Genomic DNA, 57,671 nt, shown 5'->3' with positions numbered 1-57,671 from the left:
AATGTTCCAATGATTGGAGATTTTATAGTAACATATTTAGAATCGTTAGCAGCTGGAGCTTCTGGAGTTACATTTACAACAACTGGTGCGGCAACTTGTGGAGCAGCAGCTTGTGGCAATGCAGCTTGAGCTGGCAATTGCTGTACATAAGTAGCCTCAGTAACATTTGTTTCTAAAGTTGTTCTGATAGTGATTTTTACATCATCCATTTCTAACTTTACTTCAGCAACTCCCGAATTTGCTACAAATTTGATTAGGTTTTGAATTTCTTTTAAATCCATAATGATTCGTTTTTAGTTTTAATTTATTTCTTATCGTAAGCCCACTTTAAATAGATAGATCCCCAAGTGAATCCACCACCAAAAGCAGCAAAGATGACATTATCTCCTTTTTTAAGCTTGCCTTCAAAATCAGCTAATACTAATGGTAAAGTTCCAGAAGTAGTATTACCGTATCTTTCAATGTTTACTAAAACTTTAGAATCTTCTAATTCTAATCTTCCAGCTGTAGCATCAATGATACGTTTATTGGCTTGATGTGGTACCAACCAGTCAACATCTTGATTTGTCAAATTGTTTCTTTGTAAAATCAATTCGCTGGCATCTGCCATATTTGTAACAGCATATTTGAAAACAGTTTTACCATCTTGCATAATATTGTGCTGTCTGTTTTTTACAGTTTCTTCTGTTGGCGGTATCAAAGAACCTCCTGCAGGAATTTTAAGAAAATCACGCCCAACACCATCACTTCTTAAATATTCGTCCTGTAGACCTAAACCTTCATAATTTGGTTCGAACAAAACGGCTCCTGCTCCATCACCAAAGATGATACAAGTTGCTCTATCAGTATAATCTACAATTGATGACATTTTATCTGCACCAATTAAAAGTACTTTTTTGTAACGTCCTGACTGCACATAAGCCGCAGCAGTTGACATTCCGTATAAGAAACTTGAACATGCCGCTTGCAAATCGTATGAAAATGCATTTGTTGCTCCAATTTCTGTAGCAACATAAACTCCTGTAGAAGCCACCATCATATCTGGTGTTGCTGTTGCCATTATAACCATATCAATCTCTAATGGATCAATATTTGCTTTTGCAATTAAATCCTGTGCTGCTTTTATTGCAAGGTAAGATGTCCCTTTATCAGCATCTTTAAGAATTCTTCTTTCTTTAATTCCGGTACGAGTGGTAATCCACTCGTCATTGGTTTCAACCATTGTTTCAAGAACTTTGTTTGAAAGTACAAAGTCAGGAACGTATCCTCCAACAGCGGTAATTGCGGCTGTGATTGTATTCATTATATTCTATTATTTCCTTTCAAATACAGGGTATTTGAAAAATTTTTAAAAGACTTGAAAATTACAAAAAAAAACGAAACGATTTTGTGTGTATTTTCCCAAAAAACGAAAATTATAACCAACAAAAAAAACTCTCACTATGTGAGAGTTCTAGTATAATTTACAAAAACGTATTAAGCAACCGCTTCAGATTTATCGATAACAACTTGCCCTCTGTAGTACATTTTACCTTCATGCCAGTAAGCTCTGTGGTATAAATGTGCCTCACCTGTAATAGGACATGTAGCGATTTGAGCTACAGTAGCTTTATAATGTGTTCTTCTCTTATCTCTTCTTGTTTTCGAGGTTTTTCTCTTAGGATGTGCCATTTTACTATATTATTTATCCGTTAATAGTTTCTTTAATTTTTCCCAACGCGGGTCAATATCTTCTTCTTTGTTACTCTCTTCCTTTTGTTCTTTTACACTTAATTCATTCAGTTTTGCTAAAGCTTCTGTTTGCAGACTTCCGTCTTTAACACCTGGATGAATTCTTTTTTGAGGGACAGAAAGCGCGATCATTTCATAAATATATTGCGCCACATCAATCTCATGCTCACCATGTGGTAAAATCAACAACTCTTCATTATCATCATTGAATTCTTCTCCAAAACGAACAATCAACTTCATTTTCCCTTTTATAGGTAAATCAAAATCTTCGCCTGTTACATCACAAGGCACATTTACAGTTCCTTTATGTTTGAATTCTAACTCTAACATATTACTTTTTTTTTCAAAAAGTAAATTGACTTTAATATCTGAACTTTGAAACTCATCGTAATCAAAGTTCTTAAAGAACGTGTTATTTATTTGATACTCAAAATGGTGTTTTCCTAGTTTTAACCCTACGAAAGGAATTAAAAATTCTTTTGTTTTGCTCATTTCAACATCAATTTGATCAATTCCAATCTGTAAACAGATATCCGAATTGGGGTGCAAAGATATAAAATTATTACAAATCTAATAATCTTATTCACCTTTTTTTGTTTATAACTGTTTTTCTTTTATTTTTAGAGGTTTTTGGCTAATCTCCTCATACTGATTACGCGAGCGAAAAATATCGATCGCAAGATAAACCGCTTCTTTAAACGAATTAAAATCTGCCATATCTTTTCCAGCAATATCATAGGCAGTACCGTGATCTGGTGAGGTCCTTACTTTATTTAGACCTGCTGTATAATTTACTCCTTTTCCAAAAGACAATGTTTTAAAAGGAATCAATCCCTGATCATGATATGTTGCCACAATTGCGTCATATTTTTCATACTGACCGCTTCCAAAAAAACCATCAGCCGGAAATGGGCCAAAAACCATTGTACCTGCATCAAATAATTTTTTCAAAACAGGCCTCAAAACCAAATCATCTTCTTTTCCAATAACGCCGCCATCACCAGCATGCGGATTTAATCCTAAAACTGCAATTTTCGGCTTCACAATACTAAAATCCTGAATCAATGATTTTCTTATTGTCTCAATTTTTCTTGTAATTAATTCTTCTGTCAAATGCGACGACACTTCATTTAAAGGCACATGATCTGTCAATAAACCTACTCTTAAATTATCCTGCACCATCATCATAAGCGCATTTCCTTCTAATTCTTGATCCAAATAATCGGTATGCCCAGGAAATTTAAATTCTTCTGACTGAATATTGTATTTATTAATTGGCGCCGTAACCAAAACATCAATCAAACCATCTTTCAAAGCTTTTGTTGCCGCTACAAAAGATTTAATTGCGTATTCGCCGATTTTTTCATCATTTTTCCCAAGATTAATATCTACGCCTTCTTTCCAAAGATTGAAAACATTCACTTTTCCTGGCAAAACTTGCTCTAATTTATCTACACCATGAAATTGAACCGAAGATGTAAAGCTCTTTTTTACAAAAGACAATATTTTGGCATTTGCAAAAACAACTGGCGTACACAACTCCAGCATACGAGAATCCTCGAATGTTTTCAATATAACTTCGCTTCCAATACCGTTTAAATCTCCAACTGAAATTCCAACAATTATATTTTCTGCTTTTTTATTCATGAGCTCAGCTTATTTATTACTAATTTTGATGTGCAAATTTAGTAAAATAAAACAACAATGTTCACAGGAATTATAGAAACCCTAGGAAGGGTTCATGAAATACAAAAAGACCAAAGCAATCTTCACATCACTATTGATTCATCTATTACTAATGAATTAAAAATTGACCAAAGTGTCTCTCATAACGGAATCTGCTTAACGGTTGTTGCTATAAAGGATTCGCTTTATACGGTAACAGCAATTGACGAAACTATTTTAAAAACCAATATTGGAGATTGGAAAACCGGAGATATTGTAAATTTAGAAAGAGGAATGAAACTTGGTGACCGACTTGATGGACATATTGTTCAAGGGCACGTAGATCAAACCGGAACTTGCATCAAAATTGAAGAAGCAAATGGAAGTTGGAATTACACTTTTGAATACGACAAAAATTTAAACAACATCACAATCGAAAAAGGCTCTATTACAGTAAACGGAGTAAGCCTTACTGTTGTAAATTCAAAAACAAATGAATTTAGCGTTTCGATAATCCCTTACACTTTTGAACATACTAATTTTAAAGATTTCAGAATAGGAACAAAAATAAATTTAGAGTTTGATGTTGTCGGAAAATACATTTCTCGTCTTTACGCCATCAACAAATAAATCGAAAAACACCCATAAAAAAAGCTTCAATTTAAATTGAAGCTTTTTTTATTAAATTATATCTGCGAATTGCATATGTCCCGAACAATACTGCACATCCCGCCAAAACAATCAAATTTTGGTCAATTGGAGCCCCAGGAGGGCCTGGAATACCCGGGTCGTCTGCTGCTGCGCCAGCCGACCTATTTTGTGGCTGCGGCAATGCTGCTGGTGGATTATTTGCCAAAACACTTGAGATACTGATTAAAACAAAACAAATAGCAAAAAAAATAGTTTTCGTTATCTTCATAAGTTTAAACTTGCCATAGACAAGCGATATTAAATTAGACTTGGGGTCTTTTATGAAATTTCGTACAAGCCTTGTTTTCAAAGAGCTTTACCCGACAAATGTAGAAGATTTTTGCAAAAATACAACCCTAAAAACAAAAAAGCTTCATAAAATTTTATGAAGCTTTTTTTTGTTTTGTGGTCCCACCTGGGCTCGAACCAGGGACCACCTGATTATGAGTCAGGTGCTCTAACCAGCTGAGCTATAGGACCGGTTTGAGGATGCAATATTACTACTATTTTTCATTCACTCCAAATATTTTAAGACATCATTTGTATTTAATTCTATTTTGAAGCATCAGTATTAAATAACGCAATTGATTTTCAATACCTTATTTAAAAACGAAAAAGTTATTTTTTTATTTTATTTCTTGACAAAGCTCTACTAGAACGCCATTACTGTTCTTCGGATGAAGAAAAACTACCAATTTATTGTCGGCACCTTTCTTCGGAACTTCATTTATAAGCGCAAAACCTTCGTTTTTCAAACGAGCAATTTCAGCATAAATATCATCAACGTCAAATGCGATGTGGTGAATCCCTTCGCCTTTTTTTTCCAAAAATTTTGCAATCGGACTTTCTGGATTTGTTGCCATCAAAAGTTCAATTTTATTGACTCCCGTTTGAAAAAACGAAGTCAAAACACCTTCGCCCTCAACAGCTTCTTCTTTATAAGAAGGAACACCTAATAGCTTTTCGAACAACACATTTGCATCGTCCATATTTTTTACTGCAATCCCAATATGCTCTATTTTATTTACCATTCTTTTATTTTATTGGTTTACATATGTATTAAAGTAACCACATTCTGCAATCACATCCTGATAATATTTTGTATCCGAATAGTCTTTTCTTAAAGCCTTAAACGAATTCCAAGCGATAAAATTAATTTTATCATCTTGAATTTCCCAATAATTATTAATGCTATTGTATTTTTTATTGTAGTACTCGTTTCTTTCGCATTTCGAAATCAGAAACAAACATTTTGCTTTTTGTTCTTTATTTAAAGCCGCTTCAAAAGCTTTTTGATAATACATTTTCGAAACCGAATTATTTGTAATCATCTCTTTCATTGTACTTCTAAACGAGTACGGACTTGAGCCATACCCAACAATGTTATTCTCATAAAAAGTTCTTCCGTTTCCAAAATGTGAAATATTATAAAACGCATTTCCTAACAAAAGACTGTTTGTGTAAACATCTTCTTTTTGAGCCAATTTATCCTGCATCGATTTTATCGTTGTCAAAAAATCCATATAGGTATATTTTCTTTTTTGATATGCAGCGTGTTCGCAATCATGACAATCTTTTATATTTCCGTTAAACGGATTTCCTAGAAATTTATAGTATTGAACCGAATCAGTTTGCTTCAAAAACGCAATTGCTTCTGGAATTTTATTTTTGAAAGTCGCCTGAACTGCCTGAAAATTATTAATGTCTTTTAATTTCAAACTATAAATTCCCGCACCTGTTTTTTCAATTTCACTTTTATTCGATTTTTCCAAAAAGCTTTTTATAGCCAATAAATTCTTCTCATTATCATAAAACGAATTCCCGTCGTTCCAATAACTGTAACGTGATTCGCCAAAAATTTCAGCCATTACCAAATCTCCTTTTTCTCTATAAAGAGTCGACAAATAACTTTTGCTCCAAGAAGAAGCATTTTGATAGCGAAATTCTTGTCCTTTATACGTTTTTGGAAGCTCGTAATAGAGCCAATTCAAGTCTGCAATTATTGTTTTTTCATTTTTATCCGTCAACTTATCAATCTTGCTTAAATTGTTTACAAAACGAAGCAATCTGATTTGATATCCAGCCAGTTCTGTTTTAGGAAGCGTCTTTTCAGCTTTGTCAAAACTTTTATCAGCGTTTGAATATTCCCCTTTTAAGGTTTGCAGATACCCCAGAGACAAATCCCACAAATAAGGTTTTTGCGTATTTCCAGCATTTGCTATTTTAGCAACCAATGCAAAGGCATTATTATTTAGTTTAGATAGATTTTCAGTTTTATTTTCGGCAACAGTCTGGATTTTCACTGGCAGATTCTCTCCGGACTCTTGCTTAAATGAATTATTTATGGTGCGCTCTTGTATGTTAACCAATCTAGTTGCGAGATAATTCAAATGTTCACTTTTTGGATCTAATTCGTAAATTTTTTCGATTGCCTGTTTTTCATCTTTATAAAATCCATGAATTGCCCAAAGCGCTGCTTTCTCTTTACTATCTTTTGCCATTGCCAAAGATTTTGTCCAATCTGATTCATTTTTTGGGTGAAAACTATACGCCGTCACCACACGCAATTCAGGACATTTATCAAAGATTTTCGCATACAGATAATTTGAAACAGCATATTTTTTCTGCTTGTAATTAATTCCTGCAACATAACTCAATGCACGATAATACAATGTATTTTTAGCGACAGAGCTTTCTGTTTTATTAAAAAAATCAATTGCTTTTTGTTTATCATTGCTATAAAAACGAGCCTTCATGGTCAAGAACCAATATCTGTTTTTCAAAAACGGATCAGCAGTCGTATTATAAACATTCTCAATCGACTGAATCATTTTTGAATCATTAAACGTTTTTGCCACAACAGGATCATAACTCCAATAATCTTCGCCAATAGAAACCGTTTCTATTTTTTGAGCCAAATACAAAAACTCAATAAAACTCTTAATTTTATCATCTTTCAGATTCCATTTTTTACCCCACTTTTGAGAAGTTTTATTCTCTTTTTTATTCTTATAAAAAACATGAAGATCCGCAATTTCTTCTTTATTTTTAATTACATTTTTATCATCAGAATAATAACGAGGCTTTTCATCTCCAATTAAAAAATAATTCACAGTTGTAGTATCTGCTTTTCCTTTTAAGTAGGAAGCCCAATCTGATTTTATGTTTTTATTAAATCGGGAATTGTGCTCGGTATCAAATTCAATTCCATAAAAAATTGAACTAGACAAAAAAAGCGGCGAATAGGATTTATCAGCAAAAGTTTCAGGTGTGAAATTCGAATTATACCCAAAAAAATCCCAATCGTCTCCACCGGCACATGCATAAATCACACCGTAAATCGAAAGTAGTCCTGCGCTAAAAAACAGAAATAATTTGTTTGAAAATATTCTTTTCATAATTTTTTAAATTGAATTCGTCTAAATCGTAAAATAGTATTTCTCTTGGTGGCTGAGTGGTATTTTCGTTCAAATCTTCAGCCATATTTCTTAAATTTTCTGAAGAAATTGCTTCAATTTTAAGCAAATCATTTTCTTCATAATAAACCCCATTTTTATAATTAGATTGTCTGACTTTAAAAAAAACTGGACTAATCTGTACAAAATTTTTATCTTTCTTAAGCGCTCTAAAATTTAATTTTGATCGAAGCCCCAAAACCTTTTGATCTCGAATATGAATTACCCAAGAATAAATTGGAAGCGCATAATCCAGATGAAGCGGATATTTTTTTAAGCTGGAAAGATATTTTCCTGAAATTTCTCGGTTATAAATGGAATTTAGCGAATCCGGCGCGATACTTCCCATGTTATAAAACATTAAAACACCCGAATCAACATTCGGAATTTTTGTTTTCTCAAAATATTTTACCTGATGAAGCCTAATGGTAGCTGAAAGTTTTTTCTTTGAAAGTTTCTTAATCTGTTCAATAAACTCAAGATAATGTTCTTTACTTTTTAAAGTCCAATCACAATCAATCTGAATTTGTGTGCAGTTTAGTTTGTTCTTGCTGTTTATCTCATCAATCAAACCGATTGTCTTTTTGGCTAAATCTGAGACATCAAGTTTTGGTTCAAGCATTACTTTATTCTGAATAAAAACCACCGGAACAATCTCAAAATACTGCATATTCTCTTTGAAATGAATCGGACTTATAGGAATCGGAGCTTGTGTTTCTGGATGAAGCCCTATATCAAAATATCGAATATAAAGTTTACCTACATTGTTGTCTGTTAGAACTTCTTTTTCTGTTTCTGAAAATTTCAAATTGGTTTTCCAGTAATAAAAAGCGACTATAGGTTTGTCATTTTTACTGCAAGCTGTCAGCAAAAGGAAGATTGAAATCCAAAAATATCTTTTAAACAAAACGGAGTAATATTACATTTTTAGTCAAAAGTAAGAAAATATTACCATAAAAATACAGTGAATTCAAAATTTGGAAATCCTAATAAATAGATAAAAAATTTCGATTAAAGCAAATATAATCGTTATTTTGTGCAATCAAATTCAAAAACGATTATGTTGAAAAACACTCTCAAATACATTTCACTTTTATTGGTATTTTTAATGATGAGCTGTGCCAAAAGAGGCAGCATTACAGGCGGATTAAAAGACACGCTTGCTCCTGTTTTGCGATCAAGTACTCCTGAGAATTTCAGCACTAATTTTAAAGGAGATGAAATCATTTTGACTTTTGACGAATATATAAAGCTGAAAAACCTAAACAAACAGCTGATTATTTCACCTCCTATGAAGCATGAACCGCTTATATTGCCTACAACTGTAAGCAAATATATCAGCATAAAAATCAAAGATACTTTACAGCCAAATACAACGTACAGCATGAATTTTGGACAAAGTATTGCTGATAATAATGAAGGAAATGCTATCAATCAGTTCAAATACGTTTTTTCAACTGGACCTTATATTGATTCGCTTTCTGTTTCAGGAATCATCAAAGATTCTTATGACAAATATGTCGACAATTTTGTTTCTGTTATGCTTTATGAAGTTAACGATCAATACAGAGATTCTGTGGTTTATAAAGATTTTCCAAGATATATTACGAATACACTGGACAGTTTACGCACTTTTAAATTAGAAAATTTAAAGGCAGGAAAATATCTTTTAGTTGCCATGAAAGACAAATCAGGCAACAATAAATACAACCCAAAAGATGACAAAATTGGCTTTATAAAACATCCGATTACGGTTCCGAATGACACTATTTTTGAATTGGAATTATTCAAGGAAACTTTGCCTTTAAAAACATTCAAACCAATTCAGGCATCTGGAAACAGATTATATCTTCCGTATGATGGAAAACAGAATTTCAAGGTTTTAAAACCTAAAATTACGCTTAAAAACCACACTGAAACCCTAGAAACCATTGTAACGCAATTTCCTAAAAAGGATTCGCTTCAAGTTTGGTATAAGCCAATAAAAACTGATTCGCTTTCTTTGGAAGTTAATGCCGAAAACTATGACAAGAAATTCTCTTTCAAAATTAAAGACCTGAAAAAAGACACGCTGAATATCAAAGCGGTCCAAAGCGGCATTCTTAATTTTAGAGAACGATTTACGCTTGAATCTGAAACACCTTTAGTGAAATTTGATAAATCGAAAATTTCTTTGGTTAACAAAGATTCAGTTGCCGTAAATTATACAACAGAATACGATGAATTTGAGCAGAAATTGTATTTCGATTTCAAAAAAGAGCCATTAGAAAAATACCGTATCACGTTAATGCCTGGCGCCTTGACTGATTTTTACGAAAAATCAAACGATACTTTGTCTTACAAACTGACCACAAAGGAAGTTGAAGATTATGGAAACTTTGTCTTAAATCTTCAAAATGTAAAACGCTTTCCGATTATTGTTGAAATCACCAATAAAAAAGGCGATAAAGTGATTGCAAGCGAATATTCTGAAGGAAATACAAAAATAGAATTCAATTTACTGGAACCAGAAGCCTTTACAGTGCGTGTGATTTACGATGACAATAAAAACAAAATTTATGACACTGGAAGTTTCTTAAACAAAACATATGCAGAAGAAGTCTTTTATTTCCAAAAAGAAGTCGATGTCCGTGCCAATTGGGATGTCGATCAAGCAATTGATTTAAGCATTCCTTTTAGTCCTGAAGTCGAGAAACGAGATGACAAAAAGAAACTAAAAGAGGCTGAAAAGAAACGGAAAGCTTTCTAATTTTTTAACTTAAAAAAATGGATAACGATCTGATTATTGAAAAAAGTTGGCTCAAAAAGAATTGGACACGGATTAGTCTTATTGTTTTTTTAGCAATATTCCTTTTCATCATTTTATTGAATGCCAATTCTAAAAATGGTTTAGCCGATACTGTAAGTGCTTTAAAAGAAGATATTCTTTATGAGAAAGCAATACAAATTGCAAACAAAGACGCTACTGTTTTAAAAACAATTGGAAAAATTGGATCAATCGACAAATTAGCCATTTTAGAAGGCAATACTTCGTATACGAATAATAATAATTCTGTCAATTTATCGATTAGGATAAATGGCGATAAAAAACAGGCGAAATTAGATATTTACGCAACTAGAAAAAGTTCTCAATGGGATTATCAAAAAATCGTGATCCGAACCAAAAATCCAAATAAAGAAATTTCTGTTTTTGCAAAACCTTGAAAAAACTACGAAATCTTAATCTCAAAAACATCTTGATCACTTAAAAAATCAAGTTTTTTTCGAGTTTCCATCATTTTATCTTTATCCAATTCAACCACAAAAACACCAGCTGTTTCTTGTGGTTCAAGAATATAATGTCCTAAAAAATCAACTGCCTGCGAATGGCCTATGTGTTCATAATTATTGGCGTCAAGACCAAGCCTGTTAACGCCAATTGCATAGCTTAAATTTTCGATTGCTCGCGCTTTAAGCAACGCATCCCAAGCATTGGTGCGCACTTTTGGCCAATTGGCAACATAAATAAGTAAATCGTAATTTTCGACATTTCGGGCGAAAACCGGAAATCTAAGATCGTAACAAACCTGCAGACAAATTTTCCAATCTAAATAATTCACGATTACTTTTTCAGTACCCGCAGTATACGATTGATTTTCTCCAGCCAATGTAAACAAATGACGTTTATCGTAATATTGCACTTCTCCTGATGGAAAAACAAACAACATTCGATTGTAGAATTTTCCGTTTTCTGTAATGACAACGCTTCCAGTTATTGCAGCATTTTTTTGTTTTGCCTTCAATTTCATCCATTCAATTGTTTCGCCATGCATTGTTTCTGCAATAGCCGAAGCATTCATCGTAAACCCAGTCGAAAACATTTCAGGAAGCACAATCATATTTACCTCCGAAGTAATTTCATTGATTTTCAAATCAAAGTTTTCTCGGTTTTTAGAAGGATTTTCCCAATAGAGATCGGTTTGGATTAACGCAATTTTCATTTTTTATAATAGATATGAAGTCAAAAACAATTTAAAAATTAGATCACCACCAAACTCGGAACCGCTTTTTTATAAGGTTGCAATTTTTCATGCGTTGGCTCTTCTTCAGTAATTACATAATTCACGTCAGACAAACTCGCAATTTTCATTTTAAGAACGGTATTCAGTTTTTCAGTAATCGTTAAAACTGCTGTTTTTTTAGAAGCCTGAATCATTGCTTTTTTAACCTGAACCGTTTCCCAATCAGAATCCGAATAACCGCCGTCTACATCCAAAGCATTCGTTCCTAAAACCAATAGATCGGCTTTTATGTTAGCTAACTGATGAAAAGTTTCTCCGCTTATACACATTTGGCTATAAGAAGAAATGCTTCCGCCAATCATAATGGTTTTGATATTCGGTTTATCCAAAAGTTGTACAGCTGTTAAAGCAGTAATCGTAAAAACAGTCAAATTAAGATCATTCGGAATCAAACGGATAAATTCTCGAATCGTAGTTCCGCCATCCACAACCAAAACCATTCCGTCATGAAGAAGACCAACCGCTTTCTGTGCAATGACTTGTTTTGCCTCAACCGCATAAGTTTGATTCGATGAAGAATAGTGATATCCTTTAGTCATTGCACCACCTTTTACTTTAATCAAAAGCGATTCAGCGTCTAATTCATTTATATCACGTCTAACAGTATCTTCAGAAACGCCAAGTTTTGCAGAAAGAGTCTCAAAACTTACGCGCGTATGTAAATTGATTTCTTTCAGAATATGATTTTTGCGTTCTTCTTTGCTGTAATTTAAAACTTCATTTTCAGTACTCATGCCATTTATTTTTTTTCTACTTACAAAAATAAACATTTCGACAAACAATTCCTTCAATTCAAAAGTTGTCCTGCCATAAAAAACTCAACAATCAAGTTTTCAAACCATTTGCATATCTTTAAAACTTCTTTTTAATAAAAATCTAAAGTTTTTCTCTTATGAAAAAATTCCTTTTTTTATTTTTTGTACTTTTTTATTTCAACGGAAATTCCCAAAATTTTCAGCAGAACAACTCTATTATTCCTGCTCCAAATTTTTTCAAACTAACTGGAGATACTATTCGGATAAATGGAAAAGTTCATATTAATTTTAAAAACAAAAATTACAGCGAAAAGGAATTAAGATCGGCTAAAATTTTAGAATCGGCTTTGAACATTTCTGCTTCCTCAAAAAAATCAAATATCAAAATCGAATTTGACTCAAGCAAAAATCTTTCATCAAAAGAAGGTTATAAAATTGAAATCACTTCCAACAAAATCAGGATCGAAGGACAAGAAGAAGGCCTTTTTTATGCCGTTCAATCTTTGTTGCAACTTCTTCCGAACAAACCTTCAGGGACAGAAATTAAAATTCCGTGCCTAATCATCGAAGATCAACCCCGATATTCTTACCGAGGCCTGCATTTAGACGTCTGCCGTCATTTTTTCTCTATTGATGTTATAAAAGATTTTATTACACAAATGTCCAGCTATAAATTAAACAACTTTCATTGGCACTTGACAGACGATCAGGGCTGGAGAATTGAGATCAAAAAATATCCAAAACTGACCAAAATTGGTTCAAAACGAAATCAGACTTTAGTAGGAAATAAATTTGAAAGAACACCTTTTTTCTTCGACGGAAATCCACACGGAGGATTTTATACTCAAGAAGAAATTAAGGAAGTTGTCAAATTTGCCGAAGACAATTATGTGAATGTTATTCCAGAAATCGAAATGCCAGGACATGCTTCAGCTGCTGTAACTGCTTATCCAAATCTGGCTTGTTTTCCAGACCGAAATTATAAAGTCGTAGAATCTTGGGGCGTTTTTGAAGATGTTTTTTGCGCAGGAAAAGACGAAACTTTTACTTTCCTGGAAGATGTTTTAACTGAAGTTATGGCATTATTCCCAAGCAAGAACATTCATATTGGCGGAGACGAATGCCCAAAAACAAGATGGAAAGCTTGCCCGAATTGTCAAAAAAGAATCAAAGATTTAAGTTTAAAAGACGAACATGAATTGCAGAGTTATTTCATCAAAAGAATTGAAAAATTCTTAAATGCCAACGGAAGACAAATTTTTGGCTGGGATGAAATCCTAGAAGGCGGCTTGGCACCAAACGCAGCGGTGATGTCTTGGAGAGGAGAATCGGGCGGAATTCATGCTGCAAAACTGAAACATCCAGTCGTAATGACTCCCGAATCAACCGTTTATTTTGACTACAATCAAGGTTATTCGCCAAACGAACCGCTTACCGTTGGGAGATTGAGCACTTTAGAAAAAGTATACCATTACAACCCAACTCCAGTCGACAGTTTATCGGCTGAAGAACAGAAATATATCATTGGAGTTCAAGCCAATCTTTGGTCGGAATATTTGACGAATCCTGCAAAATTAAATTATATGCTTTATCCGCGACTGTTTGCTTTGGCAGAAATTTCATGGACAGAACCGAAAAACAAAAATTACAATCATTTTGTTCAGCATCAACTACCTTATCATTTAGAAAAATTAGAATTGCAAAATCGATTATACAAAGTTCCAACACCTTTTGGTGCAGATGAAACCGCTTCAATTGCATCAAAATATATTTTGGATTTAAAACCAACCATCAAAAACGGAAAAATATTCTATACAATTGATGGCTATAATCCTGATGAAACGGCAAACATGTATCAAAACCCAGTGACGATAAATGTTCCAAAAGGAGAATATCGAATTATCAAAACAATTCAAATTAGTGAAAATGGCAAAAGAAGCTCTATCAATAAAATTATCATTCAAAATCCTGATTTGAAACCAACTTTAGCCATTCAACCAACGAAAAATGGTTTGAAATATGAATATTTTACTGGAAACTTTTCTCAAGTTCAAGATTTAGAACTTTCAAAACCTGTTTCTTCAGGAATTTTGGAAGGAAAAATAAGTGCTGAAAAATGGAAAACGAAATTAGAGCGCTATATCGGCTTAAAATTCAGCGGATACATCTTTATCCCAGAAACTGGAAATTATACCTTTTCGACGCTTTCAGACGACGGATCAAAGCTTTTTATTGATGATGAGTTAATCGTTGATAATGATAACATTCATTGGGCAAATGAAGCTTACGGAGCTGTTAAACTAGAAAAAGGTTTTCATAAAATCAATATCAGTTATTTTGATTTAACCGGTGGCACAACTTTAAATTGTTTTATACAGAAGGAAGACCAGAAGAAAGAAGAAATAAATGCTTCTCAACTTTATTATGAATAGAAAACAAAAAAGAACAACTCTTTTGATTGGATGGAATTTATAAAAACTGCTTTATCCTCAAAAACCCCAGCGGGGTAAAATATTTATAGAAATCCATAAACAAATATAAAAAAAGCTCCAGCGGAGCGACATATATTACGTTACAAAAACATGTCGCTCCGCTAAAGCTTTAAATTGAAAATGGTTTTTCTTTGCTATAAATATTTCGCTTCTCTGAAGCTTATAAAAAAAGAGCTGTCTTTTTGAGACAGCTCTTTTTGATTGTATATAAAAGATAAATTATCCTTTTAAACTTGCTGCTAAATACTCACGGTTCATACGTGCGATATTTTCAAGAGAAATTCCTTTAGGACATTCTACTTCGCAAGCTCCAGTATTTGTACAGTTTCCAAAACCTTCCAAATCCATTTGGTGAACCATGTTCAATACACGGTCTGTTGCTTCAACTTTACCTTGTGGCAATAATGCATATTGAGAAACTTTTGCAGAAACGAACAACATCGCTGAAGAGTTTTTACAAGTTGCAACACAAGCTCCACAACCAATACAAGCAGCGGCATCAAATGATTTATCTGCATCATCTTTTGGAACTGGAATCGCGTTTGCATCAATTGTATTTCCTGAAGTATTTACAGAGATAAATCCACCAGCGTGTTGAATTCTGTCAAAAGAACTTCTGTCAACAACTAAATCTTTAATTACAGGGAAAGCTTTTGCTCTAAATGGCTCGATAAAAATCGTGTCACCATCTTTGAACATACGCATGTGCAACTGACAAGTTGTAACACCTCTGTCTGGTCCGTGCGCTTCACCGTTGATGAATAAAGAACACATTCCGCAGATTCCTTCACGACAATCGTGGTCAAATGCTACTGGCTCTTCTCCTTTGTTGATTAAACCTTCGTTAAGAACGTCTAACATTTCAAGGAAAGACATATCTGGTTCGATTCCATCGATAGGATATTCTACAATCCCTCCTTTATCTTGAGCGTTTTTTTGACGCCATATTTTTAATGTAAGTTTCATACCTTTTTCGTTTGAAAGTCATAAAGTCGAAAGTCGAAAGTCGCTTGGCACATTTTGCCTTTTGACTTTAAGACTTTGGCTTTCGACCAAATTCTTATTTATAACTTCTTTGAACTAATTTAATGTTTTCGTAATTAAGAGGTTCTTTGTGCAATACGGCATCACTTGGTTTTCCTTTGTATTCCCAAGCTGCAACGTATGCAAAGTTATCGTCGTCACGAAGTGCTTCTCCTTCTTCTGTTTGGTACTCCTCACGGAAGTGACCTCCACAAGATTCGTTACGGTGTAAAGCATCTTTTGCGAACAATTCTCCTAATTCTAAGAAATCGGCAACACGAGTCGCTTTTTCTAATTCCTGATTAAATTCAAAAGCACTTCCAGGAACTTTTACATCTTTATAAAACTCTTCACGTAAAGCAGCAATTTCTTCGATAGCTTCAGTCAAACCTTTAGCATTACGAGCCATACCTACTTTATTCCACATGATTTTTCCAAGTTTTTTGTGGAAATAATCTACAGAATGTGTTCCGTTATTATTGATAAATTTATTGATTTGATCTACAACTGCTTTTTCAGCTTCAACGAATTCTGGCAAGTCTGTAGAAATTGGTCCCATTTTAATATCTGGAGCTAAATAATCTCCGATAGTATAAGGAAGTACGAAATATCCGTCAGCTAAACCTTGCATTAAAGCAGAAGCTCCAAGTCTGTTTGCTCCGTGATCAGAGAAGTTAGATTCACCAATTGAGAAACATCCAGGAATTGTAGTCATCAAGTTATAATCAACCCAAGTTCCACCCATTGTGTAGTGAACCGCTGGGTAAATCATCATTGGCGTTACATAAGGATCTTCGTCAACGATTTTCAAGTACATTTGGAATAAGTTTCCGTATTTACTTTTCACGATATCAGTTCCTAATTTAGTAACTAAAGCTTTGTCATTTTCATTCAATCCTTTTACGTGAGCAGCTTCTTTTCCGTAACGTTCGATAGCCGCCGCAAAGTCAAGATAAACCGCTTCTCCAGTTTTGTTAACACCAAAACCAGCATCACATCTTTCTTTAGCCGCACGAGATGCAACGTCACGAGGAACTAAGTTACCAAAAGCAGGATATCTTCTTTCTAAGAAATAATCTCTTTCGTCTTCAGATAAATCAATTGCTTTTTTCTTTCCTTCACGGATTGCCTGAGCATCTTCTAATTTTTTAGGCACCCAAATACGACCGTCATTACGTAAAGATTCAGACATCAAAGTCAATTTAGACTGGTGATCTCCTGAAACCGGAATACATGTTGGGTGAATTTGCGTGTAACAAGGATTTGCGAAAAACGCTCCTTTTTTATGAATTTTCCAAGCTGCTGTTGCGTTACTTCCCATAGCATTTGTTGAAAGGAAAAATACGTTTCCGTATCCTCCAGAACCAATTACTACCGCGTGAGCAGAATGTCTTTCTATTTCTCCAGTGATTAAGTTACGAGCGATAATACCTCTCGCTTTTCCGTTCACGATTACAATGTCTAACATTTCGTGACGGTTGTACATTTTGATTTTACCACGACCAATCTGACGGTTCATTGCAGAATAAGCTCCTAGCAATAATTGTTGCCCTGTTTGTCCTTGTGCATAAAATGTACGAGAAACCAAAGTTCCTCCAAAAGAACGGTTATCTAAAAGTCCACCATATTCACGAGCCAATGGCACCCCTTGAGCCACACATTGGTCAATAATATTTGCAGAAACTTCAGCTAAACGGTGAACGTTTGCCTCACGTGCACGGTAGTCCCCACCTTTTACAGTATCGTAGAACAATCTGTAAACTGAGTCACCATCACCTTTATAGTTTTTTGCCGCGTTGATACCTCCTTGTGCAGCAATAGAGTGTGCACGACGTGGAGAATCTTGGAAGCAGAATGCTTTTACGTTATATCCTAACTCTGCCAAAGTAGCCGCAGCCGAACCTCCAGCCAAACCTGTACCAACAACGATAATATCTAAATTACGTTTGTTAGCTGGGTTTACTAAATTAATATGATCTTTATAATTTGTCCATTTGTCCGCTATAGGACCATTTGGAATTTTTGAATCTAATGCCATTATAATTGATATTAATTATTGTTTGAAATGATGAAATAAAGCGATAATTATGAAAAGCGCTGGAACTACAACTGCGAACCAGTAACCTACTTTACTTAAAAATCTAGAGTATTTGTTGTGCATTCCCATTGATTGAAGAGAAGATGCAAATCCGTGCCATAGGTGGAAACCTAAAAGAACGAAAGCCACACAATATAATCCTGTACGGATTGGATCATGGAATTTATGAACTAACTCGCCATAATACCTTGTTGCATCTGGTGCTGTTCCTGCTATATACTTGTAAGCAACTTCAGGAAACCAAAAATCATAAAAATGCAATCCTAAGAAAGCCAAAATAACCAATCCAGAAATAATCATATTTCTAGAACTCCAAGAAGCATTAGCAGCTCCATTGTATTTTGCATAAGCAATTGGCCTTGCAGCGCTGTTTTGTGCTGTCAAAATAAATCCCATAATGAAATGGAAAATTACTCCGAATGCCAAAATTGGTTGCATTACATACTGAATCAGCGGATTGTATCCCATAAAGTGAGAAGCCTCGTTGAAAACGTCTTCACTAATTATAGAAATAAAATTTAAGGAAACATGCAGCGCTAAAAACGTGATTAAGAATATTCCCGAAAGAGCCATAGCTACTTTCTTTAAGATGGAAGCATTCAACTGTGCAGATTGTGCCATAAGTGTTAAGTAGTTTGTTTTAAAAAATTACACAAAAATAACTCAAATACAAAAGAACTACAACCATTTCGTTGTTATTTATAATCATTTTAAAATAGGTTGCGCATAAGTATTTTTACGTATAAATTTAGTATAGAAAAACCCAAAAAATCATTCAACTGTCTTTTTACCTCATTTTCAATACGTATTCAGATTACTAAAAATTTATCATATTGTTATTTTATTCAAACTTTTGATTTGTTTTCTTCAAAAGTGCCGGCTGTACTTAATTTTATCCAAGCAAAAAATTGTCATTCCATAACATAGTTTTACCTTTAGCGGCTCAAAAAAATAAGAATGAAAACAGGAATTGATGCTATTTCATTTGATGTAGCAAACATACATTTACCCATAAAAACTTTGGCGGTTGCCAGAAATATTGAACCAGAAAAACTAGAAAAAGGTCTTGGATTACTGAAAATGACTTTCCCAGACGCTCATCAAGACGCTGTAGTTTTTGGAGCAAACGCCTTGACAAAACTTATCATTGACAATAAAATCAATCTAAACGAAATAAGCCGAATTTATGTTGGTACCGAAAGTGGCATCGACAGTTCAAAACCAATTGCTTCATATTTAATTAGTTTGATGGAGCAGAAATTTGGCGAAGATTCATTAGCAGAATGTGATGTAGTTGACTTTACTTTTGCCTGTATCGGCGGAGTCGACGCGATGCAAAACTGTCTGGATTTTGTAAAATTAAATCCGACGAAAAAGGCAATCGTAGTTACAAGTGATTTTGCTAAATACGATTTAAACTCGGGCGGAGAATACACGCAAGGCGCTGGAGCTGTTGCTATGCTGATTACTGCAAATCCAAAAATCATTGCTTTTGATGACAATTGGGCAACAAGCACAAAAGGAGTTTTTGACTTTTTCAAGCCATACAGAACTATTTCTAAAGAAGAAATCACAAAAAACACCAACAACGATTCTTGGTTTGACAACTTAGAAGCAGAAATAGAAATCCATAAAGACCAACCGGTTTTTGACGGACAATATTCCAACCAATGTTATATGGATCGCACGCGCAATGCTTACTTTTCATTCAAGAAATTAAAAAACACTACCGAAACTTTATACAACTCTTGGCACAGTATCGTAATGCACTTGCCATATTCTTTCCAAGGAAGAAGAATGTTATCTGAAATTTACGCCTTAGACAGTGCCGAAAAAATCATTGCTGATGATATTGCTCCTGCAGATTATCAAACAAAAATTAAAGAAGTGGCAAAATCGGATGATTACAAAAGTTTTGTAACGGAAAAATTACAGCCTGCAGAATTGGCTTCTTCTTTAATTGGAAATCTATATACGGGTTCCATTTTCATGGGATTATTATCGACTTTGGCTCATTTTTACGATACGAAAAAAGAAGTTTCGGGAACTAAATTTGGTTTCTTAGCGTACGGAAGCGGATCGAAATCAAAAGTTTTTGAAGGAACAATTCAGCCAGAATGGAAATCGGCTTTAGAAAACGTAAAGCTTTTTGAAAATTTAGCTGAAAGTGTAGAAATTGATTTCAACACTTACGAAAGCCTTCATAAAAAAGAACAAAAACAAAGCGTTAGAACTCCAAAAAACGAATGGGTTTTAGACAGAATCGAAAAAGAAATCCCTGTTTTGATTGGAGCGAGATATTATAAATGGATTGATTAAATTTCAATTTTTGATCCCGATAGCTATCAGGACCAAATTCCAATAAAAAAACCGAAGCAAACGCTTCGGTTTTTTGTTTTCATACCATACAGTTTGTCATTTCGACTGAAAGGAGAAATCACACAAGTAATTCGATATGCAAAATCACCAATCTTTGTAGAGTTTCTAGTGTGATTTCTCCTTTCAGTCGAAATTGACAAGATTGTGGCAAAAAAACCTTTGTCAAAGTTTAAAACTTTGACAAAAGTCTCTGGACAAGAAAACAATTTTCTAATTATCAAATTGACACATTTTCGAATTAAAAAAATCAATCCTTTTTATCCTATTGTTCCGTCTGAACAAAACTTCCGCTAATTGAGCGATCTTCAGCATTCATTCCGTTTGCCATTCCTAACATAAAAGCAGTAATTATGATTATAAATTTTCTTTTTATCCAATGAAGAAATGGTCGCTTAGATTGTTCCAAACGAGAATTTTTAGTTTGTTTATACATTTTGAAAATGATAAATGATTAGACATTATTGAATCATCTATACCTAGAAATAAATTTCCTTAAGCGCTGTATAAACTTTTACCGAAGTATTTTGAAGTGATTATTTCATTTATAAAAGCAGCTTGATTTATAAATGATGTTAGTTTTTGATGAAGCAGATTTTGCAGTTTCAGCAGTTTCTTGATTTGAAAAGTAAAAACATTTTCGGTTTTAAGAAAATTTAAAACAATTGAAAATCTTGTTTCAGACCAGGAAACAACTTGTCCTAATTTGTATAAACGAGAACTTTTAAGATTCAATTCTCTTCTTAAAACTACAAATGAAGACTGATAATATTCTGCAGATTTAGATTGAGAATACAAAGTACCATCGCCTGCAATCACGACGAAAGCCAGAAAGAGTGCGATTAGGTATTTTATATGTTTTTTCAATCTTTAAGTTTTTAAATATAAAACGAAAATACAACTTTTATTCGTTAAGTATTTTTTTAGTATCGTTTTTATAAAGTAAAAATCCCAATCCAAAAACAAAACCCGAACAGCTTAAAAGCATATAAACCCCATTTTTTAAGACAAAAAAGGAAAAACCGATCGATACCGAACTCAAAATAATCAGCAAAACAACAACGAAATTCGTTTTAATAAAACGCAAAGCATGCATCGTTAAACCAATAAAAAGTAAAGACGGACCAATAGCAACAAAAGGATAGAAAATTTCCGGAGAATTACTTATTTGATAACTTAATGCTTCTTTTGCAATTTCATCATTTCCATAACTCGACATAACAAAGTCAATCGTACAAAGGCCAATATGCCCAACAACACCTAAAAAAGTTGCAATGGAAGCAATAAAACTCCATTCCGATTTCGAAAAAACGTCATTAAAAGACAATAAAAAACAAGCTCCGATTAAATTAAACCAATGAGCAAAATCAATTGGTTTTTGAAAATTGGAAAAAATCTTAGCAAAGAATAAATAACTGATCAGGAAAAATAATAATCCGAGAAGGCAAAGATGTTTTGTTTTCATAATTTATTTTTAAAATTGATGAAGCAAAACTAAAATGAAAATTTATTGGAAAACCATATTTTACTGGCCTAGGTACGAAATGCATTGTTTTAGGTATGAAATTACAGTGCTAATAAAACATCTTTATATTTTCTCGAAACCGGAAGTTCTATTTGAGTTAAAATAATTGTATTTGGATTTCTCCAAGATTTAAAATGCGAAGGATTTATTAAATGCGAACGATGTATTTGGACTAAAAAATCAAAATCATCCTGAATTTTTTTAAGCGACGATCGAATAAGTTTCGCGTGGAGTTTATCATTTTCGATATAAAATATCTCGACATAATTTTGTGCGTTCGAAATGCAAACCAAATCTGCTTTTTTGATTTTTAAAACATCTAGTTTATTTTCTCCTTTGATTATTAAAACATCATCTTTTAAGGGAATTAATTTTATCAAATATCTTCTTGCCAGAATAATTACCGGAGTCAAAATCAAGGCAACTTTTATAAAGATTATCAAAAAGAATTCTGAAAAAGTATATCCGCCATTTAAAATTGGACTTTTGTAAATGGCAAAAACTCCAATCAAATACAGTATATGAAATAAAAAAATGGCTATTATTTCTAAACTAATATTCCATTTTCCTATTCTTCCATAAAAGCCTTTTTGGATAAGAGTTAAAAGACTGTAACATAAAAACGCCATCACACTAAAACCAAAACTGATTAAAAACCAAGCTCTAAAATTTATAGTTCCGTCATCAAAAGGTTTTATGATAAAAGCAAAAATGAAAAGCCACAAACCAATCAGCAAACCGATTACAAGATTATGTTTTATGGAAATATTTAGCTGTTTCACTTTTTTTAGTTCAATTTTAAAGTTTCATTTCCATAATAGGCATGAAACGGTTTTTTATAGAAGTTTCGAATTCTCCAATTTTTACGAAACCCATTTTGGAGTAAAAACTTTCAGCATTTGGTTCTGAATCGAGTATGATTTTTTCTATTTTTTCATCTTTCATTCGGTTTAAGAAATCTAGAAGCAACTGTTTTCCAAATCCTTTTCCAATATATTCCGGCAAGATAAATAGATTATCAAGTTTTATAGTTTTTCCCTCTTTAAAAAAATAAGAATAATAACCGATTATTAAATTATTATCGATCAATTTGAATGTGTCATTATTTCTGATATAATCTTGCGTAATGGTTAAACTTTTATCCCATTTTTGAATTTGTTCTGCAGAATATCCCCAATAGGCTTTGGACTTTTTGGTTATTGAAGTTAGGGTTTCGTTGTCGAGTATTTTGGCTTTTTCTATTGTCATTATCTATAAATCGTAAACTTATTATGACTCAAAGTAAAACCAAGATTTTCATAAATCGCCACATTCTCTATTCGTTTTTTATTTGTGGTTACTTCGATGCTTTTTAAATTATTCTGATCAGCAAAATTTAAAATCTCATTTATCAATACTCTTCCAATACCTTGACCGCGATATTTTCGATGAATAAAAAATTCCTGAATTTCACCAACCAATCCGCAATGATGCAGAAGATTTTGAGTATGAAAACTAATAAATCCTAAACCTTCAATTTCGTTTTCGGCGATTAAATAAATATTTTTTGGGTTTGAAATGTTTTCATTGAATATTCTTTCGAAAACTTTGAAATCTAATTCTTCGTTTTCTAGTTCGCAGATTGCTTTGTAGATGAAATCTAGGTCTTGGTTTTTGGTTTTTCTGATTTTGACATTTGAGTTCATAAACTTGTCTTTGTTGCCACGGATTACAAATCACTGCTATTAGATTGCAATTTTGATTTATTTTTTTTTGAAAGCTCGGAAGTCTTTATCTCTGCATGGTTATTTAAAACATTAAAATGATTTACAACATCATCTGAATATTTTGAATCCAAAAACAAGCTTTTTTCTGATATTCCATAAACTTTATCTAGCTCTAAAAGAATTTCTTTTTTAAATTCTTTATCAATTTCTTTATGTGCAAAAAAAAGATAATCTATCTTTTCTACATTACGTTTATTATATTCCTCTACCCATTTTCTATTCTCTCTGATAAATCTATTTAAACCAAGTAATTCATTATCCGCTTCATTAAATTTCCAAGGAAAAAACATAAAACACCCATCTTGAAATCTCATTCTCGGATTTTTAAGTATCGGTTCTAAAAAATAAATTTCGTTAATATTAAATCTCTCTTTGTAAGTCTCTAATTTTTCAACCCTAAGGGGCTTTTGATATTCTGAGAGTTCTGAAGAATTTGTATTAAATTTTTTAAAGTTTAATTTTTCAGTTAAATACAATCTACCATTTTGATCACAATTTTCATTTTTTGGATCATAACATGCAAAAAAAAGAGCAATCAAAACATCCGATGTCCAATCAACCAAACGAGTTGGCATTCCAAAATGTTGAGCAACCATTAATTGTTCCATAGGATCATAACTATTCATAAAAGGTGATTTAATACCATTAAATATCTGACCTATCAAAACTGCTTCGTACATAAGTGCATTATCAATATCTTGATATTTTCTAAATAATGAAGGTAAAACATCCCATTCTGAATTTCTCTGTCCTCTAAAAATCAAGTCTCCTCTTTCGAAGTTACAAAAACGAATAGAATTCGTAACATCCTTTACTGACCTAATTAATCCATCATTATTATTTGCAATCATATCATCGTTAGATCCAAGTTTTTCGCTAAAAAACTTTTCTACCAGCTCTTGAATTATTTGTTTTCGTTTACCAATGTCCGATACAGAATTCCCAGAATAAATTTCTTGGCACTTTAACTTATAACTTACTAATTCGTTCAAAAATTCCTGTTTAAAAAAATAATCATGAGCCAACAAAATTTCAACTTTATAATACCAAGCTTCTATTATTGCCAGAAATGGATCGCCATTATGTTTTTGTAGATCAGCTTTAATTTCATCAATTTTCAATTTTAATTCTTCAATACTTATCTTTTTTTCCATAAGAACAATTAGTTTAAATGATATAAACATTAAAAAAAAAGCAATTCTATTCAATAAGAAACCCATCAATTTTCTTTACCAATATACGAATTCCAATAATTAAAAAGTTGAGTTCCTTTACAAACTTCTTCCGAAACCGCAAGTGTGAGGGATAGGGGCGGTATCCTTTTATTTGTCCCGATAACTATCGGGACGGAATAAAAGATATAGCCGATAGCCCGATTCGCCACGGCGAACACGCCATTATTGAGATTCTAAGAGGCTAAGGTTCTGAGATGCTAAGATTTTCTCAATCTTTGTCGAGTTACTCGCGAAGATTTCTCGTTCCTCGAAATGACAAGATTGCGCAAAATGATATCGACAAAAAACTTTGCGTCTTCGCGTCTTTGCGAGCAAAATCTATTGCGTGCTTTGCGCAAAACCTTAGCGTTCTTTGCAGTTAAAAAACACTCAAAAATTAGAACCAAAACAAATAATAAAACTTTAAGAAATCAACTGCACGCCACTTCTTCAAAAATCATTAATTTTGAAATTCGAAGTTCAAAAAACAAGTTATTATGAAATATCATCAAATAAACAGCGCTCTTTTTGTAAAAAACCGCAGAAAATTCATGGCAGAAATGAAACCTAATTCGGTTGCCGTGTTCAACTCCAATGACATTTACCCAATTAGTGCCGACAGCACTTTGCCGTTTGCGCAACATAGAGATATTTTTTATCTGAGTGGTGTAGATCAGGAAGAAAGTGTTTTGCTTTTGTTTCCAGATGCGCCTTATGAAAGCCAAAGAGAAATTCTTTTCTTGAGAGAAACCAACGATCATATTGCAGTGTGGGAAGGTGAAAAACTGACTAAAGAACGTGCTTTTCAGGTTTCTGGAATCAGAACGGTTTATTGGTTGCAGGATTTTCATAAAGTTTTGAACGAAATGATGACATATGCCGATACGATGTACATCAACACAAACGAACATTACCGTGCCACTGTTGAAACAGAAACTCGCGAGGCTCGTTTTGTAAAATGGTGGAAAGAGCGTTATCCAGCGCACAATGTTGCAAAAAGCAACCCAATTTTACAAAGATTACGTTCTGTAAAAGAAAGCGAAGAAATCGATTTGATTCAGCATGCTTGTGATATTACAGAAAAAGGTTTCCGCAGATTATTAGGATTCGTAAAACCAAATGTTACCGAATATGAAGTTGAAGCTGAATTAGCGCACGAATTCATCAGAAACCGTTCTAAAGGTTTTGCTTACACGCCAATTATCGCTTCTGGAAACAATGCGAATGTTTTACATTATATCGAAAACAATCAGCAATGCAAAGAAGGTGATTTATTATTATTAGATGTTGCAGCAGAATATGCAAATTATTCAAGCGATATGACCAGAACGATTCCGGTTTCAGGACGTTTTACAGATCGTCAGAAAGCGGTTTACAATGCTGTTTTGAGAGTTAAAAATGAGGCTACAAAAATGCTTACGCCAGGAACACTTTGGAAACAATATCATATTGAAGTAGGTAAAGTAATGACTTCTGAATTACTTGGTTTAGGTTTATTAGACAAAGCCGATGTTCAGAACGAAAATCCGGAATGGCCAGCGTACAAAAAATATTTCATGCACGGAACTTCTCACCACATGGGATTGGACACGCACGATTACGGATTGCTTCACGAACCTATGAAACCAAATATGGTTTTCACGGTTGAGCCAGGAATCTACATTCCGGCAGAAAAATTTGGAATTCGTTTAGAAGACAACGTTGTGGTTCAGGAAAAAGGAGAACCTTTCAACTTAATGAGAAACATTCCTGTAGAAGTGGACGAAATCGAAACTTTGATGAATGAATAAAAAAAATTAAAGCCCTTAATAGTAATTATTAAGGGCTTTTTATTATATAAATCGGTTAATTATTTATCCGATTTTTGCGATCTGTACATCCAATTGGAATTTACCCGCAGCTTCGTTTTCATCGATCAAGTCGAAAAGTTCTAAAGCTCTTCTAGCATTTTTCTCTTCTTCTCTTTGCTCAGCTACATACCACATCATAAAATCTTCTGTAGCATAGTCGTTTTCAGCTCTACATTTTGCGATTACTTTATTCACTGCTTGTGTAACTGCAATCTCGTTTTGCAAAGCGATTTCAAATACTTCTCTCAAAGAAGCAAATTCTTGCTGCACTTCAGGAATAGATGGCGTAACAGCAATCCCTCCCATATCTGTAATATATTTGAAAACTTTTAAAAAGTGCTCTCTTTCTTCTTCGGCTTGCTTGTACAAATAAGATGCTGTATTAGCATAACCATTTCTATCTAACCACGCAGCCATAGCTAAATATTTATTAGAAGCGTCACTTTCTAATTTTGCTTGTAAGTTCAATATATTTTCTACGCCTTCAACTAATGAAGTACGTGTTCTTAGTAAATCTTTCATGGCCTTTAATTTTTATACGTGTAAAATTACAAAAATTAAAGCAGGCATTTCTAACTGCCTGAAAATTTGGATTTAATCTAAGTAAGAATCTAAATAAGCTCTACGTTTACCGTATTGCAAAGCAAAGAATGTAAATTGAGGGTGAATTTTGTTCCGTTTAATAAATCTCTTAACTGGACTATTTCGCAGATAGTAAGATTTCTGGAAAAATTTCTTTTGGTAGTTTCGATCAACTGTGCATCAGATTGATCAGACAAGTCATAAAGCATATTAAGAATGTCAACGCTATTAACCTTTCTTTGAAAAATCAAAAAATCGTGAATTTTATAACTTGACACGGTATCAACAAAATTGATAATTATACTATTGGTCAAATCACATTGATAACTGTATCCTTTTTCTGTTTCAAATAATACTTTGGTGGTCAAATCACTAACTAGCATTCTAATAAAATATAATAACGACGCAAAAATATATAATTTCAACCAATTAAACACATAATTAAGACTAATTTAAAATAACAAAATCTGTTAATGTTTTTAAAAACAGCTGAAATGCATTAAAAACTGTAACATTCTATAGCATCCTGAGTCTAATTTTAAAAACGAATAACTTAGAAATCATGCAAGCACACGAAATAGATTATCAGATTTTTGGAGAAGAAATGCAATATGTCGAGATCGAACTTGATCCGCAAGAAATAGTAATTGCCGAAGCTGGAAGTTTTATGATGATGGAAAACAATATCCAGATGGAAACCATATTTGGAGATGGTTCTCAGCAACAAGGATCAGGTTTGTTTGGCAAACTTTTAAATGCAGGCAAAAGAGTTCTTACAGGCGAAAGCTTATTTATGACCGCATTTTTAAACCAAGGCAACACCAAAAGCAAAGTTTCTTTTGCATCGCCTTATCCAGGAAAAATTCTTCCAATTGATTTAACAGAATTTCAAGGTAAATTCATCTGTCAAAAAAGCTCTTTTTTATGCGCTGCCAAAGGCGTTTCAGTTGGAATCGAATTTTCTCAAAAACTAGGACGCGGTTTGTTTGGCGGTGAAGGCTTTATTATGCAGAAAATCGAAGGAGACGGAATGGCATTTGTACATTCTGGAGGAACAATGGCCAAAAAAGTATTAGGTCATGGAGAAGTTCTAAAAGTAGATACAGGATGTATTATTGGTTTTACAAAAGATGTCGATTATGATATTGAATTTATTGGCGGTATCAAGAATTCAATTTTTGGCGGAGAAGGATTATTTTATGCTACATTAAAAGGTCCGGGAACAGTTTACATTCAATCGTTGCCATTCTCAAGATTGGCTGACAGAATTATTGCATCGGCACCAAGGTCTGGAGGAAACAGCCGCGAAGAAGGAAGTCTATTAGGAGGATTAGGAAATCTTTTAGATGGAGACAATCGTTTTTAATTTTTATAAAAGAATTTGACGACTTTCAGAAATGGAAGTCGTTTTTTACTTAAAATACAATCTTGTATATTTGCAACTCTTTCGAGAACTCTTTATTTATATTTTCAACATTCAAGTTGGAAAAATATAACCGACCTTTTTTATTCATCTCAATAAGCACATTTTTGTCTATTATATTAAACAAATTTCTCCATTTATTATTTTTATCATTTTCATTATAATAAAATACACAAATTTTTGAATACATATTATCATCAAATTCTAAAAATTTAAATAAATCAATAATATATTCTTTATCTGATTCATCAAGAGAATGTCCAAAAATATAAAATACTGTTTCATCTATTCTAGTTTTTGGAATCTCAATAAATTTTTTATTTGCATTTTTATTTACTTTCTGATAGTATTTCGTAAAATCAAACATTTTATTGATCTTAATATCTTGAGGCAATTCACTAATGCCCATCACAATATTTTGTTTTAAACAATCTTCGTTTACCTGCCCATGAAGATAAGTTACTTTGGAATTATTTATTCCATACATATCTTCTAAAGTTGGAGTATAGTTGAAAGTATAGATTTCATCTATAAACTGAAAAGGTATTTGGTATTTTTCTTTTATCTCTTTATAAAAAGTGCTAACAATATCTACTAAATAACGATTAAAAATCATAATAAATTCTTCGAATGATTTTGCTAAATCTTCTAATATAATTTTTATCTCAATTATATTTTTCCTTTTATTAATGTATCTATCATTAATTGTAAACAATCCGGTTGTATCTATTATTCGAACAATCCCAAACAATTGAAAATCAGTAAATTTAATTAATGGATCTCGAAAAGTATTTTTATTCACTACTGTTTTGTCGCTATACTTCTCAAATATTATCAATTGATTTAAAATAGTTTCAATTTCTACCTCAAAATCAATCCAAGTATCTATTTCTAAAACATTTTTAGAATACTTATACCAAAGATTACTGACTACTAATTCTTTTAATCTATTAATTTTATCAAATTCGAATTTGAGATTTTCAATTTTATAATTTTCAACAATTGAGTTAAAATCATAAGTAAATTTATTTTTAAATATACCACCAAACAAATTATCAAAACTAACATCTTCTCGAAATTGATTCTTTTCAATAGTCTGCATGATTGAAATAAAATGATGATATTTTGTTGGCAAATTATGGAACAAATCAAATCCATTTCCTGTAATTAAAATCTTGCTCATTTTTTAAAATGCTTTTCTCAAATATAGGCTTTTTGACTTATAAACTTTAAATTTGTAAATCATTAATATTTAAAGTAAATAAAAATGACTTTCTAAATTGAAATCCATTTTTTATTTATCGCAAGTCATGCCTCGCTATAAATAAATTTATTCCTATTCTAAAGATTTCCCAATTAAATCAAGACATTTCGATATTTCATTTCAGCTTTCTTAACTTTGTCCTTCACAACAAAAAAAGTTCATTTTGAAAACGCTTTTATATAAAAATACCAAGATTTCATACTCAGATTCGGGAACAGGAAACGCAATTGTTTTGCTTCACGGTTTTTTGGAAAACAAAAAAATGTGGAAAGAATATGTCGATCTTTTCTCAAAAAACAATCGAATTATTACAATTGATTTATTAGGTCACGGCGAAACTGAATGCTTGGGTTATGTCCATGAAATGGAAGATAACGCCAATGTTGTCAATGAAATTTTGGAAAATTTGAAAATTGAAAAAGCCATTATTCTAGGTCATTCAATGGGTGGTTATGTTGGTTTGGCTTTCGCCGAATTATTTCCAAACAAAATCAGAAAATTGGTTTTGCTGAATTCTACTTCAAAAGAAGACACCGCCGAGAAAAAACTAAACCGAACACGCGCAATAAAAGCGGTAAAACAAAACTATATAGGTTTTGTGAGCTTAGCTATTGCAAATTTATTCAGTGAAAATAACAGAATTCGTCTTGCTAATGAAATTGAAAAAGTAAAAGAAGAAGCTTTAAAAACTCCGCTACAAGGAATTATAGCTTCCCTTGAAGGAATGAAAATCAGAAAAGACAGAGAATTTATTTTACAAGAAAACCGCTTTCCAGTTTTATTGATCCTCGGAAAAAAAGATCCTGTTCTAAGTTATGAAGACAGTCTTTCTCAAATTGAAGACACAACTGTCGAATTGGTTTCTTTTGAAGATGGCCATATGAGTCACATTGAAAACAAAGAAGATCTCAAAAATATTCTATCCAATTTTTTCAATTAAAAAAACAAAACAAATCTTTAAAAATCAGAAAAGGCCATTTCGAATACACATCGAAACAGCCTTTTCTTCCTTTTGTGGGGGCAAAAAATTATAATGTGGCAATAGTGTCTTTCTTAAATTAGACAAAGTCGCTCTCGTTAAATGCAATTCTTAATTTCTTTTTTAAGAAGCGTCAAAGATATTTTAATTAACATTATTGTGCGATAAACACTTGTTAAAAATTCATCGAAAAATGCTCTTTAAATCACTTTTATTTATAGTATAATAATTCGCATTTATTAAAAGAAGATGTATAAAAAAATCCAACAAGAAAAAGAGATTTGTTTAAGAACGTAGCATTTTCTTTCATAAAATTCATTTCAAAAATTCACAATTTCATGTAATTAACACAAAATGAAGTTTTTAAAACCGACTTTTCCAGAAAAAGACAAAATAAAAACGTCAGGATAACGCCGATTTTGAATTAAAAAAAAGGGTCTGAATTGAAAACAAAAACACAAACAACAAATGTAAAAGATACAAATAGAAAGAACTTTAAAAATATTTAATTACAGTTTTAAATAAAAACCGTATCGGAAAGATATCCTTTCGCTACAAGTTCACTTTTTTCCTTTATTTGATGTGTCTTCCCGTCTTTAATTAAAACAAGCTTGCTTGCAATTTTAGTTACATCTTGATAGTTGTGGTCCGTAACAATAATCCCTTTTTTGTTTAAGTTAGCATTAATCATTTCGGCAATCTTTTCAATCATCAAGGGAGAAAGCCCGTTATAGGGTTCGTCTAGCAAAACAAATAAGGAAGGATTAGAAAGCACAAGCTTTACTTCGAGATACCGCAATTCACCAGTCGATAAATGTTTAATTTTTTTCCCAAGCAAGCCTTTAATAAATTCATCTTCATAAAAACTTGTTCTATCCTTTTTGTCGATTGATAACGAAATGACTTTTTGAACAGACAAGTGATTTGGCACAAATTGATCTTGCCCTAAATAACTAACCATATTCATCAATACATTTTTAGCATTTAACGAATTTGAATTTATCCTCACACATCGGTCAGGAGCGGATTCAAGTCCTGCTACAATTTTCAACAAAGTTGATTTTCCAGAACCATTTCGTCCTAATAATCCAATGATTTCAGAAGTTTCGCATTTTAAATAAATATCTGAAAGAATTGATCTTTTGCCAAATTTCTTCTGAATTCCACTGATCTCTAAAATATGTTTATTCAAAATAATTTATTTTTCAAAAAGATAATCAAACCAAATACAACCGCCGTGAAAAAAGTCAAAATATAACTGGAAATCAAAAGCTGTATTTTTGAAACTCCATTATTGAAATAAAACAAATAATCCTTTTTTCGATAATATTCCTTGTAAGCCACACTAGCAATAAAACCAAAACTTAGAAAACATATAAAAAAATAGTCAAAACCACCTAAAAAAACAGCTCCAAAACAAACCAGCAAATTCACCCACAAAGTGGTTTTAAAAAACTCCAATACATTTAAAAATTTCCTCATTATTAATTTGTTTTCTCTTCAAAAGGAATTGCATCATCAAAAATTTCATTTAAAAGCAAAACGATTTCTTCCAAATAAGAATTCAGAATTTGATGCGAGACAATCATATCCAAATCTTTATCATCTTTAAATGCAAAAGGCAAAAATCCAGACTTTAGGTTTTTAAAAGAAATAATCCCTACTTCTATTGGCATTTCTCCTGCTTCTTTTTCAAACATAAATGCATAAGCCAAAACTTGAATAATTTTATCATTTTTAAGCTCTTTAGTCAATCCATTCCATGTTTTCAACACAACATTGTTTTTTTCAACTTTTCCGGTCTTATAATCAATAATTCTTATTTTTCCGTTTCGTTGTTCGATACGATCGACATTTCCCTTTATGAGAACCGGAAATGGCAGACTTGGATGCGTTAATTCACGTTGATAAGTCTGCTCCAAAGCAACAATCTTAATTACATCTCCATTTTTAATTGCCTCCAATTCCATTTTCAGAAAATTAAAAACATTTCGCTTTGCCACTTCAAAAGCCAAAAGATTGCGACCTTTTTTAATTTCTCCTTCCTTATAAACCATTTTAAACTGTTTCAAAACTTCCTCATCAAGCAGTTTAAAGCAATTAGCTATCTTTTCCTCTGAAATGAACTTCCCAATAAAAGGTTCATAGAGTCCTTTCAAAGTCTCATGAATAATAGTTCCAAGGGTATTCAAAGCAATATTTTCCTCTACTTCTTCGGCCTCTCGAATTCTCAATATTTTTTGAAAATAGAAATCAATAGGATTTCGAATATAACTAGTTAATGCTGAAGGTGAAAAACCTGTAAGCGCAATCTCTTTTAAACGATCCATAACCGCTTCTGATTTTGGAATTACCATCGGCTGATAGGCCGTGGCAGGAAGAACTGGATTATAAATATCAAAAATCAGATTGTGATTAGGTTGTTTTTCAACTTCCAACTGCGTAATAAAACGACTTCTTTCGCCGGCATCTAAACCATCATTTTCAGTATTGTAAATAAGATAAATGTTTTTTGCCCGTTGCAACAAATGATAAAAATGATATGTATAAATAGCATCTTTTTCTTTAAAAGTTGGCAAGCCCAATTCTCGTTTTACATCATATGGAATAAAAGAGTTCTGGGATTTTCCAGCTGGAAATTTCCCCTCGTTCATTGAGGTTATAATAACGGTCTCAAAATCCAGTACACGACTCTCAAGAACTCCCATTATTTGGAGTCCGCGCAAAGGCTCACCTTCAAATGAAACTTCAGCTACATCAATAATTTGCTTATAAATAGCATACAAAGTATCAATATTGTCGATATGATAATGGTTTGTATAATAATTAATCAACTTATTGATTACCTTGAAAACAGCATAAACAAATGATTTTGCAATTTTTTCTTCTTCATTGTCTTTGTCAAAATTCCCTTTAATAATCAACAAAAGAGATGAAATATCTTCAAGAACAGCTAATGAGCCATTTTCCCATCTTTTAAACAACAAATCAAACAGAGCTGATGAATTAGCATTTAACTCTATTATTCTTTTTTGAGAAATAAATGTATAATTGTTCTCTTTAATAATCCTAACCAAATGGCCTACATTCGCATAAGGAGCTACCAGAGGATGCGTTAAAACATCTAAAACATCTTTATAATAAAATACATAACTATCACTTTTACGAGAAAGTGCATTTGTATGCATTTTAAATAGTTTGGCAATCAAAATTTGTGATGGGTTATTTTTCCCGGAGTAACCCATTGTAATATTTAGAGCTCCAACTGAGGAAGGCAAGGAATACAAAACAGGGATTAGCAAGTTTTCCTCACCCAACACAACAGCAACCTTATCTAATGATCTCGTTGGGTTTTCATTTATTATTTTTTCAATAATACTTCCCGCTATTTTTGCCTGACCAACGGTCTTTGGAGAACCTATTACCTGAATATTTTTTAATTGCGAAAAATCATCTACAATCCATTCAAAAGGATGCGATTTGTAATATTTCCAATTTTCCTTAAATCGTCGTACAAAAAGCCCTGCATCATGATACGGGTCATTTAAAAAAGTTTGGTCTACATCCCAATATATTTTTGCTTGATCTAAAGCCAACAAATGCTGAACTATTTTTTCTTCTGCAGCATTTAAAGCATTAAAACCTGCAAAAACAAAAGAACTATTTGGAACAGAATTCGAAAAATGATTTAAATTATTGACAGCCTCACGATAGATCAAACCTTGATATCCAATTCCTTTATTCAATAAATGATCATCCAATGCTTCATAATACAATGGAAGTAACTTCCAGAAATCAATATAATTTTCTAAAAGCTTAGTTTTATTCTCAACTTCGATCCCCCATTTTTTTATATCCTCAATATCTTTTAGATAAGAAAGCACATGCACTGGATCTAAAAGATATCTGTCGATTTCATTAAAATCCTGTAAAAGTGTTTTTGCCCAGTTTGCAAATAATTCAAAGGATTGTTGATGTTGCTTTTCTGTAACAGATAAATAAACTTCATAAAACTCAAACAAAAGTTCAATCGAATCTAATGAACGAATTGAAGCTACATTTTGAACGAAGTCTTCGATACTGATAATTTCAGGAGAAAGAATTGTTTTATCAGTTTCATTTTTCAAGGCTTCTATTAAAAAAACTTTAGCCCTCTTATTGGGCAATACAATAACTGTTTCGTCAAGCTTTGTAGCATAATCCTGAATTATTACAGTTGCAATTTTTTCTAGAAAAGAAGTATTTATCATATTATAAAAATAAAAAAAGCCATTCAATTAAGAATGGCTTTTTAGTATTATTTAAAAAGTAAATTATAGTTTACCTTCATATTTAGAACCAATGTGTCTGATTTCAGTTCTTCTATTTTGTGCTTTACCTGCAGCAGTTTTGTTACTTGCAACTGGTTGGCTAGAACCAAATCCTTTAGACTGTAAGTTATCTGGGCTAACACCTCTTTGCACTAATGCATCCAACACAGCTTTAGCTCTGTCTTCAGAAAGTTTTTGGTTGATTTTAGCAGAACCTGTACTATCTGTGTGTCCTTCGATAGAGAATTTCGCATTTGGATAGTTAACAAGGATTTGTTTAATAGCATCTAATCTAGCTTGAGTTTCTTTATCTCCAGTTTTGAAAGTAGCTTTACCTGTGTTGAAGTAAACCGCTCTTGCTTGAACTTTAAGATCTTCTAAAGCCTCAGAAGTTACTTCTGGACAACCTCTGTTGCTAGCAGGACCGTATACTGTAGGACAATCGTCATCTTTATCAGCAACACCATCTTTGTCAGCGTCTAAGAAAGGACAACCACCATTTTCTTTAGGACCAGCAACTGTAGGACATTTATCGTCTTTATCAGCGATTCCGTCACCGTCAGTATCAGGACAACCTTTTAAAGCAGCTAAACCAGCAACATCTGGACAAGCATCATCTTTATCAGCAATTCCGTCACCGTCTGTATCAGGACATCCGTTTAATGCAGCTAAACCAAATACATCTGGACAAGCGTCAGAAGCATCAACGATTCCGTCTCCGTCAGTATCAGGACATCCGTTGAATTGTTTTAAACCAGCAACATCTGGACAAGCATCGTCTTTGTCGTAGATTCCGTCTCCGTCAGTATCTTTACCTCCGAATTTGAAAACTAAACCAGCCATGTGTTGGAAGTGAGATACAGCGTCTGGAGTTCCAGAAGCATCAACTCTATCTCCACTAACAGCCCATTTGTATCTTGTAGATAACTCAAGACCAATAGCATCAGTAAACCAGAAAGTAACACCAGCACCTGGGTTAACAGTTCCGTAGCTGCTATCTCCGAAGAAAGTATAACCTCCACCAACAGATAACGAAGGATCAACTACTTTAGATTTAATTAATTCTTGGAAGCTGTACTTGATAGTAGCATCAATTCCGTAATACATTAAATCCCCTGGATTATTAACTACCATTCCTCTTCCATCATGAGCTGGATTGCTAGGATCGAAGACAACAAATTTGTCAATTTTATTCACAGACCCCTGTAAACCAACAGAGAAACCACTACCAACATATCTTGACACACCAATGTAAGATAAAGATGGAAGAATGTTCCAGTTATCTTTTACATCAAATGGCTGAGAAAAATGCGCTGGAAAAAAGCCAACGTGATCCGGACTTGCACTAGTTCTTGTATCCACAGCATTAACCCCGAAAGAGATCGCCCATGGATTGTTACTGTCTTGTGCGTGAGAAGTTAAACCCATCGCCATCATCACAGCAACTAAAAGTTTGTTAAGATGTTTCATACTTAATTTTTTTAATTACAATTTAGTTAATTACAAGCAAAAGTAACACCAAATTTTTTAAATACAAAATGAAATGTTAAAAAAAACCTACAAAAATTCACAGAATATGGTAATTATATAACTTTTAACATTTTACCTGTTAATGTAAACGCTTGTATCGCCTTGTCCAAGTGCTCTTTAGTATGCGCTGCAGATAGCTGTACTCGTATTCTTGCCTTATCTTTTGGAACAACAGGAAAAAAGAATCCGATTACGTAGATCCCTTCTTTTAATAACTCATTTGCCATAATTTGTGATAATTTTGCATCATACAACATAACTGGAACAATAGCAGAATCACCATCAATTATATCAAAACCAGCTTTTTTCATTCCTTCTTTAAAATAATTAGTATTCCACTCCAATTTATCTCTTAAAGAGGTATCTTTTTCTAATAACTCAAAAACTTTAATAGAGGCACCAACAATAGCAGGCGCTAATGAATTTGAAAACAAATATGGACGCGAACGCTGGCGAAGTATTTCTATAATTTCTTTTTTTGCGGTTGTATAACCTCCCATAGCTCCACCTAAAGCTTTACCTAATGTTCCTGTTATAATATCAACACGCCCCATCACCCCTTTTGCCTCAAGGGTTCCCTTTCCTGTTGCACCAATAAATCCAGCAGCATGGCATTCATCAACCATTACCATTGCATCATATTTATCGGCTAAATCACAAATTTTATCTAAAGGAGCAACTAAACCATCCATAGAAAAAACACCATCAGTAACAATTAGCTTGAAACGAGCGCCAGCTTCATTTGCCTTAATTAATTGTTGCTCTAAATCCTCCATATTACTATTCTCATAACGATAACGCGCCGCTTTACACAAACGAACTCCATCTATAATAGAAGCATGATTCAAACTATCTGAAATAATCGCATCGTTTTCGCCTAATAAAGGTTCGAATACACCACCATTCGCATCAAAGGCCGCTGCATATAATATAGTATCTTCTGTACCATAAAAATCTGCGATCTTTTTTTCTAAAGTTTTGTGAATATCCTGCGTTCCACAAATAAAACGAACAGAAGACATCCCGAATCCATGAGTATCCATCGCATCTTTAGCAGCTTGAACAACTTCTGGATGAGAAGAAAGCCCCAAATAATTGTTTGCACAAAAATTCAAAACAGTTTCTCCTGTTGAAATTGTAATTTCAGCTCCTTGAGCGGAGGTTATAATACGTTCCTTTTTAAAAATTCCGTTTTCTTCAATAGTCTGCAATTCATTTTGCAGATGCTCTTTAATTTTACCGTACATTCTCTTATGTTTAAAACGTTAAAAATTAACAACTTACTTCAAAATAAGCCTTTAAACCTTTAACATCTGATTAATTTTTTCACAAATTTACTACATCGATTTCGGTTCCAATATACACCAAGACCTTTTTTAACACTTTATATCCTAAATCCTCAACAGCATCTTGATATTCTTGAATTTGCTGTTTATATTTAGAATTTATTGCACCAGTCTTGTAATCGAGTATATAAGCTTTTTTATCTTCTGTCAACACAATTCTGTCAGGTTTTAGGATTTTTCCTTGTTTTTGAACAATTGTCTGCTCATTTAAAATCTTGACATTCCCTTCGAAACAAACACTAATTTCAGAATGATTTACAATCTCCTTCAACGTTTTCAAAACCTGATTTGTTTGATCCAACTTTATCAAACCTTCCTCAAGAGCTTTTGCAACTGCCAATTCAATATCTGACTTATTTTTTACGAAAGCCAAAATTTCATGAACGACATTCCCATACGATATTGCCTCTTGTTGATTCGTTCCCCACATTAAAGCTTCTCTTTGGGCTATTTTTATGTTTTTTGGGTTTAAAACCTCTCTAACAACTGGAATTTCTTTCACCGAATCAACAAATTCGGCTGATTCAGATAATTTAGTTGGATTCCCAAATTCATATTCTAATTTTTCTGAATCATAAATTCCAAGATAATCCAAATATTTGATAAAAAAAGAAGCCATATTATTAGGAAACTCACCGTCTTTTCGTTCTTTTAAAGATTGTGAAATCACATATAATTGTTCTTCCGCACGGGTCAGAGCCACATAAAGAACATTTATATTATCTAATAGTTCTTCTTGTTTTTTTAAATTGAAAATTGCTGACGCGCTTTCTCCAAAATTTTCGACAGCACTGCTGTTATCAATCAAAGCCTTTGGAACACCTAAATCCGCTTCAGTATCAAGCCATAATTTATCTTTTGGTTTTCGATTATAATCCTCTTCTGCAAAAGGCATAATTACAACTGGAAATTCTAAGCCTTTTGATTTATGAATAGTCATTATTCGGACAGCATTATTCCCTTCTGGAGAAGGAATACTGAATTTCTCAGCGTTTTTATCCCAAAAACTCAAAAAGTCTGCAATACCTGCCTGACTTCTCATATCTCTTTCCAATACAATATCCAGAAAAAATTGCACGTAGGCATTTCCTTCTGAAGGAAGAATAAACTTAGAAATGATAATTTCTACGGCCTCATATAGTGATTTTTTTCGAAGATCTTCAAAATTCAATGAGACATCAAAAGTCAGAAGCCATTTTTCAAAATCAGTTTCTGACTTATTTGACATTCCATCGGCTATAAAATCATGAATCGGAATTCCCCTGTCTAGTGTTGAAGCTAAAAATTGAAGGAAGTTTGCTTTCGATTCTAAATCGGCACTATTATTCAGATATTTTAAAAGATGAATTATCAAGCGAACTTCGGTTGCATTTTTTATCATTAACGTTTCTGAAGACAAAAGCGGGATATTCTGCTCTGTCAAATAATTAGCAATTGCAATTCCTTGGTCTCTTTTTCGAGTCAGAACAACAATGTCCTTATACTGAAAACCTTCATTGACAACTTTTAAAATCGTATTTAAAGTCGCCAAAACATACAAATCCGATTTTTCAACGGCTTCTTCCTCATCTGCCGTATCAGTTTTTTCAATAATTGGAAGAAATGAAATATTCACGTAACCTCCTTTTTTCGAATTTGCGTTCTGAAAACTATGATTTTCATATAAATCTTTATAATCTTCGTTTGAAAATTCAGCAGAAATAAATTTAAAAAAAGCGTTATTAAAGTCAATAACTTCACTAAAGCTCCTATAATTTGTATTTAAATGCTTTATCTCCTTATCTGGATTATTAAAAGGATTCACATCTTTACTAAGCTCAATAAACTGCTCTGCTTTTCCTCCTCGCCAACGATAAATAGATTGTTTAGGATCTCCTACAATCATCAACGTTCCTTTATTTCCCAAATCATCTTGGCCCGAAAGCGAATTGTCGATCAGCGGGATCAAATTTTGCCATTGCATTTCAGATGTATCCTGAAACTCATCAATAAAAAAGTGGCGATATCTCTCTCCTAAACGCTCATATATAAAAGGCGCCGGTTGATTTTGAATCTCCCTATGAATTATGGCGTTAAATTCAGAAATAGAAAGAATATTTTGTTCCGATTGAATTTTTGCCAATTCATTGCTTACAGTATTCAACAATGAAAGCGGCGTAATATTTTTCAAAAAAGCTTTATAAAAATCTCTTTTTTCGAAATTCTTGTAAATCTTACTCAATATCTGAAGCAAATCAGGAATAATATTTTCAATTAAAGCACGGTCTTTGGCCGTTTTATTAATCGCAATTTCATCAAATTCATGGAAAGTCTTATTTTTCGGATTGAATTTTCCGTCACGAATACTTTCTAAATGATTTGGAAAAGTCCCGCGCGAAAAGGACTTAAAATCAATTCCGTTTTTATCTATTAACGAAAGTGCATCTGTTGCCCAAATTTCATTTTCATTTTCCAAATCTTTACAAAGCGCGAGCATTTTCTTTTTAATCTCGATAAATTCTTCAATTGATTTATCATGAAAGTGCAAAATTTCGTTTCGATTATTTTCATTCAGCACCAATCTTCCTGTTTCCAAAATCTCACGAGAAACATCCCAACTTTTGTCATCATCAGTTTTTTCCATCGTAAAATCGATCAGCAAATTAGTCAGCGTTTCATCTTGACCCGCTTGGGCAATAATTGCATCTACAGCCTCTATCAATAGATTCTCAGTATCCAAGGTAACTTCAAAAGTCATTGGAAGATTCAAATCGTGCGCAAAGGCTCTAATTACTTTATGGGTAAATTTATCAATTGTCGAAATATCAAAAGCCGCATAATTATGTATTAAATGCTTAATGATATTTTGAGATTTTGTTTTGATTTTAATAATCGAAAGCCCGGTCTCTCTAGCCAAATCCTCCATTAAGGAAATTGCTTTTGAAGAAGGTTCGTCTTTTGCGAATTCCGACAAACTACCAACAATACGGCTTTTCATTTCGTGAACCGCTTTATTGGTAAAAGTTATCGCTAGTATATTTCGATATGCATCGTTTTTTGGCGAAGAAAGAATAATTTTGAGATACTCTTTAACCAATGTATATGTCTTTCCCGAGCCTGCAGAAGCATCATAAATAGAAAAAGACGGACTTTGCATAGTTTGATTTTTTGTATCGTAAAAATAATACAATAATATTAAACCCCAATAATGAAAAATTCCAAATTCCAATATCTACTTGCAGTGAATGCTTTGAATATTAGAATTTGGAATTTTATTATTTTTTAATTAATTAATTGTGTTTTGGGAAAGCTCTTTTATTGAAAACCAATAAAACTCCGACACCTGTAGAAATCGCAACATCGGCAACATTAAAAATCGCATTAAAAAAAGCAAAATGTTTTCCTCCAAAAATTGGCAACCAAGTTGGAAGATTACCTTCCCAAATAGGAAAATAAAACATATCAACTACCAAACCATGAAACCAACTTCCATAAGGATTAGGTGAAAAAAGCGTCGCTATATTGTGTGTGCTGTCATCAAAAATAACTCCATAAAAAACAGAATCAAGAATATTTCCTGCAGCTCCCGCAAAAATCAAAGCGATTGCCACAATCAAATAAGTAGAATGGCGTTTTTTTACTGCATCAGCAAGCCACCAACCGATTCCGAAAACTGCAAAAATTCTAAACACCGTCAAAATAAGTTTTCCATATTCTCCTGGTATTTTTGTCCCCCACGCCATTCCTTCATTTTCGATAAAATGAATTTTAAACCAATCAAAAACAGGGAATTCTTCACCAAGAATAAAATTTGTTTTTACATAAATTTTTGACCACTGATCTACAATTAAAACTAAAAATATAAGAAGATACGCTTTTCGTAATGACATTTTGTAAAATTTTGATGGGCAAAAATAACAATTAAATCAAAAAAAGAACTCCCAAAGGAGCGTTAATTCATATAAGTTATAAATAAAGTTATTTTATCCTCAGGATAAACAAAAAAAGCACTCCTTTAAGAGCGCTTTTTTTCTCACGTATTTATACGTAATTTTATCTCTGCAAGTTTTTAGCTTCGATACTCATTGTTGCATGAGGAACGATTTTAAGCCTTTCTTTGCTGATTAATTTACCTGTTACTTTGCAAATACCGTATGTTTTATTTTCAACACGGAATAAAGCGTTTTTTAAGTCACGAATGAATTTCTCTTGTCTGATAGCCAACTGAGAGTTCGCTTCTTTTGACATGGTCTCACTTCCTTCTTCAAAAGCTTTAAAAGTTGGAGAAGTATCGTCAGTTCCGTTATTCAAATCGTTCATATAGGCACTTTTGATCAAATCAAGATCTTCTTGTGCTTTTTTAATTTTTGCCTGGATTATTTCTTTGAACTCCGCTAAGTCAGCGTCAGAGTATCTTGTAATTTCATCTATCATGGTATTTATACTTATTTTGAAATTAATATCATTGTTCTAATATCATCAAACTCAATTTCTGTGCCGTTTTCTAAAGCATCCACAAAAAACAAATCATCTGTTAATGTCTCAGACTTAATATAGTCCTCATTTTTTGAAACTGCATCTTCTAAAATGCCATCTCTTTTTATCTGTACCTTAATCTTATCAGTAACTTCAAATCCTGAATCTTTACGGATATTCTGGATTCTGTTTACCAATTCTCTTGCGATACCTTCATTTTTCAACTCCTCAGAAATTGTGATGTCAAGTGCAACTGTAATTCCGTTTGAATTTGCAACCAACCATCCTTCAATATCCTGAGATGTTATCTCGACGTCTTCTAATGATAAAGTTACATTATTTCCAGAAATAACAATATCCAGCGTTCCTTGCTTGTCTAACTGATTAATCTGATCCGCTGTAAAGCCTTGTATTTCTTTGGAAATCAGACCCATATCCTTTCCAAAACGAGGTCCAAGAGCTTTAAAATTAGGCTTAATTTGTTTTACCAAAATACCTGAAGCGTCGTCTAAAAGTTCGATTTCTTTTACGTTTACTTCGGCTTTTACAAGGTCGGAAATAGCTTCTATTTCAGCTCTCTGATTCTCGTCAAGTACCGGAATCATTACCTTTTGAAGAGGTTGACGAACTTTAATCATCTCTTTTTTACGCAGTGATAAAACTAAAGAGGAGATTGTTTGCGCCTTCTGCATTTTGCTTTCTAACGTTTTATTAACAAAGTTTTCGACAAATTTCGGGAATTCAGCCAAGTGAACACTAGCAAAATCCTCGGTTCCCGTAGATGATGTCAAATCTCTGTATAATTTATCCATAAAAAATGGAGCCACCGGAGCGCTTAATTTACTGATTGTAAGCAAACAAGTATAAAGCGTTTGGTAAGCTGCAATTTTGTCTTTTGCATATTCTCCTTTCCAGAAACGACGACGACATAAACGAACGTACCAGTTACTCAAGTTTTCCTGAACAAATTCAGAAATTGCTCTTGTCGCTTTTGTTGGCTCATAATCTTCATAACATTCATCAACAAACTTTATTAAAGTATTCAACTCCGAAATGATCCACTGATCGATTTCCGGTCTTTCGTTTAACGGAATTTCAGCTTCAGCATATTTAAATCCGTCGATGTTAGCATATAACGAGAAGAATGAATAGGTATTGTAAAGCGTTCCGAAGAATTTACGTTTTACCTCAGCAATTCCCTCAAGGTCAAACTTCAAGTTGTCCCACGGATTTGCATTCATAATCATATACCAGCGTGTAGCATCTGGGCCGTTTTCTGCAATGGTTTTAAACGGGTCTATGGTATTTCCTTTACTCTTAGACATTTTGATTCCGTTTTTATCTAAAACCAAACCGTTTGAAACTACGTTTTTGTACGCTATTTTATCAAAAACCAAAGTTCCGATAGCGTGTAAAGTATAAAACCATCCACGAGTCTGGTCTACTCCTTCAGCAATGAAATTAGCTGGAAAATCTTTATTCCCATCAATTTTGTCTTTGTTCTCAAAAGGATAGTGCCATTGTGCATAAGGCATTGCCCCAGAATCGAACCAAACGTCGATTAGATCACTTTCGCGCTTCATAGGTTTTCCAGAAGCCGAAACTAAAGTAATAGCATCAACAACATTTTTGTGCAAATCGATTAAATCATAATTTGACTCAGCCATGTTTCCGATTTCAAATCCTTTAAACGGATTTTCTTTTTGGAAACCTGCTTCGATCGATTTTTCGATTGCATTGTACAATTCTTCAACAGAACCGATAATAACTTCTTCCGTTTTATCTTCTGTTCTCCAGATTGGCAAAGGAATACCCCAATATCTAGAACGAGATAAGTTCCAGTCGTTAGCATTTTTAAGCCAGTTCCCAAAACGTCCTTCACCAGTAGATTTAGGTTTCCAATTGATAGTTTCGTTCAGGTCGAACATTCTATCTTTTACGTCGGTTACTTTGATAAACCATGAATCTAGAGGATAGTATAATAACGGCTCATCTGTTCTCCAGCTGTGTGGATAACTGTGCACGTATTTTTCAACTTTAAATGCTTTATTTTCTTCTTTAAGACGAATAGCGATTTCAACATCTACAGATTTCTCTGGGGCTTGTCCTGCATCGTAGTATTCGTTCTTAACATATTTACCAGCTAAATCACCTACGTGAGAAGTGAATTTTCCTTGTAAATCAACTAAAGGAACCGCTGTTCCGTTCTCGTCTAAAACCAACATTGGCGGAACTTCTGGTTTTGCTTCTTTTGCTACTTTAGCATCATCTGCACCAAAAGTAGGCGCTGTATGCACAATTCCTGTTCCGTCTTCTGTTGTAACGAAATCTCCGGCAATTACTCTAAATGCATTTTCAGCATTTTGATATGGCAATACATAAGGCAATAATTGCTCGTAACGGATTTCTACTAAATCGGCTCCTTTTGCTTCTGCTAAAATTTTGTACGGAAGTTTTTTATCTCCGTTCTTAACATTGTCAAAATCAGCGTCGTCTTCACTTAAGAAATATCCTTTTCCGAATTGTTTTCCAACTAAGTTTTTAGCCAAAATCACATTGATTGGCTCAAAAGTATATTGATTGAAAGTTTTAACTAAAACATAATCGATTTTTGGACCAACTGTCAAAGCGGTATTTGATGGAAGTGTCCAAGGAGTTGTCGTCCAAGCTAAGATGTGAATATCTCCAAAACCTTGTAAAAAGCTTGGAAGCGTTTCTGGTAAAGTTTTGAATTGCGCTACAATTGTAGTATCTGTAACATCTCTGTAAGCTCCAGGCTGATTAACTTCGTGAGAAGACAATCCAGTTCCTGCTTTTGGTGAGTATGGTTGAATTGTATAACCTTTGTACAACAAACCTTTATCGTAGATTTGTTTCAAAAGCCACCAAACCGACTCCATATATTTTGGTTTATAAGTCACATACGGATCTTCCATATCAACCCAATACCCCATTTTTTCGGTCAGATCATTCCATACGTCCGTATAACGCATAACGGTTTTTTTACACGCTTCGTTATATTCTTCGATCGAAATCGTTTTGCCAATATCTTCTTTAGTAATTCCTAATTCTTTTTCAGTACCCAATTCTACAGGCAAACCGTGAGTATCCCAGCCGGCTTTTCTTTTTACCTGAAAACCTTTTTGAGTTTTATATCTGCAAAAAATATCTTTAATCGCACGTGCCATTACGTGGTGAATTCCAGGTAATCCGTTTGCTGAAGGCGGACCTTCAAAAAATACGAAAGGCTCAGCACCTTCGCGAGTAGTTACACTCTTTTCAAATATATTTTCTTTCTTCCAAAAATCAAGAACTTCAGACGCTACAGTTGGCAAGTCAAGTCCTTTGTATTCAGTAAATTTTGTACTCATTTTATCCTTTTCTTAAACGAGGTGCGAAAGTAATGAATTTTGAGGAAATTAGAGAAAAGATAACGGAAAAAAGACTCATTTGAGGGAATTTCAGGTAGATTCCGCAACAAAAAACACGATTTTAACCGATTTAAGAGAAAACTTCTTTTAAAATCTCCAAAGATTTAGGTTTTTTGAATCCTTCCAAATGCAGACTGTAATAATCGATCAGGATTTTTAGCAAAATTTGTCTTTCTAAAACATGAAAAACTTTTTGATCGTTGTCGAATTTTAATTCCAATAATTTTTTAAACAAATTTGTTTCATGCTCAGAAAGCAGATTTCCATTTTGAAAAAGCGTAAAAACACCTTCATTCATTTCAAAAAAAGGCAAATCGATTTCAGAAATATCAGGATAAAAACCGAGATATTTTGTAATCTCTAAAAGCAGGATTAAATGAAAATTTGAAATTTCGTCATGATGATCCAGCCAAGTCAAAGCGGTTTCTAAAAACAGAAAAAGCTGTTCGTTTTTTTCTTCTTCCTGAATGGAATAATGAAGCATTTCTGAAAGAAACATCACTATTGTACTTTTTACAATATCAGTGTGAATGCTCTGAAACGGCACAGCGCTCTTTATTTCTTTGAAATTTTCTAACGTCCCTTTATTTTTATGAACGGCTTCGATTTCCAAAATCGAAAACGGCTGAAAATAAGCAATCTTCTGGCTTGTTTTCCGACTCGAAAAAGCATCGCGCACAAAATACGATTTCAGTCCGCTTGAAAGTGTAAAGCACTTTACAATCAAGCTTTTTTCCTGAAATTTTAAGGATGAGATTACTATGGCTTTGGTTTTGACTTGCATCGTATAATTTTTCTAGTTTTCTAAATTAACGACTTTCTTTAAAGTCCTTAATTCATTTCAAAATTACCTGTCTTTTAATTCTGACTTTAAAGCATGTGCAAATTTACTTGTGAAAATTTCAGCTCCTTTTTTATTCAAATGTTCTGCGTTATAAAAAAGTGTCTTATCAAAACAAATTTCATCATCTGAATAGTCATAAAATTTTAAATGATACTCTTTAGCATTTTTTTTATAAAGCTCTAACAATTCCTCTCTATTTGATACAAATTTTTGGCCTTCTACATATTCTGGTGTATAGAGCAAAATTAAATTGATTTTCATTTTTTTACACTCATTAATAAAAGTATAAAAAAGGTTTATCTTTTCTTGATCCAATTTAATTGCATATGATTTCTTTTTGGCCTTAACTTTGTCAAAATCATCATTCCATTTTAGGTCCATACCTAAATATCCATTATGCCTATATTTTTCTGTTGGTACTCCATTGGCCATGTATTCCGAAACAGTTTTTAATTCATTGTTTTTCCCTAAATACCGAACAAGAGGAATAATGTATTCTAATCTATTATAATAATCATAAAAGCTTGTGTATTTCATAATATCAAAGTTCCATAACATATACGGAAGATATTGGCCTGCTTCATACAAACCAAGTGGCTTATGAAAAGAGAATATATCGACTGAAAGGATAATTGTTTTAGGCTTAATATTATGCTTCAGAAATTCCAAATGACGCAGATACTGCAAATCAAATGTATGTCCATCATTTCCAAAATTATAGACTTTACAATTTAAAGAATCACTCATAATTTTAGGATCAATATGAACCCATGCTCTTGAGGATCCATAAATTGCAATATCACAATTCGCTTTTGAATTGTAAATATCATCCATGACTTCGAATTCACCCGGAGCTTGATTCGATTTGCTTAAATAAGACGAAATAATACAATCAACTGGATAAGAAAGAATTACAATAGGCGAAAAGAAATAGAAAATTTTTAAAACAAACTTTTTCATACATTAAAATTGAAAATAAATAAATTGCTCTTCCTTACCACTAAACCAAAAAACAGCTATTATAATTATGTAATAAAATAGATAACGAAAAACAGGCTTCCATTTTAATCCAAATTTAGCAATCGCAAATTGATCTTCTCTACCGCACCATTCAACAATCATAAAAACAGATAATAATAGAAAAAACTTCTTTTGAAAATCATCTCCATCATATTTAGGGTAAGTGAATAAAGAATCTGAAAAAATGTTCGAAATATAATCTAAAGCATGTTCTACATTATTTGCCCTAAAAAATATCCATGCAAAAACAACCAAACCAAATGTTAGAGCAATTTGAAAAACCTCTTTAATCCCTGGTAAAATTTTACCTTTTGCTACAATATCAATATTTTTCCTATTAGTCTCAAAAATGATCGAAGGTATAATATATAATGCATGTAAAAGCCCCCATATTATAAAAGTCCAATTTGCACCGTGCCAAAACCCACTAACCAAAAAAATTATAAATGTATTTCGAATTTTCTTCCACATTCCCACTTTACTTCCTCCAAGAGGAATATACAGATAATCTCTAAACCAACTTGATAGTGAAATGTGCCATCTTCTCCAAAATTCTGCAATGTCTCTTGAAAAATACGGAAAAGCAAAATTTCTTAATAAATCTATACCAAAAAGACGTGCAGTTCCTATAGCAATATCTGAATAACCTGAAAAATCACCATAAATCTGAAAAGTAAAAAAAACTGCACCAAGAACAAGTGTGCTCCCAGAATATTCCGCAGAATGATCAAAAATATTATTAGCATATTGAGCACATTGATCTGCAATCACTATTTTTTTAAACAATCCCCATAAAATCTGTCTTAATCCATCGACTGCTTTTTCATAGTTAAATATTCTTTCTTGTTTAATTTGAGGCAAAAGATGAGTTGCTCGTTCAATAGGCCCAGCAACAAGCAAAGGAAAAAAGCTTACAAACACAGAATAATCCACAATATTTTTTTCTGCTGGTATTCTCTCTTTATAAATATCAATAACATATGATAAACCATGAAAGGTATAAAACGAAATGCCTACGGGCAATAATATATCCAATGTCAGAGGATTTATATGCAATCCAAAATTTGCGACGCCCTCTGAAAAAGATTTGATAAAAAAATTATAATATTTAAAAACACCGAGAAAGCCAAGATTTATTGATATACTGAGCCAAAACCAAAATTTTCGAGTCGTCTGGCTTCTAGATTCTGCAATTTTTAGTCCAGAAAAAAAATCTAAAGCAGTAGAGAAAATCAATAAAAACAAAAACCTCCAATCCCAACATGCATAAAAAAAATAACTTGCTAAAAGCAATAATATGTTTTGTGATTTCAGTGATTTATTTACAACAAACCAATAAAGCAGAAATATAATTGGCAAGAAAATCGCAAAATTTAAAGAGTTAAAGAGCATGTGGACAAAGACTTGTTTGGAGTTTTAATTTATTTTGGAGGTCAAAGATGTTACTTTTTATCGAATAATCATCACTTTTTTTACTTTCGTCTCACCACCATCCTGTGCAGAAATAAAAATCATATAAACTCCCGAAGAAACTTTATATTTTCCAAAAGCAGTTGTATCCCACTCTATCGTTCCGCCTTCCGAAGTTGTTTCGTAAACTAAATTCCCTTCAATATCTGTAATTTTAATATTGGCTTTATCTAACAATCCCGCAACTTTTACAGTTCCTGAATAGGTTGGCCGAACCGGATTTGGATACACATAAACATTATTCAAATCTTCATTGGCTTCAGTGGCAATTCCGCCAAAAGAAATCAAACCTTTATTGGTAGCAATAAAAACCTCACCCGTTGCGCTATTGATTTTAATATCGTTTATGGCGTTGCTTGGCAAAGGCGAATTGCTATTTGTAAAATGATATTTGGTTTCCTGTCCGTTTGGCGAAACCATAAAAACCCCAGAATCACTTGTTCCAATCCATTTATTGTTTGCACCATCAACAGCAATAGAAGTTATAAATTGCTCGTAAAGAAGCTCCTGAGCCAAATTATCTTCCATAATAATGATTGGATTTGCTTTTAGCTGGCTTTCATTCTGAAAATTTCCAACATTAGATAAAACACGTAATCCTTTTGTTGTACCAATCCAAAGCTGATTTTTATTATCAATTGCTAACGCTCTAACATCTGCAATTGGAAGATTTCCGGCATCGGCGCCAAAAGTCATTTTTTTGAATGTATTGTTTGTTTCATTAAAACCTACAACACCGTCTCTATTCGTTGCAATCCATTTTACATTATTTCGATCCACCAGAATTGCGCCATAACTACTTGCTTGAGCATCATCTAAAATTGAAGTCATAGCATAACTCCCCCATTGATTATTCGATTTCAGAACTTTTAATCCGTTTTTTATACGACTATTTGTAACCCACAAATTTCCTGTTTTATCAAAAGCTGTTGCGTTTATACGAACATCAATATAATTTGGTCCTTCGGTAGTAATTGATTCTAAACCACTATTTTTTTCATTATATAAAAAATTCGGAATATCATCTTCGATTCGCAATAAACCCGAAAAGAAAGAACTTGCATAAACTTGTTTTTCATTTTTAGGATTAATAATAACTCTTGTCATTGACTTTGCATTTTTAACATCTGAATACGGAATATTCAACCAGCCAGATGTATTGTATTTGCTAACTCCGTAACTATCCAAATCATACGGATTATAGTAAGTATCATAATCTCCATAAACTGTCCAGAGAACACTTGGGGTCACATCCATCGAAAAAATATTATTTCTTGCCGGTCCCGCAGGAGTATTATTTACAAATGCAGCACTACTTGAAAGCGATGATGAAAACATACCTTTTTCCTTTGTTCCAATAAAAATAACATCCCCAACTGAAGTTGCGCTAGTGAAATTTACAGTATTATCTAAAACTTGAGAATTAGAAATCTGACGAATTAAAGTCATTTGGCTATTATATACATAAACAGCATTTGGTATCGTTACAAACAAATTATGATTTTTTGCACGCATATCAACCGAAGCCTGTGGAAGTTGAGAAAATCCAACAAAATTATTTGAGTTAAATCGGTGAATATATCCTGCAGAATTAATCGCAATCAATTCAGAATCGACACTTTCAACACTTGACCAATCTCCAGAATTCACAACAGTCCATTGTTTGAAGTCATTCAAATTTGGATTTTCAATATTTGCTCTTCTTATGCCACTTGAAGTTGCAGCATAAATAAATCCATTAAAAAATGCAGTTTGCTTAACACTGATTTCGGCACCGTTATCACCTATAAAATAAGTATCGCCAAACTGCTGTGTTGTCAAATTAAATTGCACTATACCGAAATCGCAGGAAACATAAACCAATCCGTTATGCTCCATAAAATGATTGATTTTTTTAAGATTCGGTGCTAATTGTTTATTGATGATGTCTACAACTTTCAGAATGCTGCCATCAGTTTCATTAATTACAATCATCAAACCGTTCTCGTAACCCACTATTGTCTTTTTGAAAACCTCACTGTAATATACCGCCGAAATAGTTTGGCCGGAAAGTCCGTCAATTGTTGTTATTGTTTTAGTAGTATTCGCTAAAGCATTTTTGACAAACAATGCATTTTCTGAAGCCGCATAAACTGCAGTTGATGATTCTGAGATATCCTTTACTTCGTTGAACGAAAAATAACCCTGCCATGACAATTTATTTTGTGAAAAACTAAATTGAAATAGAAATAGAAACAAAACATACAGAAAGTCTTTCTTCATTTTTTTTACATATTCGAATAAACAAATATACTACAAACGAAAGTATTTGCTTTTTGTTCTTTTATAAATAAAAAATGCCTTCAATTGCACAAAGACAAATGAAGACATTTTCAAAAAACTATAAAAAAAATATTTATACTACACCTTGCGCAAGCATAGCGTCAGCGACTTTAACAAATCCGGCAATGTTAGCTCCTTTTACGTAGTTTACATAACCATCTTCTTCTGCACCGTATTTTTTACATTGATTGTGAATTCCAACCATGATATCTTTCAATCTCAAATCCACCTCTTCGCTTGTCCAATTCAAACGGATAGAGTTTTGCGTCATTTCTAATCCAGACGCCGCTACTCCACCAGCATTTGCCGCTTTTCCAGGAGCAAAAAGCACTTTATTATCCAAGAAAAGCTTAATTGCATCTAATGTAGAAGGCATATTCGCAGCTTCTGTCACACATAAAACACCATTATCTATAAGTTTTCTAGCATCTTCGCCATTCAATTCGTTTTGAGTAGCACATGGAATTGCGATATCAACTTTTACTTCCCAAGGGCTTTTTCCTTTATGAAAAACAGCATTTGGATATTTCTCTAAATATCGCTCTGCTCTATTATCTCCGGTAGCTCTCATTTCAAGCATGTGGTCGATTTTTTCTCCAGAAATTCCTTCTTCATCATAAATATAACCATCAGGGCCAGAAAGTGTAACCACTTTACCTCCAAGTTCATTTACTTTTAGCGCCACTCCCCAAGCTACATTTCCGAATCCAGAAATAGCAACTCTTTTACCTTTAATCTCATGTCCAATAGTACGAAGCATTTGATCTGTAAAATAAACTACTCCATATCCTGTAGCTTCAGGACGTATTAATGAACCTCCGTAAGCCAAACCTTTTCCAGTTAAAACTCCTGTAAATTCATTTCTGATTCTTTTATATTGACCAAACAAATAACCAATCTCTCTTGCTCCAACACCAATATCTCCAGCAGGAACATCAAGATCTGGACCAATATGGCGACATAATTCTGTCATAAAAGATTGGCAGAAACGCATAATTTCACCATCTGACTTTCCTTCCGGATCAAAATCAGAACCACCTTTTCCTCCACCCATTGGAAGCGTTGTCAAACTGTTTTTGAAAACTTGCTCGAAAGCCAAGAATTTTAAAACTGACAAATTTACTGTATGGTGAAATCTTATTCCTCCTTTATATGGTCCAATTGCAGAGTTCATTTGAATTCTGAATCCTCTGTTTACAATAATTTCGCCCTTGTCATCTACCCACGGAACTCTAAAAATCACAGATCTTTCCGGTTCAGCTATTCTAAGAAGTAAATTTTTTCCATCATACTTTTTTCTTTCTGCAATAAACGGAATAACTGTTTCTGCAAATTCTCTAACAGCTTGAAGAAATTCTGGCTCGTTTGGATTTTTTGACTCAACCAGAGCCATAAATTCATTTATTTTTTGTTCCATTTTTAAATAAATTATTCAAATAATAGTTTTTAGCTTAAATCAATTAAACAGGAAAATACGTTTAAGAAAACGTTTTCGTATCAACAAGCAAAGATAAGGCAAAACAATGATGAATTGTTATTTTTTTTCGTTTTTAGAGCAGAATTGTGTTATTTCTAAACAAAAATAAAAATCCAATTTTATGCCTTGGATTTTGCACCAAATAACACCACTTAAAGTCAGAAAATTAAGTGTTTTGTTACTAATTTTTTAATAGACATATTTAATATTTTGTTTAGATTTCCTTTTTTATATATTTGCCTAGATTTCAAAGCCCAAATACTATGCTCAAACCCGTAATTATCACGCTATTTGCCATTCTTGGAATTAGCAATGTTGCAAATGCTCAATCTGATCTTGCACAAGAAATAGGAATATTCGCAGGACCTGTAACATTGCAATCAGATTTTGGACAAAGAAATAATTTGGATACTAATGTTGGAAATAGTGGATTTGGCATCGGAGTTATGCATTTCATCAACTTTTCAGCCGCTAATAATCGAGAAAGTTTTTTCACTGAGCATTTTAAAGTACGATCTGAACTTTCATTCAGCCATACTCAACTAAAGCACTACGGAAAATGGGTTGACAAAAAGCCAGAAACTCCTTTTGTTACAATGCTTAAAAACATGAACGCAAGTACAACTACAGTAGGATTAGGATCTCAATTAGAATTCTCTTTTATAAAAATACATGATTTCGAAAACTCAGTTGGTAGCTTCAGCCCGTATTTAAGCCTAGGATTTCAGGTAAATTATTATTCAGCAAAAGTTGGTTCTCATTTAGGAGACTTAACACTTCCAAATGTTACAATAGGCAAATATTTAACCCCATCTGACGGAAGACCTCACGGTTTTTCTACTGAAACTGGAGTTGTTGTGTCAGCAACTGGAGGAGTAGGTGTTCATTACAAATTAACAAAAATGAGCGATTTAATGTTTGAAACTCGTTTCCAAATGTACAGCAATGACTGGATCGATGGTTTAAATCCAAATAAAGATATCTATAAAGAAAACAAGTCAAACGACTGGCAAGTTTGGTTTAACTTCGGATATATTTATTATTTAGAATTCTAAACTAGAAAAATCACAACATAAAAAATCCCAAAATCCAAAACATTAAAAAAATTGGAATTTGGGATTTTTATTTTATCTATTTCTTAAGATAATGCTTGCTCTAAATCGGCGATTAAATCTTCTGCATCTTCAATACCAACACTTAATCGAACCAAATCATCAGTTATACCAACTTCAGCTCTTTTATCTGCAGGAATCGATGCGTGCGTCATCAAAGCCGGATGATTTGCCAAAGATTCAACTCCACCTAAAGATTCTGCCAAAGTAAATACTTTCAGTTTCTCTAAAAAAACAATAGAATCTTCTTTTTTGCCTGAAACAAAAGTAAACGAAACCATTCCACCAAAAGCTTTCATTTGCTTTTTAGCAATTTCGTGAAACGGATGATTTTTTAATCCTGGATAATAAACCGTTTTGATTTTAGGATGATTGCTTAAAAACTCCACTACTTTTTCTCCATTTTCGCAATGTCTTTGAACTCTTAGAGAAAGCGTTTTTATTCCTCTTAAAACTAAAAAGCTATCCATTGGTCCTAATGTTGCGCCAGTTGCAAATTGCTGGAAATGCAATTGATCTCCCAATGCTTCATCTTTGACAATTAAAGCCCCTGCAATAACATCTGAATGTCCTCCTAAATATTTTGTGGCAGAGTGCATAACAATATCAGCGCCTAGATCCAACGGCTTTTGCAAATATGGTGTTGCGAAAGTATTATCAACTGCAAATAAAATTTTATTGGCTTTGGTAATTTTGGCAACTTCTTCAATATCGGCCAATTTCATCAATGGATTTGTTGGTGTTTCAACCCAAATCAATTTTGTGTTTTCATTAATTAGCGATTTTAATTTCTCCAAATCAGTCATGTCAACAAAATGGAATTTAATTCCGGAATCTTTATAAATTCTAGAAAACATTCTGTATGTTCCGCCATATAAATCATCCATTGCAATGATTTCATCACCGGCTTTAAATGATCTTAAAATACAATCTGTTGCAGCTAAACCAGATGAAAAAGCAAGTCCGCGAGTTCCATTTTCAATACTTGCCAAAGCATTTTCTAAAGCGGTACGAGTTGGATTTGACGCTCGACTGTATTCATAATCTGCCAAAGGCTTCCCTGGACTTGTCTGAATAAAAGTTGAAGTTTGATATACCGGAGGCATTACTGCACCTGTACTTGGATCATGATGCTGACCTCCATGTATTACTTTAGTATTGAATTTCATATAGTTACAAATTTTAATTCTATAAATGCTGTACAAATTTACCGTTTAATTTATTCTAATCCTGAAAACAACTCCTTACCTTTGTATATAATTAACATTTTTTGACATAAAATCACTGATCTTCAGACTTTTGCTAAAACAGAAATTCATTTCGAAAAAAAAATGTTACCTTTTATGTCTGCTAACAAATAACTTTCACATATATGAAACATTATACTTTTTTAGTCTTTTTGTTTTTGATATTTACAAGTTGTAACAAAGAGCTTTCATTTGAAAATGAAACGTTTGAGAAAAAATCTACCATTCCCTGCAAAAGCGATTGTCCTATAATCACTATTGAAGTTCCAATTGCTAAAAACGCAAAAATTACCGCTGACAGCATTAATAAAAAGGTTTTCTTGGTTGTAAAAGAAATCACTTATTTTGATGAAGACCCTGCAAAAGCAACCGATTATAATATGCTGGCACAATCGTTTATCGATTCATATGAAGAAATGCACAAAAAATTTCCTACTGAGACTTTTGGCTGGGAAGCAAAAATTATAGGAAATGTAGAATTTCACTCTGAAGAAATTTTAAACATCAAAATTGATCATTACACTTTTACAGGCGGAGCTCATGGATATCAAGGTTTTAGATCATTAATATTTAATCCAAAAACCGGAAAAACAATTTTTATGGATCAATTATTTATTAATGAAAAAGAATTTAAAGCCTTCGCTGAAAAAAAATTCAGAAAGAAATATAAAATCCCAGCAAAAGCCAATATTAATGCAACCGGATTAATGTTTGAAAACGACAAATTTCAATTGCCTCTGAATATTTTTTACACCGAAGAAGGCTTGCTTTTATATTACAACTCCTATGAAGCGGCATCCTACGCCGACGGCCCAAAAGAAATTCTATTTGCGTATGATGAGGTAAACCAATATTTGAAATACCATTAAAAATTAAAAACCAAAAAATCATTTTGGGTTAGACGCACTGCAGTGCGTCTCTACAGAAAACCTTTGTACCTCTATTACTCTGCTGCTTTGTACCTTTTTCATTGAACATCATATTTCATTTTCCTCAAAATGCGAAGTGCTTCTTTAAAAGACAAATACACTTGAGGGAAAGGCTTTAAAAGCAATTTCGAATCAATTAGCTTTTGCTTAGCTTCATCAAAACCATTCAAATAGCAAATCATAAAAGTAGACGGAAGATTTTCGAGATCTGCTAATTCTCGTGGCGACAAAGCAAATCCTTTTTGAAGTTTTTGAAGCAATGCCATATTTGAATTGTAAATATGGTACAACATTTTTCGATTGAACTCCGGTGGCTGAAAGAGCATTTCGCGATCAATCTTATAATATCCATTGTCAAAAAAATGTATGGTTTGCTTCTCCAAAGGATAAAAGCTTGTTTTGTCATTTAATCCCAACGGAACATATTCTGTAATGGTAAATGTATCATCATTATATTCGATCGTAACAACATCCTGAGCCGAATAAAATAGCTTAATTTGTTCGTTTATCAATTCGATGTCAACTCTGGACAGAAACGTTTTATCGCGAGATTTTTTAGCAACTCCAGCCCAGCAAATCACAAACAATTCTTTAAATACTCGGTATTTTGGCGACATATCTTTATGCCTGAAATTCATAAAATCGATAACGCCATCTAAAGTATACTGAATACTGTTTCGAGAACTATTTTCAATTCCGATTACTGTTTCAGTGTTTTGATAATTTTTCTCTACTTCCTCGTGCTCTTCTAAAGGAGTAGAATTACTGCCACGCCTCACAAAGACGCTATTAGCAAGAATAGTATGAATTCCTTTTTTAAAATACGAGATTTTACTTTTAGGTTTTATAGTAACCAGACCGATTACTTTATCTTTTGGAAGATTTGGAAAAGGGACGTTTTCATATTGAATTTTTGGAGGATTTTCCAAAAAGGCATTGACCAAATTTTGAATTCGGCTGTCATCAAAAAAATCATCGCCAACAATTTCGTTATCTTGATCTTCTACTCCAACCACAATATAAGAATTGTTATTTGGGTTAGAATTGGATAACGCACAAATGTGTTTTAAGAATTTCCCTTTCCCTTCCCGAGAATGAAGATTCAATTGCCTTTTTTTGTCATAAAAACTGCTTTCGTCATTATGAGCGAGGAGATTTTTAATTAAAAGGCGTTTGTTGATCATAGTCTATTTTTTTTCTGCCACTAATTGCAATAATTAACACTAATT

49 protein-coding genes and 1 tRNA gene (1 of these 50 cut by a window edge) are annotated in these 57,671 nt (G+C 32.9%); 10 read left to right on the top strand and 40 right to left on the bottom strand.

Features of this window, described 5'->3' with window-relative positions:
- The 5 genes from accB to pdxA all read right to left on the bottom strand — a co-directional run.
- Positions 1 to 281: the 5' portion of an acetyl-CoA carboxylase biotin carboxyl carrier protein gene (accB, locus tag H600_RS0108185; RefSeq protein WP_026728324.1), read on the bottom strand. Its footprint begins 205 nt before the window's first position; the window shows 281 of its 486 coding nt (coding positions 1-281); the start codon lies at positions 279 to 281; the stop codon falls past the left edge of the window.
- 23 nt (positions 282 to 304) lie between these two features.
- The gene (locus H600_RS0108180) at positions 305 to 1,303 is read right to left on the bottom strand and encodes a beta-ketoacyl-ACP synthase III (RefSeq protein ID WP_026728323.1); all 999 of its coding nucleotides are present in this window, start codon (positions 1,301 to 1,303) and stop codon (positions 305 to 307) included.
- 173 nt (positions 1,304 to 1,476) lie between these two features.
- Positions 1,477 to 1,671, bottom strand: a complete 195-nt coding sequence (rpmF, locus tag H600_RS0108175) for a 50S ribosomal protein L32 (RefSeq protein WP_008465217.1) — start codon at positions 1,669 to 1,671, stop codon at positions 1,477 to 1,479.
- A gap of 9 nt (positions 1,672 to 1,680) precedes the next feature.
- Positions 1,681 to 2,223: a YceD family protein gene (locus H600_RS0108170; RefSeq protein ID WP_026728322.1), complete on the bottom strand. Its 543-nt coding sequence runs from the start codon at positions 2,221 to 2,223 to the stop codon at positions 1,681 to 1,683.
- Between the two features lie 105 nt (positions 2,224 to 2,328).
- On the bottom strand, positions 2,329 to 3,378 hold the full coding sequence (gene pdxA, locus H600_RS0108165) for a 4-hydroxythreonine-4-phosphate dehydrogenase PdxA (RefSeq protein ID WP_026728321.1): 1,050 nt from the start codon (positions 3,376 to 3,378) through the stop codon (positions 2,329 to 2,331).
- A 57-nt stretch (positions 3,379 to 3,435) separates the two neighbouring features.
- On the opposite strand from pdxA, the gene H600_RS0108160 reads away from it, so the two are divergent.
- On the top strand, positions 3,436 to 4,026 hold the full coding sequence (locus tag H600_RS0108160; protein ID WP_026728320.1) for a riboflavin synthase: 591 nt from the start codon (positions 3,436 to 3,438) through the stop codon (positions 4,024 to 4,026).
- Between the two features lie 31 nt (positions 4,027 to 4,057).
- On the opposite strand, the gene H600_RS0108155 is transcribed toward H600_RS0108160, so the two are convergent.
- The 5 genes from H600_RS0108155 to H600_RS0108135 all read right to left on the bottom strand — a co-directional run bounded on the left by H600_RS0108155 (position 4,058) and on the right by H600_RS0108135 (position 8,349).
- Complete coding sequence (locus H600_RS0108155; protein WP_026728319.1) at positions 4,058 to 4,315, bottom strand: hypothetical protein; 258 nt, start codon at positions 4,313 to 4,315, stop codon at positions 4,058 to 4,060.
- A gap of 177 nt (positions 4,316 to 4,492) precedes the next feature.
- Positions 4,493 to 4,566 (bottom strand) — tRNA-Ile (locus tag H600_RS0108150).
- Positions 4,567 to 4,712: 146 nt separating this feature from the next.
- Positions 4,713 to 5,117, bottom strand: coding sequence for a methylmalonyl-CoA epimerase (gene mce, locus H600_RS0108145; protein WP_026728318.1), 405 nt, complete (start codon positions 5,115 to 5,117; stop codon positions 4,713 to 4,715).
- Between the two features lie 9 nt (positions 5,118 to 5,126).
- Positions 5,127 to 7,484 (bottom strand): hypothetical protein, encoded by a 2,358-nt coding sequence (locus H600_RS0108140; protein WP_026728317.1) that lies wholly within the window; start codon positions 7,482 to 7,484, stop codon positions 5,127 to 5,129.
- Positions 7,444 to 8,349: a hypothetical protein gene (locus tag H600_RS0108135; RefSeq protein WP_245176547.1), complete on the bottom strand. Its 906-nt coding sequence runs from the start codon at positions 8,347 to 8,349 to the stop codon at positions 7,444 to 7,446. The genes H600_RS0108140 and H600_RS0108135 overlap by 41 nt, the downstream gene beginning before the upstream one ends.
- Positions 8,350 to 8,601: 252 nt before the next feature.
- Here H600_RS0108135 and H600_RS0108130 point away from each other — a divergent pair, with 252 nt between their 5' ends.
- Together H600_RS0108130 and H600_RS0108125 are read left to right on the top strand one after the other, a co-directional pair.
- On the top strand, positions 8,602 to 10,290 hold the full coding sequence (locus H600_RS0108130; RefSeq protein ID WP_026728315.1) for an Ig-like domain-containing domain: 1,689 nt from the start codon (positions 8,602 to 8,604) through the stop codon (positions 10,288 to 10,290).
- A gap of 17 nt (positions 10,291 to 10,307) precedes the next feature.
- The gene (locus H600_RS0108125; protein ID WP_026728314.1) at positions 10,308 to 10,745 is read left to right on the top strand and encodes a cytochrome c oxidase assembly factor Coa1 family protein; all 438 of its coding nucleotides are present in this window, start codon (positions 10,308 to 10,310) and stop codon (positions 10,743 to 10,745) included.
- Between the two features lie 5 nt (positions 10,746 to 10,750).
- Here the strand turns inward: H600_RS0108125 and H600_RS0108120 are convergent, their stop codons facing one another.
- Together H600_RS0108120 and H600_RS0108115 are read right to left on the bottom strand one after the other, a co-directional pair.
- Positions 10,751 to 11,521, bottom strand: a complete 771-nt coding sequence (locus H600_RS0108120; RefSeq protein WP_026728313.1) for a nitrilase family protein — start codon at positions 11,519 to 11,521, stop codon at positions 10,751 to 10,753.
- Positions 11,522 to 11,559: 38 nt separating this feature from the next.
- Positions 11,560 to 12,336: a DeoR/GlpR family DNA-binding transcription regulator gene (locus H600_RS0108115; protein WP_026728312.1), complete on the bottom strand. Its 777-nt coding sequence runs from the start codon at positions 12,334 to 12,336 to the stop codon at positions 11,560 to 11,562.
- 158 nt (positions 12,337 to 12,494) lie between these two features.
- On the opposite strand from H600_RS0108115, the gene H600_RS0108110 reads away from it, so the two are divergent.
- Complete coding sequence (locus H600_RS0108110) at positions 12,495 to 14,789, top strand: family 20 glycosylhydrolase (protein ID WP_026728311.1); 2,295 nt, start codon at positions 12,495 to 12,497, stop codon at positions 14,787 to 14,789.
- A gap of 279 nt (positions 14,790 to 15,068) precedes the next feature.
- On the opposite strand, the gene H600_RS0108105 is transcribed toward H600_RS0108110, so the two are convergent.
- From H600_RS0108105 to H600_RS0108095, 3 genes are all read right to left on the bottom strand, one after another.
- Positions 15,069 to 15,815, bottom strand: coding sequence for a succinate dehydrogenase/fumarate reductase iron-sulfur subunit (locus tag H600_RS0108105; protein WP_026728310.1), 747 nt, complete (start codon positions 15,813 to 15,815; stop codon positions 15,069 to 15,071).
- Positions 15,816 to 15,909: 94 nt separating this feature from the next.
- The gene (locus H600_RS0108100) at positions 15,910 to 17,910 is read right to left on the bottom strand and encodes a fumarate reductase/succinate dehydrogenase flavoprotein subunit (protein WP_026728309.1); all 2,001 of its coding nucleotides are present in this window, start codon (positions 17,908 to 17,910) and stop codon (positions 15,910 to 15,912) included.
- 15 nt (positions 17,911 to 17,925) lie between these two features.
- On the bottom strand, positions 17,926 to 18,591 hold the full coding sequence (locus H600_RS0108095) for a succinate dehydrogenase cytochrome b subunit (protein WP_026728308.1): 666 nt from the start codon (positions 18,589 to 18,591) through the stop codon (positions 17,926 to 17,928).
- A 336-nt stretch (positions 18,592 to 18,927) separates the two neighbouring features.
- On the opposite strand from H600_RS0108095, the gene H600_RS0108090 reads away from it, so the two are divergent.
- A complete protein-coding gene (locus H600_RS0108090; protein ID WP_026728307.1) occupies positions 18,928 to 20,289 on the top strand; it encodes a hydroxymethylglutaryl-CoA synthase family protein in 1,362 nt (453 codons plus the stop codon).
- Positions 20,290 to 20,611: 322 nt separating this feature from the next.
- Here the strand turns inward: H600_RS0108090 and H600_RS23025 are convergent, their stop codons facing one another.
- The 7 genes from H600_RS23025 to H600_RS22530 form a co-directional block, all read right to left on the bottom strand.
- Positions 20,612 to 20,782 (bottom strand): hypothetical protein, encoded by a 171-nt coding sequence (locus H600_RS23025; RefSeq protein WP_167330299.1) that lies wholly within the window; start codon positions 20,780 to 20,782, stop codon positions 20,612 to 20,614.
- Between the two features lie 59 nt (positions 20,783 to 20,841).
- Positions 20,842 to 21,213: a hypothetical protein gene (locus tag H600_RS0108075; RefSeq protein ID WP_026728305.1), complete on the bottom strand. Its 372-nt coding sequence runs from the start codon at positions 21,211 to 21,213 to the stop codon at positions 20,842 to 20,844.
- 37 nt (positions 21,214 to 21,250) lie between these two features.
- Positions 21,251 to 21,811: a hypothetical protein gene (locus H600_RS0108070; RefSeq protein WP_026728304.1), complete on the bottom strand. Its 561-nt coding sequence runs from the start codon at positions 21,809 to 21,811 to the stop codon at positions 21,251 to 21,253.
- 101 nt (positions 21,812 to 21,912) lie between these two features.
- Entirely contained in the window at positions 21,913 to 22,653 is a 741-nt protein-coding gene (locus H600_RS0108065) for a LytTR family DNA-binding domain-containing protein (RefSeq protein WP_026728303.1), read from the bottom strand.
- 16 nt (positions 22,654 to 22,669) lie between these two features.
- Positions 22,670 to 23,119 carry a GNAT family N-acetyltransferase gene (locus H600_RS0108060; RefSeq protein ID WP_026728302.1) on the bottom strand — a complete coding sequence of 150 codons (450 nt, stop codon included), beginning with the start codon at positions 23,117 to 23,119 and terminating at the stop codon, positions 22,670 to 22,672.
- Positions 23,119 to 23,556, bottom strand: a complete 438-nt coding sequence (locus H600_RS0108055; protein WP_026728301.1) for a GNAT family N-acetyltransferase — start codon at positions 23,554 to 23,556, stop codon at positions 23,119 to 23,121. The genes H600_RS0108060 and H600_RS0108055 overlap by 1 nt, the downstream gene beginning before the upstream one ends.
- Positions 23,557 to 23,579: 23 nt before the next feature.
- Positions 23,580 to 24,791 (bottom strand): FRG domain-containing protein, encoded by a 1,212-nt coding sequence (locus tag H600_RS22530; RefSeq protein ID WP_167330298.1) that lies wholly within the window; start codon positions 24,789 to 24,791, stop codon positions 23,580 to 23,582.
- Positions 24,792 to 25,348: 557 nt separating this feature from the next.
- Between H600_RS22530 and H600_RS0108040 the strand changes: the two genes are divergently transcribed.
- Positions 25,349 to 26,641, top strand: a complete 1,293-nt coding sequence (locus H600_RS0108040; protein WP_026728299.1) for an aminopeptidase P family protein — start codon at positions 25,349 to 25,351, stop codon at positions 26,639 to 26,641.
- 63 nt (positions 26,642 to 26,704) lie between these two features.
- Here H600_RS0108040 and H600_RS0108035 read toward each other — a convergent pair whose 3' ends face one another.
- On the bottom strand, positions 26,705 to 27,223 hold the full coding sequence (locus tag H600_RS0108035) for a ferritin (RefSeq protein WP_026728298.1): 519 nt from the start codon (positions 27,221 to 27,223) through the stop codon (positions 26,705 to 26,707).
- Positions 27,224 to 27,312: 89 nt separating this feature from the next.
- Positions 27,313 to 27,666 (bottom strand): hypothetical protein, encoded by a 354-nt coding sequence (locus H600_RS0108030; protein WP_026728297.1) that lies wholly within the window; start codon positions 27,664 to 27,666, stop codon positions 27,313 to 27,315.
- Positions 27,667 to 27,845: 179 nt separating this feature from the next.
- On the opposite strand from H600_RS0108030, the gene H600_RS0108025 reads away from it, so the two are divergent.
- Positions 27,846 to 28,649 carry a TIGR00266 family protein gene (locus tag H600_RS0108025; RefSeq protein WP_026728296.1) on the top strand — a complete coding sequence of 268 codons (804 nt, stop codon included), beginning with the start codon at positions 27,846 to 27,848 and terminating at the stop codon, positions 28,647 to 28,649.
- A gap of 49 nt (positions 28,650 to 28,698) precedes the next feature.
- Here the strand turns inward: H600_RS0108025 and H600_RS0108020 are convergent, their stop codons facing one another.
- Positions 28,699 to 29,889 (bottom strand): AbiH family protein, encoded by a 1,191-nt coding sequence (locus H600_RS0108020; RefSeq protein ID WP_026728295.1) that lies wholly within the window; start codon positions 29,887 to 29,889, stop codon positions 28,699 to 28,701.
- A 244-nt stretch (positions 29,890 to 30,133) separates the two neighbouring features.
- Here H600_RS0108020 and H600_RS0108015 point away from each other — a divergent pair, with 244 nt between their 5' ends.
- Positions 30,134 to 30,910, top strand: a complete 777-nt coding sequence (locus H600_RS0108015; RefSeq protein WP_026728294.1) for an alpha/beta fold hydrolase — start codon at positions 30,134 to 30,136, stop codon at positions 30,908 to 30,910.
- Between the two features lie 556 nt (positions 30,911 to 31,466).
- Here H600_RS0108015 and H600_RS0108010 read toward each other — a convergent pair.
- The 13 genes from H600_RS0108010 to gdhA all read right to left on the bottom strand — a co-directional run bounded on the left by H600_RS0108010 (position 31,467) and on the right by gdhA (position 53,094).
- The gene (locus H600_RS0108010) at positions 31,467 to 32,141 is read right to left on the bottom strand and encodes an ATP-binding cassette domain-containing protein (protein ID WP_026728293.1); all 675 of its coding nucleotides are present in this window, start codon (positions 32,139 to 32,141) and stop codon (positions 31,467 to 31,469) included.
- Positions 32,142 to 32,433: 292 nt separating this feature from the next.
- Positions 32,434 to 35,199, bottom strand: coding sequence for a PD-(D/E)XK nuclease family protein (locus H600_RS0108000; RefSeq protein WP_026728291.1), 2,766 nt, complete (start codon positions 35,197 to 35,199; stop codon positions 32,434 to 32,436).
- Between the two features lie 63 nt (positions 35,200 to 35,262).
- Positions 35,263 to 36,729: an OmpA family protein gene (locus H600_RS0107995; protein ID WP_026728290.1), complete on the bottom strand. Its 1,467-nt coding sequence runs from the start codon at positions 36,727 to 36,729 to the stop codon at positions 35,263 to 35,265.
- 113 nt (positions 36,730 to 36,842) lie between these two features.
- Positions 36,843 to 38,036, bottom strand: a complete 1,194-nt coding sequence (gene kbl, locus H600_RS0107990; RefSeq protein WP_026728289.1) for a glycine C-acetyltransferase — start codon at positions 38,034 to 38,036, stop codon at positions 36,843 to 36,845.
- A gap of 79 nt (positions 38,037 to 38,115) precedes the next feature.
- The gene (locus H600_RS0107985) at positions 38,116 to 41,271 is read right to left on the bottom strand and encodes a UvrD-helicase domain-containing protein (RefSeq protein WP_026728288.1); all 3,156 of its coding nucleotides are present in this window, start codon (positions 41,269 to 41,271) and stop codon (positions 38,116 to 38,118) included.
- 133 nt (positions 41,272 to 41,404) lie between these two features.
- A complete protein-coding gene (locus H600_RS0107980) occupies positions 41,405 to 42,004 on the bottom strand; it encodes a lipoprotein signal peptidase (protein WP_026728287.1) in 600 nt (199 codons plus the stop codon).
- A gap of 163 nt (positions 42,005 to 42,167) precedes the next feature.
- Complete coding sequence (locus tag H600_RS0107975; RefSeq protein ID WP_012022792.1) at positions 42,168 to 42,548, bottom strand: TraR/DksA family transcriptional regulator; 381 nt, start codon at positions 42,546 to 42,548, stop codon at positions 42,168 to 42,170.
- Positions 42,549 to 42,559: 11 nt separating this feature from the next.
- On the bottom strand, positions 42,560 to 45,961 hold the full coding sequence (gene ileS / locus H600_RS0107970) for an isoleucine--tRNA ligase (protein ID WP_026728286.1): 3,402 nt from the start codon (positions 45,959 to 45,961) through the stop codon (positions 42,560 to 42,562).
- A gap of 130 nt (positions 45,962 to 46,091) precedes the next feature.
- Positions 46,092 to 46,805, bottom strand: coding sequence for a DNA repair protein RecO (recO, locus tag H600_RS0107965; protein ID WP_026728285.1), 714 nt, complete (start codon positions 46,803 to 46,805; stop codon positions 46,092 to 46,094).
- A gap of 63 nt (positions 46,806 to 46,868) precedes the next feature.
- On the bottom strand, positions 46,869 to 47,825 hold the full coding sequence (locus H600_RS0107960) for a hypothetical protein (protein ID WP_026728284.1): 957 nt from the start codon (positions 47,823 to 47,825) through the stop codon (positions 46,869 to 46,871).
- 3 nt (positions 47,826 to 47,828) lie between these two features.
- Positions 47,829 to 49,277, bottom strand: coding sequence for an MBOAT family O-acyltransferase (locus H600_RS0107955; RefSeq protein WP_026728283.1), 1,449 nt, complete (start codon positions 49,275 to 49,277; stop codon positions 47,829 to 47,831).
- Between the two features lie 57 nt (positions 49,278 to 49,334).
- Entirely contained in the window at positions 49,335 to 51,617 is a 2,283-nt protein-coding gene (gene porZ / locus H600_RS0107950) for a type IX secretion system anionic LPS delivery protein PorZ (RefSeq protein WP_026728282.1), read from the bottom strand.
- A 133-nt stretch (positions 51,618 to 51,750) separates the two neighbouring features.
- On the bottom strand, positions 51,751 to 53,094 hold the full coding sequence (gene gdhA / locus H600_RS0107945) for an NADP-specific glutamate dehydrogenase (RefSeq protein WP_026728281.1): 1,344 nt from the start codon (positions 53,092 to 53,094) through the stop codon (positions 51,751 to 51,753).
- Positions 53,095 to 53,417: 323 nt separating this feature from the next.
- Here gdhA and H600_RS0107940 point away from each other — a divergent pair, with 323 nt between their 5' ends.
- Positions 53,418 to 54,209 carry a THC0290_0291 family protein gene (locus H600_RS0107940; RefSeq protein ID WP_026728280.1) on the top strand — a complete coding sequence of 264 codons (792 nt, stop codon included), beginning with the start codon at positions 53,418 to 53,420 and terminating at the stop codon, positions 54,207 to 54,209.
- 83 nt (positions 54,210 to 54,292) lie between these two features.
- Here H600_RS0107940 and H600_RS0107935 read toward each other — a convergent pair whose 3' ends face one another.
- The gene (locus H600_RS0107935) at positions 54,293 to 55,435 is read right to left on the bottom strand and encodes a cystathionine gamma-synthase (RefSeq protein WP_026728279.1); all 1,143 of its coding nucleotides are present in this window, start codon (positions 55,433 to 55,435) and stop codon (positions 54,293 to 54,295) included.
- 203 nt (positions 55,436 to 55,638) lie between these two features.
- Between H600_RS0107935 and H600_RS0107930 the strand changes: the two genes are divergently transcribed.
- The gene (locus tag H600_RS0107930; RefSeq protein WP_026728278.1) at positions 55,639 to 56,382 is read left to right on the top strand and encodes a DUF3298 and DUF4163 domain-containing protein; all 744 of its coding nucleotides are present in this window, start codon (positions 55,639 to 55,641) and stop codon (positions 56,380 to 56,382) included.
- 98 nt (positions 56,383 to 56,480) lie between these two features.
- On the opposite strand, the gene H600_RS0107925 is transcribed toward H600_RS0107930, so the two are convergent.
- Positions 56,481 to 57,626 carry an ATP-binding protein gene (locus H600_RS0107925; protein ID WP_026728277.1) on the bottom strand — a complete coding sequence of 382 codons (1,146 nt, stop codon included), beginning with the start codon at positions 57,624 to 57,626 and terminating at the stop codon, positions 56,481 to 56,483.
- Positions 57,627 to 57,671: the final 45 nt, after the last annotated feature.

Origin of the sequence: Flavobacterium denitrificans DSM 15936 (assembly GCF_000425445.1) — a bacterium.
Lineage (GTDB): Bacteria > Bacteroidota > Bacteroidia > Flavobacteriales > Flavobacteriaceae > Flavobacterium > Flavobacterium denitrificans.
This window is presented reverse-complemented; position numbering and strand designations above follow the sequence as displayed.

Bases quoted from the DNA above. Each gene is read 5' to 3' on its own strand.
- H600_RS0108180 (WP_026728323.1), bottom strand. From the start codon at position 1,303: ATGAATACAATCACAGCCGCAATTACCGCTGTTGGAGGATACGTTCCT.
- rpmF (WP_008465217.1), bottom strand. From the start codon at position 1,671: ATGGCACATCCTAAGAGAAAAACCTCGAAAACAAGAAGAGATAAGAGA.
- H600_RS0108170 (WP_026728322.1), bottom strand. From the start codon at position 2,223: ATGAGCAAAACAAAAGAATTTTTAATTCCTTTCGTAGGGTTAAAACTA.
- pdxA (WP_026728321.1), bottom strand. From the start codon at position 3,378: ATGAATAAAAAAGCAGAAAATATAATTGTTGGAATTTCAGTTGGAGAT.
- H600_RS0108160 (WP_026728320.1), top strand. From the start codon at position 3,436: ATGTTCACAGGAATTATAGAAACCCTAGGAAGGGTTCATGAAATACAA.
- H600_RS0108155 (WP_026728319.1), bottom strand. From the start codon at position 4,315: ATGAAGATAACGAAAACTATTTTTTTTGCTATTTGTTTTGTTTTAATC.
- mce (WP_026728318.1), bottom strand. From the start codon at position 5,117: ATGGTAAATAAAATAGAGCATATTGGGATTGCAGTAAAAAATATGGAC.
- H600_RS0108140 (WP_026728317.1), bottom strand. From the start codon at position 7,484: ATGAAAAGAATATTTTCAAACAAATTATTTCTGTTTTTTAGCGCAGGA.
- H600_RS0108130 (WP_026728315.1), top strand. From the start codon at position 8,602: ATGTTGAAAAACACTCTCAAATACATTTCACTTTTATTGGTATTTTTA.
- H600_RS0108125 (WP_026728314.1), top strand. From the start codon at position 10,308: ATGGATAACGATCTGATTATTGAAAAAAGTTGGCTCAAAAAGAATTGG.
- H600_RS0108120 (WP_026728313.1), bottom strand. From the start codon at position 11,521: ATGAAAATTGCGTTAATCCAAACCGATCTCTATTGGGAAAATCCTTCT.
- H600_RS0108115 (WP_026728312.1), bottom strand. From the start codon at position 12,336: ATGAGTACTGAAAATGAAGTTTTAAATTACAGCAAAGAAGAACGCAAA.
- H600_RS0108110 (WP_026728311.1), top strand. From the start codon at position 12,495: ATGAAAAAATTCCTTTTTTTATTTTTTGTACTTTTTTATTTCAACGGA.
- H600_RS0108105 (WP_026728310.1), bottom strand. From the start codon at position 15,815: ATGAAACTTACATTAAAAATATGGCGTCAAAAAAACGCTCAAGATAAA.
- H600_RS0108100 (WP_026728309.1), bottom strand. From the start codon at position 17,910: ATGGCATTAGATTCAAAAATTCCAAATGGTCCTATAGCGGACAAATGG.
- H600_RS0108095 (WP_026728308.1), bottom strand. From the start codon at position 18,591: ATGGCACAATCTGCACAGTTGAATGCTTCCATCTTAAAGAAAGTAGCT.
- H600_RS0108090 (WP_026728307.1), top strand. From the start codon at position 18,928: ATGAAAACAGGAATTGATGCTATTTCATTTGATGTAGCAAACATACAT.
- H600_RS23025 (WP_167330299.1), bottom strand. From the start codon at position 20,782: ATGTATAAACAAACTAAAAATTCTCGTTTGGAACAATCTAAGCGACCA.
- H600_RS0108070 (WP_026728304.1), bottom strand. From the start codon at position 21,811: ATGAAAACAAAACATCTTTGCCTTCTCGGATTATTATTTTTCCTGATC.
- H600_RS0108060 (WP_026728302.1), bottom strand. From the start codon at position 23,119: ATGACAATAGAAAAAGCCAAAATACTCGACAACGAAACCCTAACTTCA.
- H600_RS0108055 (WP_026728301.1), bottom strand. From the start codon at position 23,556: ATGAACTCAAATGTCAAAATCAGAAAAACCAAAAACCAAGACCTAGAT.
- H600_RS22530 (WP_167330298.1), bottom strand. From the start codon at position 24,791: ATGGAAAAAAAGATAAGTATTGAAGAATTAAAATTGAAAATTGATGAA.
- H600_RS0108040 (WP_026728299.1), top strand. From the start codon at position 25,349: ATGAAATATCATCAAATAAACAGCGCTCTTTTTGTAAAAAACCGCAGA.
- H600_RS0108035 (WP_026728298.1), bottom strand. From the start codon at position 27,223: ATGAAAGATTTACTAAGAACACGTACTTCATTAGTTGAAGGCGTAGAA.
- H600_RS0108030 (WP_026728297.1), bottom strand. From the start codon at position 27,666: ATGCTAGTTAGTGATTTGACCACCAAAGTATTATTTGAAACAGAAAAA.
- H600_RS0108025 (WP_026728296.1), top strand. From the start codon at position 27,846: ATGCAAGCACACGAAATAGATTATCAGATTTTTGGAGAAGAAATGCAA.
- H600_RS0108020 (WP_026728295.1), bottom strand. From the start codon at position 29,889: ATGAGCAAGATTTTAATTACAGGAAATGGATTTGATTTGTTCCATAAT.
- H600_RS0108000 (WP_026728291.1), bottom strand. From the start codon at position 35,199: ATGATAAATACTTCTTTTCTAGAAAAAATTGCAACTGTAATAATTCAG.
- H600_RS0107995 (WP_026728290.1), bottom strand. From the start codon at position 36,729: ATGAAACATCTTAACAAACTTTTAGTTGCTGTGATGATGGCGATGGGT.
- kbl (WP_026728289.1), bottom strand. From the start codon at position 38,036: ATGTACGGTAAAATTAAAGAGCATCTGCAAAATGAATTGCAGACTATT.
- H600_RS0107985 (WP_026728288.1), bottom strand. From the start codon at position 41,271: ATGCAAAGTCCGTCTTTTTCTATTTATGATGCTTCTGCAGGCTCGGGA.
- H600_RS0107980 (WP_026728287.1), bottom strand. From the start codon at position 42,004: ATGTCATTACGAAAAGCGTATCTTCTTATATTTTTAGTTTTAATTGTA.
- H600_RS0107975 (WP_012022792.1), bottom strand. From the start codon at position 42,548: ATGATAGATGAAATTACAAGATACTCTGACGCTGACTTAGCGGAGTTC.
- ileS (WP_026728286.1), bottom strand. From the start codon at position 45,961: ATGAGTACAAAATTTACTGAATACAAAGGACTTGACTTGCCAACTGTA.
- recO (WP_026728285.1), bottom strand. From the start codon at position 46,805: ATGCAAGTCAAAACCAAAGCCATAGTAATCTCATCCTTAAAATTTCAG.
- H600_RS0107960 (WP_026728284.1), bottom strand. From the start codon at position 47,825: ATGAAAAAGTTTGTTTTAAAAATTTTCTATTTCTTTTCGCCTATTGTA.
- H600_RS0107955 (WP_026728283.1), bottom strand. From the start codon at position 49,277: ATGCTCTTTAACTCTTTAAATTTTGCGATTTTCTTGCCAATTATATTT.
- porZ (WP_026728282.1), bottom strand. From the start codon at position 51,617: ATGAAGAAAGACTTTCTGTATGTTTTGTTTCTATTTCTATTTCAATTT.
- gdhA (WP_026728281.1), bottom strand. From the start codon at position 53,094: ATGGAACAAAAAATAAATGAATTTATGGCTCTGGTTGAGTCAAAAAAT.
- H600_RS0107940 (WP_026728280.1), top strand. From the start codon at position 53,418: ATGCTCAAACCCGTAATTATCACGCTATTTGCCATTCTTGGAATTAGC.
- H600_RS0107935 (WP_026728279.1), bottom strand. From the start codon at position 55,435: ATGAAATTCAATACTAAAGTAATACATGGAGGTCAGCATCATGATCCA.
- H600_RS0107930 (WP_026728278.1), top strand. From the start codon at position 55,639: ATGAAACATTATACTTTTTTAGTCTTTTTGTTTTTGATATTTACAAGT.
- H600_RS0107925 (WP_026728277.1), bottom strand. From the start codon at position 57,626: ATGATCAACAAACGCCTTTTAATTAAAAATCTCCTCGCTCATAATGAC.